72 protein-coding genes and 1 tRNA gene (1 of these 73 only partly in view) are annotated in these 54,066 nt (G+C 45.4%); 63 read left to right on the top strand and 10 right to left on the bottom strand.

Annotated elements, in window-relative coordinates; genetic code table 11:
- Window positions 1-245, bottom strand: partial view of a sporulation initiation factor Spo0A C-terminal domain-containing protein gene (locus HMPREF0980_RS18085; protein ID WP_049730475.1) — the 5' portion only. Its footprint begins 91 nt before the window's first position; 245 of the gene's 336 nt are visible here — the first part of the coding sequence; the start codon lies at window positions 243-245; its stop codon lies beyond the left edge, outside the window.
- Window positions 246-330: 85 nt separating this feature from the next.
- Between HMPREF0980_RS18085 and HMPREF0980_RS18080 the strand changes: the two genes are divergently transcribed.
- Both HMPREF0980_RS18080 and HMPREF0980_RS18075 read left to right on the top strand, forming a co-directional pair.
- Window positions 331-519: a hypothetical protein gene (locus tag HMPREF0980_RS18080; RefSeq protein ID WP_049730474.1), complete on the top strand. Its 189-nt coding sequence runs from the start codon at window positions 331-333 to the stop codon at window positions 517-519.
- Complete coding sequence (locus tag HMPREF0980_RS18075; protein WP_049730473.1) at window positions 500-955, top strand: hypothetical protein; 456 nt, start codon at window positions 500-502, stop codon at window positions 953-955. The genes HMPREF0980_RS18080 and HMPREF0980_RS18075 overlap by 20 nt, the downstream gene beginning before the upstream one ends.
- Window positions 956-1,015: 60 nt before the next feature.
- Here the strand turns inward: HMPREF0980_RS18075 and HMPREF0980_RS18070 are convergent.
- Window positions 1,016-1,100: transfer RNA gene (locus HMPREF0980_RS18070), tRNA-Ser, on the bottom strand.
- Window positions 1,101-1,570: 470 nt separating this feature from the next.
- Between HMPREF0980_RS18070 and HMPREF0980_RS18065 the strand changes: the two genes are divergently transcribed.
- Both HMPREF0980_RS18065 and HMPREF0980_RS18060 read left to right on the top strand, forming a co-directional pair.
- Window positions 1,571-3,112, top strand: coding sequence for a DUF1538 domain-containing protein (locus HMPREF0980_RS18065; protein ID WP_049730472.1), 1,542 nt, complete (start codon window positions 1,571-1,573; stop codon window positions 3,110-3,112).
- An 11-nt stretch (window positions 3,113-3,123) separates the two neighbouring features.
- Window positions 3,124-3,813 (top strand): P-II family nitrogen regulator, encoded by a 690-nt coding sequence (locus HMPREF0980_RS18060; RefSeq protein ID WP_049730471.1) that lies wholly within the window; start codon window positions 3,124-3,126, stop codon window positions 3,811-3,813.
- Between the two features lie 410 nt (window positions 3,814-4,223).
- On the opposite strand, the gene HMPREF0980_RS18055 is transcribed toward HMPREF0980_RS18060, so the two are convergent.
- The 3 genes from HMPREF0980_RS18055 to HMPREF0980_RS18045 form a co-directional block, all read right to left on the bottom strand.
- Entirely contained in the window at window positions 4,224-5,366 is a 1,143-nt protein-coding gene (locus tag HMPREF0980_RS18055) for a tyrosine-type recombinase/integrase (protein WP_049730470.1), read from the bottom strand.
- An 87-nt stretch (window positions 5,367-5,453) separates the two neighbouring features.
- The gene (locus tag HMPREF0980_RS18050; RefSeq protein ID WP_049730469.1) at window positions 5,454-6,119 is read right to left on the bottom strand and encodes a hypothetical protein; all 666 of its coding nucleotides are present in this window, start codon (window positions 6,117-6,119) and stop codon (window positions 5,454-5,456) included.
- A 67-nt stretch (window positions 6,120-6,186) separates the two neighbouring features.
- Window positions 6,187-7,404, bottom strand: coding sequence for an XRE family transcriptional regulator (locus tag HMPREF0980_RS18045; protein ID WP_049730468.1), 1,218 nt, complete (start codon window positions 7,402-7,404; stop codon window positions 6,187-6,189).
- 150 nt (window positions 7,405-7,554) lie between these two features.
- Between HMPREF0980_RS18045 and HMPREF0980_RS18040 the strand changes: the two genes are divergently transcribed.
- A complete protein-coding gene (locus HMPREF0980_RS18040) occupies window positions 7,555-7,746 on the top strand; it encodes a helix-turn-helix transcriptional regulator (protein WP_049730467.1) in 192 nt (63 codons plus the stop codon).
- A 218-nt stretch (window positions 7,747-7,964) separates the two neighbouring features.
- On the opposite strand, the gene HMPREF0980_RS18035 is transcribed toward HMPREF0980_RS18040, so the two are convergent.
- Window positions 7,965-8,519 carry a hypothetical protein gene (locus tag HMPREF0980_RS18035; protein WP_049730466.1) on the bottom strand — a complete coding sequence of 185 codons (555 nt, stop codon included), beginning with the start codon at window positions 8,517-8,519 and terminating at the stop codon, window positions 7,965-7,967.
- A gap of 101 nt (window positions 8,520-8,620) precedes the next feature.
- Between HMPREF0980_RS18035 and HMPREF0980_RS18800 the strand changes: the two genes are divergently transcribed.
- From HMPREF0980_RS18800 to HMPREF0980_RS18000, 8 genes are all read left to right on the top strand, one after another.
- The gene (locus HMPREF0980_RS18800; protein WP_084002954.1) at window positions 8,621-8,845 is read left to right on the top strand and encodes a MerR family transcriptional regulator; all 225 of its coding nucleotides are present in this window, start codon (window positions 8,621-8,623) and stop codon (window positions 8,843-8,845) included.
- 228 nt (window positions 8,846-9,073) lie between these two features.
- Complete coding sequence (locus tag HMPREF0980_RS18030) at window positions 9,074-9,373, top strand: hypothetical protein (protein ID WP_049730465.1); 300 nt, start codon at window positions 9,074-9,076, stop codon at window positions 9,371-9,373.
- A gap of 102 nt (window positions 9,374-9,475) precedes the next feature.
- The gene (locus tag HMPREF0980_RS18025) at window positions 9,476-10,393 is read left to right on the top strand and encodes a DUF1351 domain-containing protein (protein WP_049730464.1); all 918 of its coding nucleotides are present in this window, start codon (window positions 9,476-9,478) and stop codon (window positions 10,391-10,393) included.
- The gene (locus tag HMPREF0980_RS18020; RefSeq protein ID WP_049730463.1) at window positions 10,393-11,070 is read left to right on the top strand and encodes a hypothetical protein; all 678 of its coding nucleotides are present in this window, start codon (window positions 10,393-10,395) and stop codon (window positions 11,068-11,070) included. Before HMPREF0980_RS18025 ends, HMPREF0980_RS18020 begins: the two co-directional genes overlap by 1 nt.
- A gap of 9 nt (window positions 11,071-11,079) precedes the next feature.
- Window positions 11,080-11,655, top strand: coding sequence for a hypothetical protein (locus HMPREF0980_RS18015; protein WP_049730462.1), 576 nt, complete (start codon window positions 11,080-11,082; stop codon window positions 11,653-11,655).
- A 61-nt stretch (window positions 11,656-11,716) separates the two neighbouring features.
- Window positions 11,717-11,959 (top strand): phosphoenolpyruvate carboxykinase, encoded by a 243-nt coding sequence (locus HMPREF0980_RS18010; protein WP_242847444.1) that lies wholly within the window; start codon window positions 11,717-11,719, stop codon window positions 11,957-11,959.
- Window positions 11,960-12,059: 100 nt separating this feature from the next.
- Window positions 12,060-12,431, top strand: coding sequence for a hypothetical protein (locus HMPREF0980_RS18005; RefSeq protein ID WP_049730460.1), 372 nt, complete (start codon window positions 12,060-12,062; stop codon window positions 12,429-12,431).
- Between the two features lie 4 nt (window positions 12,432-12,435).
- Window positions 12,436-13,140 (top strand): hypothetical protein, encoded by a 705-nt coding sequence (locus HMPREF0980_RS18000; RefSeq protein WP_147629860.1) that lies wholly within the window; start codon window positions 12,436-12,438, stop codon window positions 13,138-13,140.
- On the opposite strand, the gene HMPREF0980_RS20055 is transcribed toward HMPREF0980_RS18000, so the two are convergent.
- A complete protein-coding gene (locus tag HMPREF0980_RS20055) occupies window positions 13,079-13,621 on the bottom strand; it encodes a hypothetical protein (protein WP_442855441.1) in 543 nt (180 codons plus the stop codon). The two genes, HMPREF0980_RS18000 and HMPREF0980_RS20055, sit on opposite strands and share 62 nt — an antisense overlap.
- Between HMPREF0980_RS20055 and HMPREF0980_RS19675 the strand changes: the two genes are divergently transcribed.
- The 10 genes from HMPREF0980_RS19675 to HMPREF0980_RS17960 all read left to right on the top strand — a co-directional run bounded on the left by HMPREF0980_RS19675 (window position 13,563) and on the right by HMPREF0980_RS17960 (window position 18,847).
- Window positions 13,563-14,183 carry a pentapeptide repeat-containing protein gene (locus HMPREF0980_RS19675; protein ID WP_442855440.1) on the top strand — a complete coding sequence of 207 codons (621 nt, stop codon included), beginning with the start codon at window positions 13,563-13,565 and terminating at the stop codon, window positions 14,181-14,183. The genes HMPREF0980_RS20055 and HMPREF0980_RS19675 overlap by 59 nt on opposite strands.
- A 23-nt stretch (window positions 14,184-14,206) precedes the next feature.
- Window positions 14,207-14,365 (top strand): hypothetical protein, encoded by a 159-nt coding sequence (locus HMPREF0980_RS19050; protein WP_157039380.1) that lies wholly within the window; start codon window positions 14,207-14,209, stop codon window positions 14,363-14,365.
- Window positions 14,366-14,386: 21 nt separating this feature from the next.
- Window positions 14,387-14,554: a hypothetical protein gene (locus HMPREF0980_RS19215; RefSeq protein WP_198146328.1), complete on the top strand. Its 168-nt coding sequence runs from the start codon at window positions 14,387-14,389 to the stop codon at window positions 14,552-14,554.
- Between the two features lie 25 nt (window positions 14,555-14,579).
- The gene (locus HMPREF0980_RS17990; RefSeq protein WP_049730457.1) at window positions 14,580-14,990 is read left to right on the top strand and encodes a DUF551 domain-containing protein; all 411 of its coding nucleotides are present in this window, start codon (window positions 14,580-14,582) and stop codon (window positions 14,988-14,990) included.
- Window positions 14,991-15,023: 33 nt separating this feature from the next.
- Window positions 15,024-15,260, top strand: a complete 237-nt coding sequence (locus HMPREF0980_RS17985; protein WP_049730456.1) for a hypothetical protein — start codon at window positions 15,024-15,026, stop codon at window positions 15,258-15,260.
- Entirely contained in the window at window positions 15,247-15,666 is a 420-nt protein-coding gene (locus tag HMPREF0980_RS17980) for a YopX family protein (protein ID WP_049730455.1), read from the top strand. Before HMPREF0980_RS17985 ends, HMPREF0980_RS17980 begins: the two co-directional genes overlap by 14 nt.
- A 13-nt stretch (window positions 15,667-15,679) precedes the next feature.
- Window positions 15,680-15,877, top strand: coding sequence for a hypothetical protein (locus HMPREF0980_RS17975; protein ID WP_242847443.1), 198 nt, complete (start codon window positions 15,680-15,682; stop codon window positions 15,875-15,877).
- A gap of 32 nt (window positions 15,878-15,909) precedes the next feature.
- Complete coding sequence (locus HMPREF0980_RS17970; protein WP_049730454.1) at window positions 15,910-16,113, top strand: hypothetical protein; 204 nt, start codon at window positions 15,910-15,912, stop codon at window positions 16,111-16,113.
- A gap of 82 nt (window positions 16,114-16,195) precedes the next feature.
- Complete coding sequence (locus tag HMPREF0980_RS17965; RefSeq protein WP_242847442.1) at window positions 16,196-17,068, top strand: phosphoadenosine phosphosulfate reductase family protein; 873 nt, start codon at window positions 16,196-16,198, stop codon at window positions 17,066-17,068.
- Window positions 17,069-17,158: 90 nt separating this feature from the next.
- Entirely contained in the window at window positions 17,159-18,847 is a 1,689-nt protein-coding gene (locus HMPREF0980_RS17960) for a DNA cytosine methyltransferase (protein WP_330375948.1), read from the top strand.
- Between the two features lie 40 nt (window positions 18,848-18,887).
- Here the strand turns inward: HMPREF0980_RS17960 and HMPREF0980_RS17955 are convergent, their stop codons facing one another.
- Window positions 18,888-19,214, bottom strand: coding sequence for a sporulation initiation factor Spo0A C-terminal domain-containing protein (locus HMPREF0980_RS17955; RefSeq protein ID WP_084002952.1), 327 nt, complete (start codon window positions 19,212-19,214; stop codon window positions 18,888-18,890).
- Between the two features lie 141 nt (window positions 19,215-19,355).
- On the opposite strand from HMPREF0980_RS17955, the gene HMPREF0980_RS17950 reads away from it, so the two are divergent.
- The 34 genes from HMPREF0980_RS17950 (at window position 19,356) to HMPREF0980_RS17790 (ending at window position 43,733) form a co-directional block, all read left to right on the top strand.
- Window positions 19,356-19,607: a hypothetical protein gene (locus tag HMPREF0980_RS17950; protein ID WP_049730451.1), complete on the top strand. Its 252-nt coding sequence runs from the start codon at window positions 19,356-19,358 to the stop codon at window positions 19,605-19,607.
- Complete coding sequence (locus HMPREF0980_RS17945) at window positions 19,585-20,082, top strand: hypothetical protein (RefSeq protein ID WP_242847441.1); 498 nt, start codon at window positions 19,585-19,587, stop codon at window positions 20,080-20,082. The genes HMPREF0980_RS17950 and HMPREF0980_RS17945 overlap by 23 nt, the downstream gene beginning before the upstream one ends.
- Before the next feature lie 239 nt (window positions 20,083-20,321).
- On the top strand, window positions 20,322-21,257 hold the full coding sequence (locus tag HMPREF0980_RS17940; protein WP_049730450.1) for a hypothetical protein: 936 nt from the start codon (window positions 20,322-20,324) through the stop codon (window positions 21,255-21,257).
- 2 nt (window positions 21,258-21,259) lie between these two features.
- Entirely contained in the window at window positions 21,260-21,970 is a 711-nt protein-coding gene (locus tag HMPREF0980_RS17935) for a hypothetical protein (RefSeq protein ID WP_049730449.1), read from the top strand.
- A gap of 68 nt (window positions 21,971-22,038) precedes the next feature.
- A complete protein-coding gene (locus HMPREF0980_RS17930; protein ID WP_049730448.1) occupies window positions 22,039-22,488 on the top strand; it encodes a terminase small subunit in 450 nt (149 codons plus the stop codon).
- A complete protein-coding gene (locus HMPREF0980_RS17925) occupies window positions 22,485-23,768 on the top strand; it encodes a PBSX family phage terminase large subunit (RefSeq protein WP_049730447.1) in 1,284 nt (427 codons plus the stop codon). The genes HMPREF0980_RS17930 and HMPREF0980_RS17925 overlap by 4 nt, the downstream gene beginning before the upstream one ends.
- Window positions 23,769-23,770: 2 nt before the next feature.
- A complete protein-coding gene (locus HMPREF0980_RS17920) occupies window positions 23,771-25,108 on the top strand; it encodes a phage portal protein (protein ID WP_049730446.1) in 1,338 nt (445 codons plus the stop codon).
- The gene (locus HMPREF0980_RS17915) at window positions 25,098-26,678 is read left to right on the top strand and encodes a minor capsid protein (protein ID WP_049730445.1); all 1,581 of its coding nucleotides are present in this window, start codon (window positions 25,098-25,100) and stop codon (window positions 26,676-26,678) included. The genes HMPREF0980_RS17920 and HMPREF0980_RS17915 overlap by 11 nt, the downstream gene beginning before the upstream one ends.
- Window positions 26,678-26,860, top strand: coding sequence for a hypothetical protein (locus tag HMPREF0980_RS17910; RefSeq protein ID WP_049730444.1), 183 nt, complete (start codon window positions 26,678-26,680; stop codon window positions 26,858-26,860). The genes HMPREF0980_RS17915 and HMPREF0980_RS17910 overlap by 1 nt, the downstream gene beginning before the upstream one ends.
- Before the next feature lie 65 nt (window positions 26,861-26,925).
- Window positions 26,926-27,129 carry a ribosomal-processing cysteine protease Prp gene (locus tag HMPREF0980_RS17905; protein ID WP_084002950.1) on the top strand — a complete coding sequence of 68 codons (204 nt, stop codon included), beginning with the start codon at window positions 26,926-26,928 and terminating at the stop codon, window positions 27,127-27,129.
- A gap of 185 nt (window positions 27,130-27,314) precedes the next feature.
- Entirely contained in the window at window positions 27,315-27,998 is a 684-nt protein-coding gene (locus HMPREF0980_RS17900; RefSeq protein WP_049730443.1) for a capsid assembly scaffolding protein Gp46 family protein, read from the top strand.
- A gap of 3 nt (window positions 27,999-28,001) precedes the next feature.
- Window positions 28,002-28,862 (top strand): N4-gp56 family major capsid protein, encoded by an 861-nt coding sequence (locus tag HMPREF0980_RS17895; RefSeq protein WP_049730442.1) that lies wholly within the window; start codon window positions 28,002-28,004, stop codon window positions 28,860-28,862.
- Window positions 28,863-28,873: 11 nt separating this feature from the next.
- Entirely contained in the window at window positions 28,874-29,107 is a 234-nt protein-coding gene (locus tag HMPREF0980_RS17890) for a hypothetical protein (RefSeq protein WP_049730441.1), read from the top strand.
- A 15-nt stretch (window positions 29,108-29,122) separates the two neighbouring features.
- Window positions 29,123-29,449, top strand: coding sequence for a phage head-tail connector protein (locus HMPREF0980_RS17885; RefSeq protein WP_049730440.1), 327 nt, complete (start codon window positions 29,123-29,125; stop codon window positions 29,447-29,449).
- On the top strand, window positions 29,446-29,739 hold the full coding sequence (locus HMPREF0980_RS17880; RefSeq protein ID WP_049730439.1) for a hypothetical protein: 294 nt from the start codon (window positions 29,446-29,448) through the stop codon (window positions 29,737-29,739). The genes HMPREF0980_RS17885 and HMPREF0980_RS17880 overlap by 4 nt, the downstream gene beginning before the upstream one ends.
- A complete protein-coding gene (locus tag HMPREF0980_RS17875) occupies window positions 29,739-30,071 on the top strand; it encodes an HK97-gp10 family putative phage morphogenesis protein (RefSeq protein ID WP_049730438.1) in 333 nt (110 codons plus the stop codon). The genes HMPREF0980_RS17880 and HMPREF0980_RS17875 overlap by 1 nt, the downstream gene beginning before the upstream one ends.
- 4 nt (window positions 30,072-30,075) lie before the next feature.
- Entirely contained in the window at window positions 30,076-30,459 is a 384-nt protein-coding gene (locus tag HMPREF0980_RS17870) for a gp17 family tail completion protein (RefSeq protein WP_049730437.1), read from the top strand.
- A 16-nt stretch (window positions 30,460-30,475) separates the two neighbouring features.
- Window positions 30,476-30,994 (top strand): phage major tail protein, TP901-1 family, encoded by a 519-nt coding sequence (locus tag HMPREF0980_RS17865; protein WP_049730436.1) that lies wholly within the window; start codon window positions 30,476-30,478, stop codon window positions 30,992-30,994.
- 52 nt (window positions 30,995-31,046) lie between these two features.
- Entirely contained in the window at window positions 31,047-31,421 is a 375-nt protein-coding gene (locus tag HMPREF0980_RS17860) for a tail assembly chaperone (RefSeq protein WP_198146326.1), read from the top strand.
- A 56-nt stretch (window positions 31,422-31,477) separates the two neighbouring features.
- On the top strand, window positions 31,478-31,801 hold the full coding sequence (locus tag HMPREF0980_RS17855) for a hypothetical protein (RefSeq protein WP_049730512.1): 324 nt from the start codon (window positions 31,478-31,480) through the stop codon (window positions 31,799-31,801).
- Window positions 31,788-35,858, top strand: a complete 4,071-nt coding sequence (locus HMPREF0980_RS17850; RefSeq protein ID WP_049730434.1) for a tape measure protein — start codon at window positions 31,788-31,790, stop codon at window positions 35,856-35,858. The genes HMPREF0980_RS17855 and HMPREF0980_RS17850 overlap by 14 nt, the downstream gene beginning before the upstream one ends.
- Complete coding sequence (locus HMPREF0980_RS17845; protein WP_049730433.1) at window positions 35,858-36,562, top strand: hypothetical protein; 705 nt, start codon at window positions 35,858-35,860, stop codon at window positions 36,560-36,562. The genes HMPREF0980_RS17850 and HMPREF0980_RS17845 overlap by 1 nt, the downstream gene beginning before the upstream one ends.
- Complete coding sequence (locus tag HMPREF0980_RS17840; RefSeq protein WP_049730432.1) at window positions 36,562-37,935, top strand: phage tail protein; 1,374 nt, start codon at window positions 36,562-36,564, stop codon at window positions 37,933-37,935. The genes HMPREF0980_RS17845 and HMPREF0980_RS17840 overlap by 1 nt, the downstream gene beginning before the upstream one ends.
- A complete protein-coding gene (locus tag HMPREF0980_RS17835) occupies window positions 37,932-38,552 on the top strand; it encodes a hypothetical protein (protein ID WP_147629859.1) in 621 nt (206 codons plus the stop codon). Before HMPREF0980_RS17840 ends, HMPREF0980_RS17835 begins: the two co-directional genes overlap by 4 nt.
- Window position 38,553: 1 nt before the next feature.
- Entirely contained in the window at window positions 38,554-39,174 is a 621-nt protein-coding gene (locus HMPREF0980_RS17830) for a hypothetical protein (protein ID WP_049730430.1), read from the top strand.
- Between the two features lie 83 nt (window positions 39,175-39,257).
- Entirely contained in the window at window positions 39,258-39,608 is a 351-nt protein-coding gene (locus HMPREF0980_RS17825; RefSeq protein WP_049730429.1) for a hypothetical protein, read from the top strand.
- A 1-nt stretch (window position 39,609) separates the two neighbouring features.
- The gene (locus tag HMPREF0980_RS19630) at window positions 39,610-39,729 is read left to right on the top strand and encodes a CD1375 family protein (protein ID WP_255351363.1); all 120 of its coding nucleotides are present in this window, start codon (window positions 39,610-39,612) and stop codon (window positions 39,727-39,729) included.
- Window positions 39,726-40,040 (top strand): hypothetical protein, encoded by a 315-nt coding sequence (locus HMPREF0980_RS17820; RefSeq protein WP_049730428.1) that lies wholly within the window; start codon window positions 39,726-39,728, stop codon window positions 40,038-40,040. The genes HMPREF0980_RS19630 and HMPREF0980_RS17820 overlap by 4 nt, the downstream gene beginning before the upstream one ends.
- 13 nt (window positions 40,041-40,053) lie before the next feature.
- Complete coding sequence (locus HMPREF0980_RS17815) at window positions 40,054-40,266, top strand: holin (RefSeq protein ID WP_049730427.1); 213 nt, start codon at window positions 40,054-40,056, stop codon at window positions 40,264-40,266.
- A 77-nt stretch (window positions 40,267-40,343) separates the two neighbouring features.
- On the top strand, window positions 40,344-41,285 hold the full coding sequence (locus HMPREF0980_RS19670; protein WP_049730426.1) for a gp53-like domain-containing protein: 942 nt from the start codon (window positions 40,344-40,346) through the stop codon (window positions 41,283-41,285).
- A gap of 55 nt (window positions 41,286-41,340) precedes the next feature.
- Complete coding sequence (locus HMPREF0980_RS18790) at window positions 41,341-42,159, top strand: peptidoglycan recognition protein family protein (RefSeq protein ID WP_084002948.1); 819 nt, start codon at window positions 41,341-41,343, stop codon at window positions 42,157-42,159.
- A 130-nt stretch (window positions 42,160-42,289) separates the two neighbouring features.
- Complete coding sequence (locus tag HMPREF0980_RS17800) at window positions 42,290-42,631, top strand: hypothetical protein (RefSeq protein ID WP_049730425.1); 342 nt, start codon at window positions 42,290-42,292, stop codon at window positions 42,629-42,631.
- Between the two features lie 21 nt (window positions 42,632-42,652).
- Complete coding sequence (locus tag HMPREF0980_RS17795; RefSeq protein ID WP_049730424.1) at window positions 42,653-43,078, top strand: helix-turn-helix domain-containing protein; 426 nt, start codon at window positions 42,653-42,655, stop codon at window positions 43,076-43,078.
- A complete protein-coding gene (locus HMPREF0980_RS17790; protein ID WP_242847440.1) occupies window positions 43,008-43,733 on the top strand; it encodes an AP2 domain-containing protein in 726 nt (241 codons plus the stop codon). The genes HMPREF0980_RS17795 and HMPREF0980_RS17790 overlap by 71 nt, the downstream gene beginning before the upstream one ends.
- A 65-nt stretch (window positions 43,734-43,798) precedes the next feature.
- Here the strand turns inward: HMPREF0980_RS17790 and HMPREF0980_RS17785 are convergent, their stop codons facing one another.
- Window positions 43,799-44,026 carry a hypothetical protein gene (locus tag HMPREF0980_RS17785; protein ID WP_049730422.1) on the bottom strand — a complete coding sequence of 76 codons (228 nt, stop codon included), beginning with the start codon at window positions 44,024-44,026 and terminating at the stop codon, window positions 43,799-43,801.
- A 455-nt stretch (window positions 44,027-44,481) separates the two neighbouring features.
- On the opposite strand from HMPREF0980_RS17785, the gene HMPREF0980_RS19985 reads away from it, so the two are divergent.
- Window positions 44,482-44,712 (top strand): helix-turn-helix transcriptional regulator, encoded by a 231-nt coding sequence (locus tag HMPREF0980_RS19985; protein WP_334291731.1) that lies wholly within the window; start codon window positions 44,482-44,484, stop codon window positions 44,710-44,712.
- A gap of 259 nt (window positions 44,713-44,971) precedes the next feature.
- Here the strand turns inward: HMPREF0980_RS19985 and HMPREF0980_RS17770 are convergent, their stop codons facing one another.
- Window positions 44,972-45,316, bottom strand: a complete 345-nt coding sequence (locus HMPREF0980_RS17770) for a sporulation initiation factor Spo0A C-terminal domain-containing protein (RefSeq protein ID WP_049730419.1) — start codon at window positions 45,314-45,316, stop codon at window positions 44,972-44,974.
- A 151-nt stretch (window positions 45,317-45,467) separates the two neighbouring features.
- Here HMPREF0980_RS17770 and HMPREF0980_RS17765 point away from each other — a divergent pair, with 151 nt between their 5' ends.
- From HMPREF0980_RS17765 to HMPREF0980_RS17745, 5 genes are all read left to right on the top strand, one after another.
- The gene (locus HMPREF0980_RS17765; protein ID WP_049730418.1) at window positions 45,468-46,445 is read left to right on the top strand and encodes a LysM peptidoglycan-binding domain-containing protein; all 978 of its coding nucleotides are present in this window, start codon (window positions 45,468-45,470) and stop codon (window positions 46,443-46,445) included.
- Window positions 46,446-46,984: 539 nt separating this feature from the next.
- Complete coding sequence (locus HMPREF0980_RS17760) at window positions 46,985-47,680, top strand: response regulator transcription factor (protein WP_049730417.1); 696 nt, start codon at window positions 46,985-46,987, stop codon at window positions 47,678-47,680.
- A gap of 12 nt (window positions 47,681-47,692) precedes the next feature.
- Window positions 47,693-50,338, top strand: a complete 2,646-nt coding sequence (locus HMPREF0980_RS17755) for a sensor histidine kinase (protein WP_049730416.1) — start codon at window positions 47,693-47,695, stop codon at window positions 50,336-50,338.
- 93 nt (window positions 50,339-50,431) lie between these two features.
- Window positions 50,432-51,583, top strand: a complete 1,152-nt coding sequence (locus tag HMPREF0980_RS17750) for a class I SAM-dependent methyltransferase (RefSeq protein WP_049730415.1) — start codon at window positions 50,432-50,434, stop codon at window positions 51,581-51,583.
- Window positions 51,583-54,042: a hypothetical protein gene (locus HMPREF0980_RS17745; RefSeq protein WP_049730414.1), complete on the top strand. Its 2,460-nt coding sequence runs from the start codon at window positions 51,583-51,585 to the stop codon at window positions 54,040-54,042. Before HMPREF0980_RS17750 ends, HMPREF0980_RS17745 begins: the two co-directional genes overlap by 1 nt.
- The last annotated feature ends 24 nt before the right edge of the window (window positions 54,043-54,066 follow it).

Raw genomic sequence — 54,066 nt, 5'->3', positions numbered from 1 at the left:
ATTCTGTTGAGCAGTTTCCGGTTGCCCTTATACCAGCAGATGGAAACGGCAGTACGGATACAGTGCGCTACATTGTCCCTGGTAGTGCCGAACCTTATAGCCACATCAACATACAGGTCTTTGTAGACAGATAAAAGATAGTCTTCATTCAGCAAGCAGAGCTTTAAGGCATACAACAGGAAATGAAAACCTCTTATCGTAGAGCGTATTCCCAAGTCCAGTAAAAGAGCTCTCGTTCTATCCATAAATGCCTCCTGTTCTACCCGACCCTACTACCCAATTGTAAACAAAAGAAAGCAGATTGAAAATCAAAAAAGAGGAGATGATACAATGATCAGACAAAAAAGAATCAGAACTGTATGCAGGATGGATAAGGAGGACCGCCTCAGAGTCCTGTCCGTCCGTCGTCCTGATGAGGCAGCTGCCAGACAGTTCGTACATAAAGCATATGAGAGCTATACAGTTGACGGATATATGAAAAGCAAGGGGATGAGTGATATTGGACAACAGCCTTCTTAATGAATATGCGGCCATGAAAGCAGAGGTAAAGGATCTGCGCCGCAGAATAAGCAGCCTCAGGCACGAGATAAAAAAAGCATCCGCGGCATACGAAGATGGTAAAGAGGGGAGAGGATGGGGAGGCCGCGGCAGTGTAAGGGCATCGGGATATCCTCCATCATTATTTCACAAAAAGCAGGAGAAGATGATGGAACTGGTCATGCTGTTAGAATGTCGAGAAATAGAGTTTCTGGACATGACGCTGGAAGTAGAAAGATTTATAGAAGCAATTGGAAAGAGTGAGATGCGTATTATGTTCAGGCTTTATTATATAGAAGATTTCTCTTATATAAAGGTTGCAGACGAGATGAACCAGATGTTTCCGAGAAGAAGCATTGCCTATACGGATGAAAATGTAAAGAAAAGAATACAGAGATATTTGGCGGCGTGCGGATAAGTGAAAGATTGAATAGTCAGTGAGAAAAATAAAAGCGATAGCAGAATTGACAAAAAAAAACGCAGCAGAAGGGATTCGAACCCCCGGAGCCTTTCGGCTCTTCAGCTTTCGAAACTGACGCCTTCGACCACTCGGCCACTGCTGCATTCCTATTATAGCACAGGTAGGTATGGTTTTGAAAGAGTGATATTTAAGTAAAGTTGAAAAAAATAATCTGGTTCTGCTGCTGCACGTCTGCCGGGCGGTACCCTCCCTGTTGGAACGAGATGGCAATCAAATGATATAAATATATTGGCAGACACAAGGTCAGAACAGCGAAAACCCGTCAACCATGCGGCTAACGGGTTTCGTTGTTGTTATAGTTATCTAAAGGAATGAGAGTAAAGTGCGGCTCCAGTAAGCCTGGCGCGTTACTTTATGAGGGGGGAGATAGTTGTGTGTTGTTCAACTATCTGATTCTTAGTATAAATGGTAATTATGTCTAAAGTATGATGGTTTCCTAAAAGAAACGGGAACTTTCTTAAGTGCTCCTTAATAATGTCTTTACTTTTCAGGAATGTGAATTTGTGCTATAATTAAGACTATAAAAAATAGGAAGAAAGGCGAGGGTGCATATTGCGGGTACACCAAACAAAGTTGTATGAAAAATTAAAAGAGTCATTGGGAGCTGTATTGCCGATTATTGGAATCGTTCTTTTTTTGTGTTTTACGATTGCGCCGATTCCTACCAGCATCCTGATGGCTTTTATTATTGGTGCTGTGCTGCTTATATTGGGGATGATGTTCTTTACACTAGGTGCAGAGATGGCGATGACGCCGATGGGGGAGCGCATTGGTACGAGGATGACCCAGACGAAGAAGGTCGGAATCGTGATATTGCTTTGCTTTATCCTCGGATTTATCATCACCATATCTGAACCAGACCTGCAGGTGCTTGCGGAACAGGTACCGTCCATACCGAACTATACGCTTATCGTGGCAGTGGCGGCAGGAGTCGGCATCTTTCTTGTTGCGGCAGTGCTGAGGATGCTGTTCGGAATCCCGCTGTCATATATGCTCATCGTGCTCTACCCTGCAGTATTTGTACTGGCATATTTTGTGCCGGATGACTTTCTGGCAGTTGCGTTTGACTCCGGCGGGGTTACGACGGGACCGATGACTGTACCGTTCATCATGGCGCTTGGCATCGGGTTTTCAGCGGTACGTACCGACAAGCATGCGGAAAACGACAGCTTTGGGCTCGTTGCGCTCTGCTCCGTAGGGCCGATTCTGGCAGTTCTCATTCTTGGCATGATATATAACCCGACAGGTAATTCTTACACGCAGACATCGATTCCTGATGCAGATAATTCCGTGGAGATGTGGCGTCTGTTTTCATCCGGCCTGCCGCATTATATGAAAGAGATGCTGATTTCCCTGTTGCCTATCGTTTTGTTTTTCGTGGTTTTTCAGATTATTTCGCTTCATCTTAAGAAAAAGACATTATTGAAGATATCGATAGGCATTATATTTACATATATCGGACTGTTCCTGTTTCTTACAGGAGTCAATGTAGGATTTATGCCGGCGGGCAATTATCTGGGCCAGATTATAGCAGGGCTGCCATACCGCTGGATCATCATTCCGATAGGAATGGTGATAGGATACTTTATTGTCAAAGCCGAGCCGGCTGTGTATGTACTGATGGAGCAGGTGGAAGAGCTGACATCTGGTGCCATATCCGGCCGGGCGATGGGATACAGCCTGTCCATCGGTGTAGCTGTCTCGCTCGGGCTCGCTATGGTCAGGGTGCTGACGGGAATATCCATACTCTGGTTTCTGATACCGGGTTATATATCGGCCATTGTCTTGTCGTTTTTCGTCCCGAAAATATTTACAGCGATTGCATTTGACTCTGGCGGGGTAGCATCCGGACCTATGACCGCCACCTTTCTGCTTCCATTTGCAGTGGGAGCGTGCGAGGCTGCAGGAGGGAATATCGTGACAGACGCATTTGGTGTGGTTGCTATGGTTGCCATGACACCCCTGATTACGATCCAGATTCTCGGCTTCGTCTATCAGCTGCAGGAGAAGAGAAGCGCGGCAGGTACTGTGGAAGAGACGATACCTGTGATTCCTTTGGAGGCATTTGATGACAACGATATAATTGAACTGTAAAGGAGGACGCGATGAGTAAGCTTTATATGATGGTAGCAATAACGAACCGTGCCATGAAAAATAAATTCCAGGAGTTTTATAAGGAAAATGACCATATGGTCGTCTTCGGCACTCTCGGCAGAGGGACTGCAAACAGTGCCGTACTGGATTATTTCGGTCTGGAGGCATCTGAGAAGACGATATCCTTCTCTGTAGTGACAGAAGAGATGTGGAGAAAGCTGAAACGGGGCCTGATTATCCATATGCAGATTGACGTCCCGGGCACGGGAATCGCTTTTATAATTCCGCTTAGCAGCGTGGGCGGCAAAAAGGTGCTTCAATATTTGATTCAGAACCATGAGTATGAAAAAGAGGAGGAGACGATATTGAGAGAAACGGATTATGAACTGCTGGTGATTATAGCGAACCAGGGATGCATTGATACCGTCATGGATGCCGCGCGAAGCGCGAATGCGGGTGGGGGCACGGTAATCCACGCGAAAGGGACCGGTATGGAGAGTGCGGAAAAGTTCCTGGGAGTGTCTCTGGCAGCAGAGAAGGAGATTATATTGATTGTCACAAAGACAAAAGATAAAAATCAGATTATGAAGGCGATTATGGAGAAGGCAGGACTGGAAAGCAAGGAGAAGGCGATTGTATTTTCCCTGCCCGTTACAAGTACGGTCGGACTCCGGATGAGAGAAGATGAGATAGGGGATTAGCAATGCCGGTTCAAAATGGACGGGTGTATCTGAGGAGATTAAATTTGCACAGCGAAAACCCGTTAGCCATAAGGTTAACGGGTTTCGTTATTATTATAGTTATCTAAAGGAATGAGAGTAAAGTGCGGCTCCAGATTATCTGGCGCGTTACTTTATGAGGGGGGAGATAGTTGTGTGTTATTCAACTATCTGACTCTTAGTATAATGGATAAATATGTCTAAAGTATGTTAAATGTCTAAAAGAAATCGAAAATTCCTTAAGCCCATCTTAATTTTTTGTTTATTTTGCAACATATCTAATTTAGTGAGAAAATTGCAATAACGGCCTGTTTTACGCTGATTTTCAAAGTTATGGATACCTATATTAGCTTTGTGTAAATAGTGGATAATTGCATACGGTTCGCAACACGTTAGTAACAAATCTGAATCTTTTCTATCTCGGCCCTTAGGTCCTCCAGTTCTCGATGACCGTATACCTTGTTTGTAATATCTCTGAACGAATGACCTAACATACGGCTTCTGTCGTTATTGCTGATACCGTATTTTTCGCATAAAGCCGAAAATGTATGGCGACAATCATGCGGCGTATGGCATCCTATATCCAATTCCTTTATTATCTCGTACATTTTGCACCTAAAGTTTGAATTGGATTGTGGCAACAGGCAACCGTATTCGCTTAGACGATGCTCTACCAGAGGGAGAATGCCAGAGTGTATAGGCACGATTCGGTCTTTGCTGTACTTTGTTTTGACCCCTCCTTTAAAATAGCTCTCTACGAGATTTACTTCCAGATTCTTGTATGCCGATAAGCGATAACCTGAATAGCACATAATCAATATGAACTCGACAATATCATTATCCCTGTTTTTCCAGAGTATTTCCAGCTCTTCTGGGGTAAATGGCACTCCATGCTCATCATCGTCTGGTATATTGATTTTTAAAGCTGTTGAGTAGTCCTTGTCTACCAGTTCATATACTATTGCATACTCATACATTTGATGTAGAAGTGAGACTATAAGTTCGAGGCTGGAATGTTTGAGCTTACAACTGTCGATAGCCTCCTGCAAATCCTTGTGACGTAAGTCAGCAAAGGGCTTTTTGTGTAATATCATACAATTTTTAAAGGCAGCCCTGGTAGAGTTCTTCGATGCTACAGAGTAGTTTCTGCTTTTATCCCTTTCATATTTGTAGTCATAGAAATCATTATAGACTTCTTCAAATGTCTTCTGCCCTAACCTTCCATTCTTTGTAAGATTGTAATCAGCCAATATGCGTTGCACGACTGAACTCGCATTTGCCGAATCCGTGTCATCACAGTTCAGCTCTTTTTCCATTCCCGGGGTGTATGTACCGGCTCTATATGCTGTCAGTATTGCAAAGCCTTTCATCCAGTCATCAACGTAACACAGAGCTTTAGACATAATAGCCTTTCCATTCTCGTCAAATTCTTTCACGGGTGGATAGACGGCGTAAGGGTTGCGCCGGTTCTTCCCGAGATACTTTATTTGCCCATAGCCGTTAGGCAGCTTTGGGTATTTCTTTCTTTTAGCCATATATACCACCTCTCTAAAAATGAGTGCAAAAATGCACCTACTTGCGAAGCAGGTGCATGGGTGATATAATAGCTTTGAGTTGTAGTATTACATCGGGGCACTGCTTCGAGTAGTATTGCTTGGCCGTTCCTGTTGGCGCAGGGACGGTCTTTTGTTTACTTTATTTATAAAACGGGAGAAATTTTTCAGTAGCGAATCTTCTAGAAAGTCCCGTTTTACGTCTTTAATATTTCTCTGCTTGCGTAATTTTTTCGCCTTATAGTGGGCCTTGTTGAACGGTATCTTGCAGTATTCCAATATCTCTTCCATTGTTGATATCTTGCACCTGTCAAGGATAATATCTGGTGCGAGATAAAAGTAGGAAAATTCTTCGGCGTATGTATATCGATCACTTAGTGCTATTGACATCTCATCAACTTTTGTACTAAGGAATATTTCCGAAATGGCTACGGCAAGCATCCAGCGCTTTACCTCGGGAGGGTCCTCCTCGTTATAGAATACGATATGTTTGTCCATATCAGCGGAATATGTCAGGAATCCATGATCATATTCTTTAAGGTAATGGCCTATATCGTCGCCCCAATACTCAGCCAAGAACTGCTGTGAGTAAATCTTGACCTTATCATCAAGCTGAAGCTGAGATAATGGGTCTATCGGCAATGAATCGGTCTCATATTTAGTCAAAATATTATAAGCAGCAAGACGCAACAATAGAACCTCTTCATCTTCGGGTAATGACAATAGAGAATGCATATTATGTACCTCCTGTTATTTGGTTATAACTAAATATTAACAGAAATAACAGGATGTGGAGATTCCATTATATGGTACTTTTACCCCCATCTATAGCCTTAAAGCCTTTTTTGCTTACTGCGGCGGCTCCCTTCTTAAGGGCCTCCTTTTCTAGCTCTTCGAGCATGGACTGTTCTCTCTTGTGCTGACGCTCGAGAGACGTCTCTAAGGTGTCCTCAACCTCAAAATCTTCTTCCTGTGTGTAGACGTCGATGACCCTTCCGAGGCATCTTGAATCTGGTAGTATAGATACGTCATCGCAATCATCATTTAGCGATATCAGAATCCCGTCTCCCTTTTTCTTTACATAAGACTTTCCATCGACTAAAAATATTCCTATTTCACCTTCGTCTATATAGTTTGTAGGCTCTACGAGTATGGTATCTCCGTCAAAGTAAGCGGGCTCCATGCTATTACCATTCACACCAATTGCATACCCGACATGCTTATATTTGTGTATATTAGGTATGTTTATAGTATCATCTGGAAGTCCATCAAGAAGTAGCTGTCCTGGGCCGGCGCTGGCAAGCCTCTGGTAATAAGGAATTGTCTTAGTATCTTCCAACTGAACTATGTTTTCACTTCTATCAAACTCTGTCTTACAACGTTCATATTCCTTGTTTAAAACAAAGTCAACGATTTCTTCCTTGCCGCGTTCACTTAATAACCGGTATTTTTTTATGTGTTCGTATTCACCGGATTTTAATTCGTATGAATGCATTATATCTTTTTCGTCTGTAAGTCCCATGATATAGTCCACTGAAACATCCATTTTCTTTGATATAAGTATTAAAAAGTCAGAAGCAGGCTCTCGGTTTCCAGTTTCATATCCATTATAGGTAGTGTATTTAACTCCTAGATATGAAGCAAATTCTTTTTTGTTCATACTTGTTTTTTCTCGGATTTTTTTTAGCTTATCTCCAATTGTTGTGCCTGTGTCTTCACATTTACATTTCATATTTTGGTGGATATTATTTAAAGGTTGAGTGTATAATTCATCGTGTTCTAAAGAGATTTCCTGATTGCTATCCATCATTTTTAGTAACGTATCTACATCTAGTCCTATCCCTGTAGCAATTTTTTTGATTGTAGGAAGTGTTGGAGCAATGGGTTTTTTATTTCTTGGATTTATATTATTTTCTAGCATTGATATATAGCCTTTGCTCAAAGAGCTTTTCCTTGAAAACTCATCCATACTTATATTGTTTTCTTCTCGATATCTTTTTAAAATGTCACCCAACGTCATGCTTAAATTTCACCTCTTTTTCTTCGTTTAGTATATTGTACAATGACAAAAATAAAATGTCAATAAAAAAGTTCAACATGCTTGACATGGAGGAGATGTAGTGATACTATAATTACATAGTTCAACATAATAAACAAGGAGGTGATTAGAGTGGAGTATAAAATTAAAGATTTCAGAAAGGAATTAAAAATGTCCCAGGCTGAATTGGCTAGAAGGGCCTGTGTATCAAGAACTATAATATCTGGTCTTGAAAATGGAACAATAAAAATAACCACAACAGGGACATTATTAAAAATTGCAGAAGCGCTTAATAAAAAAGTTTCTGAAATTTTTTTGGAATAAATGTTCAACATGTAAAACAAAATTAAACTTAAAAAGAGGTGACACAAGTGTCAACAGAAAATACATACCCAGTAGAACTTACTTGAAGAATACGATAGGCAACGGGTGGGTTATGAGCGCTGAAAGCAAAAAAGAAATAATACTTTCAGACGGGGCAATTGAAATGAATATAAAAGTAAACGCGCCAGATTACCCCAAAGACAAGGTCAGAGAAGCAGTTAAAGAAATCTGTCAGAAAGCTGTTCAATATTATGACTAATTTCTTTAAGTATTTTGCTTTGCTCCTTAGTGTCGCTTACAGATGTGACAAGATTGTCTCCGTATCTTAAATCAATAGCGTAAGAAATACTAAAGATTTTACCGCACGTTTCGTAATTGATTTCGACATTAAAAGTTTCATGTGGATAACCTTCAAAATAAAAATCTGATGAAATAAATTGGTTAGGAGCTAAAAAGACGTTTTTACAGTTAGAAAGAACAGGGTTGTTATCCAAGCCTTCATAATCGCCATCGCTTACATCAGACCATTTTAACTCAGGCGTTATTTTTAGAGATATGAGCCTTGCTGGTGAATTACCATAGTTCTTTAAAACTGTTGAACGGAAGGCCCCCTTTTTCACCTCGGTTATTGAAAATACAAGATTTCCGCGATTTTGTTCAAAGAACTGATTCCGTATTTCTTTCAAGTTCCGATATGTGAACCATGCGGCGAAAGCGGAGACGACAACTGCCATACAAGAAATAACGCAAGTTACAATTTCATAATTTGTCATTTTAACTACCTTCCTTCCTCTGTAAAGATACTTTCAACTATAAGTTAAATTATACGGAAGAAGAAGGACTTTAGCAATAATTAAAATCAGGAGGTGATAATGTGGCTGAAATTTTGAAGCCCCCGGAAGTAGCGAAGATACTAGGATGTTCCCCACAAATGGTACGTGAAAGAATACGCCGGGGGATATGGGACTTCGGGGAGTGCATTCCAAAGAAAAGTAACAGCGGAAGGAATGAGTTTAATATTTATCGCAGCAAGCTGGAAAAACATATCGGAAGGGAGTTGACAGAAACAGAATGTCAAGATTTAGAAGACACAAGTTGAGGCACAAAGCCAAGGCAAAGCTTAAAGACATGGTATTCTACATAATTTTTATCGTTGGCCTTGGGTTTCTGATGGCAGTAGCAATTTTATGCGTGCTTGCCCTGTGGTGTTTTATTTACGGGCACTAAAAAGGCGCTTGACCAAGGGAGGTAAGCGCCGAGAGTAGACCGATAACGGACTACATCACATAATGTATTGTTATTATAACGCTTTAAGGAGGATTAGTCAATGAGTAATAGAGATAAGATACACGCATTATTAGACCTGTGTTTAGACATACAGGAGAACGGGGAAGGGAAAAATGGTTACCCTTACATAGACTTCTGCTGTACAAATCATGGGACAGACATTTCAATTCTGATACAGGATAGCGGATTCAATAGGGGCAGTTACGACGGAGAGTATAGATTTGATTTTGCTAATATAAGTCCACGCACTTATGAAAACTGTAGACAGCACCTTTTGGACTTAAGAAAGCAGGTGAACACATGTACTACAACGAATGTCCATACTGCGGAGCACATCTAGACCCTGGTGAGAGATGTGACTGCGAGATAGAAAGAAAAAAGAGAGGCAGATTATTTAAGAGACATTACAATAACCTATTTGAATATATGGAGGATTTGGAAAATGAGCGTGTTGAAATTTGAAACCTCGCAACATCCAGGCGAGATTGACGTGAACTTTGATGCATTGAAGAAGCAGCTATCCATGAAGATGGACGAGTATGCAGGCAAGGTATTTACTGAAGAGTCAAAAAAAGAAGCGAAATCCGACCTTGCGGAACTGCGGAAGTTGAAGAAGTCGGTACACGATAGGAAGATAGCAGTCAGGGACGCTTACATGATTCCTTACAAGCAGTTCGAGCAGAAGGTTATTGAGCTGCAGGGTATGATTGACCGTCCGATAAGCTACATAGACGGACAGGTCAAGGAATTTGAAGAAAGACGGGTACGGGAGAAGAAGTCAGAAATCGAAGCGGCCTATAACGAGATTGTCCCGGAGAGCTTATACGACTACATACCGTTGGAAACAATATTTAACCCAAAGTGGACAAATACCACGGCGACGATGAAATCTATCCGGCAGGACCTAACTGATATATCCGTAACGACGAGTTCGGATGTCAATGCGATATCTGCAATGAGCTCGGACAAGGTAGATGATGCGCTGAGCCTATACATGGAGACGAGGAACCTCGCAAGTGCCATGAAGCTAATAGCTGATTATGAAAACAGGAAGGCTGAAATACTCAAGAAGAAGGAAGAAGAGGACGCAGAAAGGCGAGAACGTGAGATTGATGTTGAACGAGAAAGGGTTCGCCGGGAAGAGCGTGAACGTATCGCCGCAGAGGAGAGGATTCGCAACGAGGCGAAGAAATCCACAGCAGATGATATTAAATCGGTTGATAAGGCAGAAGCCGCGCCCCTATCTTCAAGAGATTCGCAGACAATAGTCTATACCGTTGTTGCGACACCTGAAGAGCAGCAGGCCATAGAAATGGCATTGACAAGCCTGGGCGTGTACTTTGAAAGGAAGGATGTGTAATGTCGGAAAGCAACCCGAACCTTGAATTGTACAATAAAGTACGGGCAGTTCCCGATGAAGCAAAGAAAACTATCAAGGGCGGCCGCCTAAAGGGTATGACGGATATCAATCCGATGTGGCGTATCAAGAAGCTGACGGAGGAATTTGGCCCGTGTGGGATGGGATGGTACTACAAGACTGTTGACAAGCGTTTAGAACAGGCTGGAAAAGAAATAGCCGCTTTCGTGGATATAGAACTTTACATAAAAATAAAAGGTGTGTGGTCTATGCCGATATTCGGAAGTGGTGGCAGCAAGTTTGTGACTGACGAAAAGAGCGGTTTATTCGTTTCAGATGAATGCTATAAGATGGCGACTACTGATGCATTATCCGTGGCATGTAAACAGCTTGGTATTGGAGCTGATGTGTATTTTCAGGCGGATACCACCAAATATGATGCAAAGAGTGAAGCAAATACTGAGCCGAAAATTGATTCAAGACAGTTGGTTGAGCTAAGAAAAGAAATAGAAAGAACTGGAAAAAATGAAATGTCAATTCTTTTCAGGTATAGCCCGAAGAATCTGGAAAATATGACAGTATCGCAATTTAATGACGCCATGTCACTGCTGAAGAAGATACCTGATTATGAGTCTGTCGAAGTACCTGAAGATATCAACGAAGAAGTTCCGTTTAAGTAGGTGGAAAAGATGAATTTTACAGGACGTTTTGATAGCTTAATGGCTGATTTGATGGAAAAAAAGCAGAAAGCTGTACTGATTCTAAATGAAGACGCAAGAGAAGCCTTTCAGAAGCTTAAGGATTACGAAAAGCTGGATATAAGTATTAAAAGACACAAAAGGAAGAGATCTCTCGATGCAAACGCGTATTATTGGACGTTACTTACTATGTATGCGAATGAAAAAGGAATATCAAAGAACCGAGCCCATAATGAAGCACTTAGAAGATATGGACAGTTTGCAATTCTAGGTGGCCAGTTAATACGTTCTCTTGTACTTGATACAGATGAGACGTGGAATAATGCTCTTGAGGAAGAAAGCTACCACATTAAGCCCACAACACAGGTAACACAGCTTAAGGATGGTAAAGATTATCGCACCTATTATCTGCTGCGAGGCTCCAGTGATTATAACACGCAGGAAATGGCATGTTTAATAAACGGAGTTATTAATGACTGTTTAGACGCTGACATTTCTGAGAGCAGAATTATGACACCGGATGAAAAGAGGCTGTTAAAGGGAAGGTACGGTGTGAACATTGGCTAAAACATTGTGGTCAATCTTTACAGACGATATGGACTGCTGAATGTATACAGGCGTGTATGGCGTGGAACGTCATCATATCTTCCATCACGGTAAGAAAGAGAAGGCTCTATCTGAAAGATTAGGGTTCATAGCACCATTAAAGCCGCAGATGCATCCGAACGGCGCCGGCCGGACGAAAGAAGCAGACGGAATAGACGGAGAGCTTAAAAGGAGGTGCAAGGCTTATTACATAGAACACTACGGGACAGAAGAACAGTTTTTGGAAGAATTTTATTTTTCAGCTAGCGAGGCAGAAGAGCCTTGACTATATGTAACTCATTAACTTAAATCTTGCTTTACGCAGGACAACAACAGCAGTGTATCACGACACTACCCCCGGCTCCGGCCGGGGAGGAAGGAGGGGCATGGACGAACAGATACCAGGTCAGGTAGAGCTTCTAGACTATCTGTCTGAAGTGGAAAAACAGAAGGGCTTTGACATCTTAGATTACATACCAACGGGATATCAGAATGCCGTAAAGCGTTCGGAACTCGTGCAAAGGACAGGGCTTACCGATCGTGTGATGCGTGATTGCCTGCACGATGCCAGGACTAAGATACCTATTATAAATCTACAGCGTGGCAAGGGATATTTTATCGCCGACATGAACAAGGAGGAAGAGGCTGACATGCTCGTCCGTTGGGTAAGACAGGAAAAGAGCCGGATAAAAGAGAGCCAAGAAATTGTTGATACAGCTATAAAGACATTAGAGAACTGCGGAATAGATTGGCGGTGAGGCGGTGAATGGCAATTACATAAAAATAAGCCGTTCCCTTCTTGATTGGGAATGGTATCAGGACATAAATACATGCAGACTGTTTGTCCATATGCTTCTACGGGCAAACTGGAAAGACGGGAAGTTTAAAGGTACAACGGTGCCGCGCGGCTCGCTTGTTTCTTCGATAGGAAAGTTATCAGAGGAAACCGGACTTACGGTTGACGAGGTTCGGACGGCAATTAAGCACCTTCAAGGCACAGGCGAACTTACCAAGCAAAGCACAAACAAGTTTACCGTATATACCGTCGCAAACTACGACATGTACCAAGACATATCCCAAGCAACGCCCAATCAGACACCAAGCAACGCCCAAGCTATTCCCAAACTATTCCCAACAATAGAAGAAGGAAAGAATAGTAAGAAGGGAAGAAAAGAAATAAATAATACTGTGCGTTTTACACCGCCTGATGTTGAAACAGTCAGAGCATACTGCATTGAGCGCAACAATCACGTTGACCCTCAAGCCTTCGTCGATTTTTACGAGGCAAAAGGCTGGATGGTTGGCAAAAACAAAATGAAAAATTGGAAGGCAGCTGTAAGGACATGGGAAAGTAACCGTAGGGTAAGCAAAGCAGTTGTACAAGAAAAAGCAAGAGCAACAGGTTTTAGCAACTTTTCAGAGCGCAGCTACGACATGGACTGCCTTGAGCGTAGTCTGGCGGAATAGGAGGACATATGTACGAGCTAAACAAGCACAGCCATAACGGTGGCAAGCAGAAGATATCCGGCGGGTTCAAGCCGGGGAACATGAACGCCTTCATCTTCGCGGGCGGTAAGAATAAAAGGAAGAGGATTAAACACGGAAAATAGGAGGAAAAATAAATGTTTGAGATAGGCGATATAATCAGAGGGACAAAGGAATCAGATGGACAATATGCGATAACAAATTCAGCGATGACAAAAGGAATTGTTGTAGATATAGACCCTCGTGAAAACATCCAGGTGAAAGTATTACAACACCAGCGCGGCGGACACGGAACGCATTGTGTCAGGCCGGAATATTTTGAAAAGGTAGGGCATGCAGAACCTTTTGAGTCTTCTAAGTTCCGGGAGGCGCTTAGCAAAGGTAAGGATAAGGCGGTTGAATATCTGCTTAGTGCCGACCTGAGACGTGCCGACCTGAGCGATGCCGACCTGAGCGATGCCAACCTGAGCGATGCCAACCTGAGCGATGCCGACCTGAGCGGTGCCGACCTGAGCGGTGCCGACCTGAGACGTGCCAACCTGAGCGATGCCAACCTGAGCGGTGCCGACCTGAGCGATGCCGACCTGAGACGTGCCAACCTGAGCGATGCCAACCTGAGCGGTGCCGACCTGAGCGATGCCGACCTGAGACGTGCCAACCTGAGCGATGCCGACCTGAGCGATGCCGAAGGAATACTTGATGCCATCAACTATCTCGAAGCAAACTTCGAGCGTACGGACGAAGGGTACATAGTTTTCAAGACGTTCAATTCGCAGTATCCTGCACCGGGCAGGTGGAAGATTGAAGAGGGCGAGGTAATAACTGAAATCTGCAATCCCGACAGAACATGTCAATGTGGATGCGGAATCAACGTAGCACCATATCAGTGGGTCAGAAATACTCATGGCGGCACGATATATAAGTTGCTCATAAAATTTGAATGGCTGGCTGGTGTAGTCGTACCATTCGGGACAGATGGGAAGATAAGGACAAGCCGGGCACAGATTTTAGGGAAAGTAGAGTAAATTAGGATTTAGGAGGTGGCAGTATGACAGTGAAAGAACTGTATGAAACGGCAAAGAAAAACAAAGTAGAAAATTATGATATCAAATTGCAATATCAGGACGGTGGCGGTACATATAACGGAACTTGTGAGATGGAGGATTTTAGCATTGATGACGATAAAGAGGAAATAACTCTATATTAGCATTTAAAGGAGAAGGTCAGAATGAAATTTGAGTTACTGTATCTACTGGCAAGATTCAGGGGGTTATTTCCTGATAATCAAAAAGGCAACTTTGTTTTTGGAAAACCAGATAAAAATACTGTTAGGCAGATGTATTATAGTGGCGGTTTTGTTCCGTACCGGATTGATAGTCTTGTCACATACAGATAATTAAGAATTAGCGAAAGGGGTATCTATGGAGATACAAAGAGCAATTGACAATCTTGCCTGCATGAAAATGGAAATTCGAGATTCGGAAGATGTAAGGCAATTGAAGAGAGTTAGAATTGACACAGTAGATGCTGCTATTGCAGCGTTAAAGGAAAAGAAATACAAATCATGGATTCCGGTATCAGAGCGACTGCCGGATGATTGCGTGAATTCAATTACAGAGGATGCATATGTGTATCCCGTGACTGTAAAACTGGGCGAAATAACTGACATCCGGTATTACTCATTCTGTCGCGGTCATTGGTATAATCAAGGGCCCGCGGAAATGGATGACTTGGTCATCGCCTGGATGCCGAGGCCGGAGCCATACATGTCACAGACATTAAAATATGCAGATAACGATGTAGCACAGATGGGACTTATGCCAGCTACATAGTATTAACCTGACGTTTAGGAGGTCAGAATCGACATGAATTACAGACAAATAATACTTTATGCTATTAGAACGCCTTATGGTGAAAACATCCTCGAAGGAGAATATATCGGAGTTAGAACGAAATCTGGGAATGAGTATTATGGGATTTTGCATGATGCTGGTAGTGGTAGAATCCAATTAGCAATGGAAGATGACGAAGTTGAGTATCTTGGAATTAATTATGACGAAATAGAATCATTAGCCGGAAAGGGGATAAATGGAAGGGTATAGGTTATGGTGCAAAAACAAGAATGAGTGGGAACGGGATAATAGCTGGATAGGGATTAATGGTTGTCTTATGACGCTGCAGCACGGATGCCCTTACCCGCTCAACTGCGATACGCATATTTTACAGCGGTCAACAGGTAGGTATGATATATCTGGTCGGGAAGTCTTTGAAGGGGACTTCATCGAAAGCCACCAGGGTGAGAAGATACTAGACGTTTTAATGTTGGTAAAGTACGGTACATATGAGGCATATTGTCCGGCGGACGGCTGTTATATGGACAATGTAGGCTTTTATGTAGAAGCTGTAGGATATCCTCAGATGCCTTTAGGGCCATTGGAAAATTATGCAAAGGTAATAGGGAATGTTTTTGAAAATCCAGATTGGCTTAGTAAGGAAACTGACATTTAAGGAGGAAATGGACATGGAGAATTTGAACTGTAAAATATATGAAGAAGAGAATAATGGTAGCTGGAATTTAAAAGTTGAACATGAAAATGTAAATACCATAACAGCTAGTGGCGGAAATATTGTTGTAGTGTTGGCAGAAGAAGATTACATGGGGAAGTTTGTATATCTATATGATTCAAAAAAGTATAGAGCTATCATAGAATCTCTTTAACCTGACATTTAATGAGAAAGGAAAATGCATATATGAAAGTAACACTATATGAGAAAAGAAGGGAAGAACCGGAAGAGATGTTTGCGCCTTGTTCGAATGAAAGATTGATATGGCTACTTGATTTTATTTGGACTGTTGAAGAGGATAAGGACGCTAGAAAAGTTAGAATTGATTCACTTTTGAATGGAAAAATGATAAATACAAATTCAAGCTCGTTTGTTATTAAAATCAATTAACCTTTATTAGACAAGAGAAAGGAGACGGAGCGGCCGGCCGGCGCAGAGATATCTCGGCTCCTTTTGCAAAATGATAAGACAGATGGAGTTGCCGGTATATGGAGATTATGTAGCCGGTGCAATAAAAGATATAAGAAGGATGTCGCGAGTAAAAGGAAAGCTTTGCCTTAGATTTTCCGGAGGAAAAGACAGCATAGTTGCAAAATGGCTTTTTGACCAGGCCGGTGTTGAATATGAATGTAGATTCAGTCGCACAAGTGTTGACCCACCAGAATTACTGAAATTCATACACACATATTATCCAGACGTGATTGAGGAACGGAACCGAACAACGATGTTTAAGATGATTGTTGAGAAAGGGTTCCCGCCTACAAGGGTGTGCCGATATTGCTGCCAGGAATTTAAGGAGCGCAATACATGTCCTAAAAATGTAATTACGGTTACGGGCGTGAGGAATGCAGAAAGCAAAAAGAGGAGCGAAAGGCACAAAATAGAGACATGTTTAGCATTCCGTGGTGTGACATTGTATCATCCAATCATTAAATGGACAGAAGAACAGGTGTGGAAGGTGATTCTCGACAATCATTTGCCATATCCGGTGCTATACGACGAAGGATTCGACCGTATAGGATGTGTTGGATGTCCTCTCACATCGTGGAGAAAAATCAAGAGGGAGTTTGAGCGCTGGATAAATTTTGAAAGAGCTTATCTCTGGGCTTTTGAAAGGATGTTAGAAGGTCGGGATTTTGACAGATGGAAAACCAAATACGATGTAATGGAATGGTACATATATGGGGTACGGGAGAAGTACAAAGCCCTAGAGGTGGAAGGGCAGCAAAGTTTCCATGCGGACCTTTCCGAAAACACATTGTATTATGGGGATTATTATGAACATAAACCGCATGAAGGTGGCGACATGACGGTAGATGCTGCAAGGAATATCTTACTTAATTAAACGGGCATTTAGGAAATAAAAGGAAGGAGGCGGAAGCTCCTGCAGGGCAAGTGTACACGGCTTCCTTTCAAAAAAATGATTAATGGAGAATTGATAGTAGATAATTTTGCCGGTGGCGGCGGTGCTTCTACCGGAATAGAAATGGCAACAGGGTACAGCGTGGATATTGCAATCAACCATGACCCTGAAGCGATAAAGATGCACAAGGCGAACCATCCAAACACAAGGCATTATTGTGAAAGTGTATGGGATGTGGACCCGGTAAAGGCATGTAATGGTCATCCGGTAGGGCTTGCTTGGTTTTCGCCGGATTGTAAACATTTCAGCAAAGCTAAAGGCGGAAAGCCTGTAGAAAAGAAAATCAGAGGCCTTGCGTGGATTGTACTGAAATGGGCGGCACTGGTAAGGCCAAGGGTGATAATGCTGGAAAATGTAGAAGAATTCCAGACTTGGGGACCATGCAAACCAAAACGGGACAAGGAGACAGGCAGAGTGCTTGTAAGCTTGCCGGATGGGAAAACAAGGGTGGCAGCACCTGGGGAAGTGGTAGGGGTTGGTCTACAGATTTTTGAGCCGGACCCTGGAAGAAAGGGACAAACATATAAGCGGTGGAGAAGACAGCTCGAAAGACTTGGTTATGAAATTGATGCAAAGGAGCTGGTTGCCGCAGACTATGGAGCACCAACCATGCGAAAAAGATTCTTCATGATTGCCCGATGTGACGGGAGGCCGATTGTCTGGCCAGAGCCGACGCACGGGCCGGCAGACAGTGAGGCAGTTAAGGCGGGATTGTTAAAGCCTTACGTGGGAGCTTATACCCAGATAGATTTCAGCCGTCCCTGTCCATCCATTTTTGACACAGCAGAAGAAATCAAGAAAAAATATGGAATCCGAGCGGTGCGTCCATTGGCACCGAAAACTATGGAGCGGATTGCAAGAGGGCTAAAAAAGTTTGTGATTGATAATGCGGAGCCTTTTATAGTGCAAGTCAACCACAGCGGGGCAAAGTCGGATTACTGCAACAGCATGAAGGACCCATTGAGAGTAATCACATCCAAGCATGGATTTGGGATTGTAGAACCTTATATTGTGCCTATCGGCTATGGGGAGAGAAAAGGGCAGGAACCACGCATACATGATATCGAAGAACCTCTTCCGACTATTGTAAGTAGCGGAAAGCATTATCTGTGTGAGTCTTACATGATACAGTATCATTCCGAGACAGCGGCAGGAGAAGTCAGAGGACAGGAAATTACGGACCCAATTATGACGGTGGATAGTTCAAACAGATACGGGCTTGTGACATCATTTTTAAGCAAATTCTACGGGACCGCAACCGGTCAGGACGAAAGGGAACCGCTACACACCATTACAACATCTGCGGGGCATTTTGGAGAGGTAAGAGCCTTTCTCGTAAAGTATTACGGGCAGGGTATAGGACAGGATGTGAGGAAACCGCTTGATACCATACCAACACGTGACCGATTTGGGCTTGTTACGATACAAGGGGTAGAATATCAGATTGTGGATATTGGGCTTCGGATGCTGGAACCACGGGAACTATACGGGTGTCAGGGATTCCCGGATGATTACATAATAGATTATGATTGCGACGGAAAAAGCTACCCCCGGACTGAGCAAGTTAAAAGGTGCGGCAATGCAGTATGTCCACCCATACCGGCGGCACTGATAAGGGCAAACCTGCCAGAGTTGTGTATAGGCAAGAGGATGCCAAATATGAGGATAGATGACAGCCAGGAACAGCTAAGATTTGCGTAATTAAACCGCGATTTAAAGGGAAGAAGCCCGCATAAGCGGGCTAACCTTCCTGGCGTAGGTAGTTGTAGAGGATGTCGATGAACTCGCCATTCGCCGGCCTCTGAGCAAGCTCGTATCCGGCAAGCTGATGCAGGAGCTTGCGGTTGCCCTTGTTCCAGCAGCTTGAGATTGCCGTACGCATGCAGTGCGCGACGTTGTCCCTGGACGTGCCGAAATGTCTTGCGACATCCACATACAGCGTCTTATGGACGGAGAGCAGATAGTCCTCGCTTGCCAGGCAGAGCTGCAGCGCGTAGAGGAGGAAGTGGAATCCCTTCAGGTTGGAGCGTATCCCAAGCTTCAGTAACAGTATCCTTATCTTTTGCATGATGCCTCCTTGTGACCTTACAATCTGATTGTAAACAATACGTTGCAAAAAGAAGATAGGCGGGTGCGAACAGGTTAAAAAGAGACAACAATCGACAATAAAAGATTAAAACAGAAATGTTACGACAAAGGAGATGAAACAATGAGAAAATGTAGAAGGACCAGGAAAGCATGCGCCTTGGATGAGCAGGCCCGCCTTTCCGATATGGAGGAACGGAACCCCGGACGGGAGGCCAAGGAGAGGTTCGAGCGGCCGGCCTACCAGGTCAGCCCTCTGTCCCTCCAGGCCCGGCAGCTTATCAGGAGCCAGGGGAGGCAGCTGGAGCATAAGAGCGTTACAGAATATATGAGAGGCAGGGGAGTGGATAGGATTGGACAAGAATATTCTGATTGAATGTGCAGATATGAAAGAGGAAATAAAAGACTTAAGAAGTAGGATAGATAAAGGCAGGAAGGAGCTGGACAGGCTGAACAGCATGGTAGTTACGGACGCCGTCTCATGTGGCAAGAAGGGAAAGAAGCCGCTCCGCATGGTGAAGATTCAGGGAAGGCCTACGGCATTAATCACTCAGAAGAACCGGCTCCTTACCAGGAGAATCGCCCGGCTGGAGAGATTGGAGCTGGAGCTTCTGGAACTTACGGTCCAGGCGGAGGAATACATAGAGCAGATTGGAAAAAGCGAGCTTAGGATAATGTTCCGGCTATATTTCATAGACGACTTGACCTATCCGAAAGTGGCTGAAAAGATGAACTCTATGTTCCCGAGAAGGAACATAGCCTATACGGATGAGAATGTAAAGAAAAGAATCCAAAGATTTTTTGAAAATGTCCCCCAATGTCCCGAAGAAAAGGGGTATAGTTTAGACTGAAGGAAGTGGCTGAAACACTTTTTCCTCTCGCGATACACACACATAAACCTGAAAGGGAGTCCTGCTTGGTGCGGGGCTTCTTTTCGTTGCTTGACGAAAGCAAACACATGTTCTAATATAATTGTATAATCCATACACATAAATTGCACATACATTTGTTGATAATTGTCAGAATTTGGTATATTATGGAATCAGATGTGATGGTTTGAGTGTAAGGTGAAGTGTGTGGAGGATAAAGTATGAGCATAATGCTATATTTTGGAAAAGTTAATTTAATATCTGAACATGTTTACAAAGTTTATTCAGGTGAGATACAAATGAGAGAAATACTTTCAAATCTTCTGATAAATTTTAAAGACGGATTGCAATACCAAGAGGAAAACTCATATATAGGCGATGATGGAGAGCAACATACCAATGTGATAGAATATAGTGTATATGTTAAAGAAAAAACGGATACTTTTATAAGAGGAAGATTAGATAAAAAATTTAGACTCTTATATAAAGAAAAAAATCCTATAACAAGGGAGTTAGAAACGAAAGGTATTACTAATACAGATGCAATAGAATTTTATTTTGATATATTTAATGAAATGGTGGGATATAACACTAGTATTCGATTTGGACATAAAAAATTCCTTGAGATTTTTGGTATAATGATAAATCTATCAATGGATAAGGCAGAATTGGATTATCGTTTTATAGTAGATCGATATACGAATGGTATAGACATTAAAGAATTATATAGAGAATTAAAGGAAATTAAAGCAATCCAAAAATTAAGTTTTACATTCAGACCAATTAATCCAGACAAACAAACACTTAAATCTATACAAGATAACGGAAAAGATAGGCTGGAACAATTTGAGAACGCAAATCTATCTACAAAGAGTATTTTACTTACATCTGCGAGTAAACTAGGGTTAAACATTGATTCATATATCGTGAGGGAGCAACTGGATGAAGCGGATAATTTACAACGAGACGTAGATGCGAGGAATGCAACTAGTAAGGGGTATGTAAAAGTTGAGGCTACTGGAAGAGATGGTGTTACAAAAAGCACAGAAGATAAGGCACCAATAAAGAGGAAAATTCATAGAATGTCAGAGTTTGTTAAAGCTTGTGAAGATGTAATAAGACAAATAAATGCGAGATCTTTTGATAATGAGGAATAATTATGGGCGGTAGAAGCAGGAAAGGTGACCTAGTTAATATAATGGAGTGGGAAGTTAGAGTCTCAATCGTCGTTACAGTGTTATTTTTTGCTATGTTTCTATATATCCATATATATGAGATGTTTTCTGTTTATGAAAAAGTTATTTACGACGTCATAATTTGCTTGGAGGGTGCGTTATTAGGATTGCTTGGTTTTTCACTAAGTGGAATTGCCATTATTGTTAGTTTGTTTACAAAAGAGGAAACAAAGCTTATTAACCGAATAAATGGCGAGGAAAAAATAGAACATATTTTATCTAGTTATAGTTTTTTGGCACAGAATATTGGAATTCAGTGCTTGATGTTATTATTGTTACTGTTCTTATTAAAAAGCAATCAGCCTATAGTGAATATCTATGTTTTCTATGTGGCCATGATAGTAGAAACCTATCACTTATCATTTATTATTTTCTATACGGTTGCACTTGTAAAGAATTGCGTTGAATTATACAAGGTTAAAAATATATATTCACGAATTGAAAATATAAAAAAAACATTGCATGACACAGTAAATGAAGTAAAGATAGATTTTATTTTTTCTACATTGATTGAAAATTATCATTGTCCATCGGAAGAGGTGATAGATAAATTGCTGTTATTTGTCAAAGAATCAAATGTAAAGGATAAACAAACCATTATAGACTATATAAAGAATCAATATGATAAAAAATAATGATGACTCCGGAGCCTTCGGGCCTCGGGGTATTTTTATGCGATAAAACAGGATGGAGGTGAGCCTGGATGACAACAAAACAAAAGATATTTGCAGATGAATATTTAGTAGACTTGAATGCCACACGGGCTTACAAAGCCGCTTACCCGTGTGTGAAGAAGGACACCGTGGCAGCTACCAATGGAGGGAGATTGCTTAGAAATGCTGAGGTTAAAAAGTATATTGATGGTTGCCTGGAAGAAATGCATAGTAAAAGAACCGCGGATGCCCAGGAGGTAATGGAATATCTTTCTTCAGTACTACGCGGAGAGAGCCAGGCAGAAGAGATTGTTGTAGAAGGAATTGGGGAAGGATGCAGTGAAGCCAGGGCGATAAAAAAAGCACCGTCGGAAAAAGATAGGCTAAAGGCAGCTGAGCTTCTTGGAAAAAGATATTCTCTCTTCAAGGACAAACTAGAGCTTGATGCGGACATGGAGCTTAACATCAGCATCGATTATGGTGGAGATGATACAGAATGAACATCTTGGTAAAGGCGAATCCCTGCTTCATGGAGGCGGACAGGAGCCAGAAGAGATATATCGTAATGAAAGGCTCTGCCGGTTCCGGCAAGAGTACCGATACCGCTCAGAACTATCTGCTCCGCCTGATGCAGGATAAGGGCAGGAACCTGGTCTGCATCCGCAAGTCAGACATCACAAACCGGGACAGCACCTATGCAGAGCTTACAGGGGCAGCCTACCGGATGTTCGGGGATAAGGCAGACCGATACTGGAACATCAAGCAGAGCCCATTACAGCTCACCTGCAGGGCCAATGGGAACCAGATAATCTTCCGCGGGGTAAATGATGAAAAGCAGCGGGAGAAGCTGAAGTCCATCACATTCCAACGGGGGAAGCTGACAGATGTGTGGATTGAGGAGTCTACAGAAATCACGCAGGGGGACTTTGAGATTATAGACGACCGGCTAAGGGGCGAGCTCCCGACCGGACAGTTCTACCAGATAAGGATGACCTTCAATCCGGTAAGCAGCAGCCACTGGATTAAGAAGGTCTTTTTTGATGTCCCAGACTCTAACGTGCTGACTCACCACAGCACTTACCTGATGAACCGTTTTATCGATGCCGCCTACCACGCCCGTATGGAAAGGCGTAAGGAAGTGGATCCGGATGGATACCGCATCTATGGCCTGGGGGAATGGGGAGAGATTGGAGGGCTGATTCTCCATAACTGGCGGGTAGAGGAAATCTCACAGAATCTGGATGATTATGATGATATCTCCATCGGGCAGGATTTCGGCTTTAACCATGCAAATGCAATTCTCTTACTTGGAATGAAGGATGGGAACATTTATGTGCTGCAGGAAATCTATGTGTTTGAGAAAGAGACGGCAGAGATTATCCCTCTGGCAATCAAGGCGGCAATCCCTACGAAGCGGATTATGTGGTGCGATTCCGCAGAGCCTGACAGGATTAAGACATGGAGGACAGCCGGCTTCATGGCAATGCCAGTGGTCAAGGAAAAGACCGACGAGAAGAAGTACCAGGCTGCTCAGATTGACTGGCTGAAAGGGATTGTCTCAAAAGACAAGGCAATCAAGCGGATGATATACGTCCACCCTTCATGCACAAATACCATCAAGGAGTTGCAGCAGTGGAAATGGAAGAAGGATGAACGGACCGGAGAATACCTTGACGAGCCGGTGCCGTTCCAGGATGATGCGATGGCGGCCCTCAGATATGGGGTAGAGGGATGGAGGAAAGGAAAAGTGAAACTGAAAACATTTAAAGGAGGAATATAGAGATGCATTCAAAGAGACCATATAAGCTGCCGAAGCCGCTGTTATGTGATGCTGATGTAGTGATAGATATGGAGCTGATAAATAAGTACGTCGCATTGCATGAGGAACGTTTTCCGAGATATGAGTATCTGGAAAACTTATATCGGGGCTTCCATGATATCTTCCATTTGCCAGAGAAACCAGAGTGGAAACCGGATAACCGGCTGGCGGTCAATTTCCCAAGATATATCACAGATACATTCCTAGGATATGCCTATGGCGTACCCATCAAACGCAGTCACGAGGATGATACTGTCAATGAGGCAATTACTGAATTTGACCGGAACAACAATGTTACAGACCATGAGTTTGAGCTTGCGAAAAAAGCATGTATTTACGGGCACGCTTATGAATACCTCTACCAGGATGAAGAGACGCACACAAGGCTGGCAGCCTGCAATCCCAAAGAAGCGTTTATAGTCTACGATGACACTGTGAAGGGGAAGGCTTTATTTGCTGTTAGGTACGGGTATAAGGAAGATGGCGTTACAAGGTTTGGGGATTTGCTTACCCGGGCGGAGCTTTATGAATTTACGGGAACTACCTTGTCCGAGGGAAAAGAAAACCCATACGGCATGCTGCCAATCGTGGAGTATGCAATGAACCAGGAGCGTATCGGGATATTCGAAGAAGTTTCGGGGCTTGTCGAGTCGTACAATAAAGCGATTGGTGAGAAGGCAAATGATGTGGATGCATTTGCAGAGGCTTATCTTGCAGTGCTTGGAGCAGAACTGGATGATGAAGATGTGTACCGTATCCGTGATGACAGAATCATAAATCTGTATGGTACAAATAATGCGAAAGAAATCTTAGTGCAGTTTTTAGCCAAACCCACCGCGGACGGTTCTCAGGAAAATTTGCTTGATAGATTGGAAACGCTCATCTATCAGATTAGCATGGTGTCAAATATATCAGATGAGAGCTATGGGAACTCTTCCGGTACGGCACTGGCTTATAAATTACAGGCAATGAGCAACCTGGCCCTTACGATGGACCGGAAGATGATAAAGAGCATGAATAAACGGTATAAATTATTCTGCAGTCTTTCTACGAATGTTTCCAATTCAGAGGCCTGGAAGGATATCAAATATAAGCCGACCAGGAATATCCCCAAGAATATTCTGGAAGAGGCTCAGACAGCTCAGGCGCTTGAAGGAATAGCCTCTCAAGAAACACAGCTCAGCGTGCTCAGCATTATCGATAACGTGGGGGATGAGATCGAGAAACTGAAAAAAGAGGAAGAGGCTAGGGAAATCAAGATAGACAGGCAGATGTTTGGAGTGGGTGCGGATGGACAGTAGGGAATACTGGAGGAAAAGGGAAGAAGAGAACCTTATCAGGAATCTAAAGACCGAGGCTGAGTACATAAAGGCCATCAATGGTTACTATGATTACATGCTGGACCAGATTCAGAAGGAAATCAACGGCTTCTATACCAAATATGCCAAGGCAGAAGGAATCACGCTGGCGGAGTCGAAGAGGAAGGTATCCAATCTGGATATCGAGGCCTATGGGCGTAAGGCTGCCAGGTACGTGAAGGAGAAGAACTTTTCAAAAGAGGCTAATGACGAGATGCGGCTCTACAACGCCACTATGAAGATTAACCGGCTGGAGCTGCTGAAGGCCAATATCGGCCTGGAGCTGGTGGACGGTTTCGATAGGATTCAGAAATATTTTGAAGAGATACTGACAGAGCGCACCTTGTCTGAATTCGAGCACCAGGCAGGCATACTTGGGGAGACAATCCATAACAATGCGCTGGCTGCACACGCGATTGTGAATGCTTCCTTTAGCAATGCAAGCTATTCAGACCGCATCTGGATGTACCAAGGCATGATGAAGGCAGAGCTTTCCAAGCTGCTACAGACGGGGCTCATACAGGGGCGGAATCCCAGGCAGCTTGCCACGCATCTGCAGAAGCTGTTTGATGTACGAAAAAGTGATGCAGAGCGTCTGATGAGGACGGAGCTGGCAAGAGTGCAGACGGAGGCACAGAAGCAGTCTTATGCGCGGAACGGATACGACCAGTATGTTTTTATCGCATTAGGGACAGCTTGTAAGGATTGCGCCGACATGGACAACGGAAAACCTATTAACATAGCTGATATGATGCCAGGAACAAATGCACCGCCTATTCACCCGAATTGCAGATGCAGTACGGCGGCTTACATGGACCGGGAAGAGTTTGAAAAGTGGTTAAGAGATAAAGGACCAGAAGAATCAGATATAGCAAGGTCGCTATCTGATAAGATTATGGGATTAAATAAACAGAAGAAAGAATTTATTAGAAATCTGTCATTTGTTGATAATAGGGATGTCAGAATCCTGTTAACGCAATCCTTAGACAGAGTAAAAATAAAGAGGGCACAAGGTAGGCATTCTAAGTTTTCTTCAAAAGAAGGAACGGTATATTTGTCGAAGAGTGCAGACTCTTCTACATTGGCCCATGAATTGTTTCATGAAATTAATAATACTTACAAGCTTACAAAAAGCGGCCTGCTGAATAAAAGCATCCAATCTGATTTCAGACGGTTAGAAAGCCAAGCAAGGGGATATGGAAAAAGAATTGAAGAAATGTTATACTCTAAATATAAGAATGCATTTATACATTACGATGATACACTAATCTTAAAGAAAGAGTATAGAGCAGTTTCCGATATTCTTAGCGGCATGACGGGAGATGCCTTAAATATGGGATATGGACATACTTCAAAATACTGGGAAAAGTCTGGGGCGATTGAGTCAGAAGCGTTTTCTCAAATTGGAAGAGCTCTGTATGAAAATAACTCAAATGTTCTGGTTATGATGAAAGACATATTCCCGGATTCATATAATGAAGTGATAAAAACGTTGGAAAGGATGATGAAATAATGTGGCATGGAGAAACTACACCTGAGTTAGATGAACTAAATAAAGAATATTATGCCCTATTTGGCGTTTTTCCATTTGGACATATGGAATTTGAATATGGTGCTGATGAGTATGACGAATATGTCAAGGATATAAGAAAGGCTCTTCGTATAAAAAAACCATTAACAGATTTTGTTGAATAGCGACCACCAGTCAATCATGGCCGGTGGTTTTCTTATGCATATTTTCAGAAGGAGGAGTGAGAGGATTGATTGAAGTAAGCGTCCGAAAGGACGGGATAACGGTCTCCGGCCATGCAGGATATGCTCCGACCGGACAGGACATTGTGTGTGCAGGCGTAACGGCATTGACACAAACACTAATCAAATCCATAGAGGGTTTAGCAGAGGACAAAATTCAATACAGCATATCACCTGGAAAGGTTGATATAGAATATGGGAATCTATCGTAGAGGTCGCGGACTCTGGTGGATTCCTTTTTCATCGGTATCTGCATGGTTGCCGATGAGTATCCGGATTATGTCCGGATAGTGTAGCATTTGTCTTTTTACGGCTGCAGACGCCATAAAGAACATCCGGTTATGCCGACGGGCACAAAACGGTAGGCCGAATAAAAATCAAACGGAGGTATTTGAACATGAAACACAGAAATAATCATTACGGAGTACAGGAGATTTTTGGAAAGGCAGGGTATAACCTGCAGCTCTTTGCTGAGAATCCCGAAGATCCAGAGGAGGACCCGGAAGAAGATCCGGAAGATGAACCCGAGGACGACCCAGAACAGGACCCGGAAACAGAGAAAAAGAAAAAGGGCAGGCTCTACACAAAAGCAGAGCTTGGGGCAATCGTAGCAAAAGAGGTCGAAAAGGCTCTAAAAGAACAGCGTGAAAAAGAAAAGCATAAGTCAGAGGCTCAGAAGCTGGAGGATATGACAACAGAAGAACGCAAGGCTTATGAAGAAAAGCAGAAGGAAAATAAGATGGCAGAGCTGGAGCGTAAGGTTGCCAGGATGGAACTGTCAAAGACCGCTTCTAAACTGTTGAAAGCTTCGGATATTGATGTATCGGAAGAGGTGCTTGACTTCGTTGTCGGAAAGGATGCCGAAGAGACCAAAGAGAATATTGAGAAATTCGTAAAGATTAAGGACACTATCGTGCTTGCGGCGGAAAAGGCACGGAACACAGGCAGGACGCCGAAGGTTGTCACTGGTGGCTCGAAAAAGGAGATAACCAAGGATGACCTTGTGAAAATGCCATATAAAGAGGTATTGGCATTTAAGCAGAAGGAACCAGAGAAATATAAGAAACTTATGGAGGAATAAGACATGAGAAAATTTAATTTACAGCTGTTTGCAGACGAGCTTACACAGCTGGCACAGATGATTGACCCGGAAGTAATGGCACAGATGATCAGTGCACAGCTTCCGAAAGCAATCAAGTTCAGTGGTATTGCACCGGTTGACACTACGCTGGAAGGAACACCAGGTTCTACAGTAACCATTCCAAAGTTTAAGTACATTGGAGACGCGCAGGATGTGGCAGAAGGGGCTGCCATTGATTACACCATGCTTGAGACCACCAGCGATAAGTATACCATCAAGAAAGCCGGGAAGGGTGTGAAGCTGACGGATGAGGCGGTACTAAGCGGTTATGGCGACCCGGTAGGGGAAGCTCAGAAACAGGTAAGGATGGCTATTGCGTCCAAGGTGGACAATGATATTGTTGCGGCGGCAAAGGAAACAACGCTTTCCGTGGCACATGCCATTGATATTGACTTGATTGACCAGCTAGAAGCAACCTTTGAGGACGCTCCGGACGCCATCGAGGAAGAAGATGCCGGAACTGTGGGTGTTCTGTTCCTGTCCTATAAGGATACTGCAAAGCTCAGAAAGGCGGCAGGTTCTGATTGGACAAAGGCAAGTGACCTGGGAGATAACATCCTGATTTCCGGAGCATTTGGCGAACTGCTTGGGTGGGAGATTGTCCGCTCTAAAAAGATTTTAGAAGGAGAAGGGCTTGCGGTGAAGACCGGAGCATTAAAGACTTTCCTGAAACGCAGCGTGCTTGCCGAGAAAGAGAGGGATATTGACCATAAGCTGACAAAGTTCAATGCGGACCAGCATTATGTTGTAGCCCTTGTGGATGAAACCAAATGTATCAAAATCACAAAGCCAACAGGAGCTTAAGGAGGAAGCGTATGTATAAGGTAATTAGATTTTTTACGGATCTACAAGATGACGAGCACCCTTACGACGTGGGGAATACGTTCCCTCGGGAAGGGATTGAGGTCACAGAAGAGCGCCTGGCAGAGCTTGCCGGGCCTTCCAACAGGCAGGGAGTCCCGCTGATTGAGCTAGTGGATGAAGACAAAGGGGAAGAGGCTGTACCGGAAGAGAAACCGAAGAGGACCAGGAAGAAAGCTGCGGAATGATAGGGAGGTGTCGAGATGCTTGAGAAATTGAAGATGCTCCTAGGACTCGACCAGGAAGATGCAGAGCTGGATGAGAAGCTGAACTGGATTATTTCGTCTACCCAAAAGAGGCTGAAGCTCCTCCTTGGCGGAATCGAACCGCCTGATGAGATGGATTACATCGTCATCGACGTGTCCATCATCCGGTTCAACCGAATCGGCTCCGAGGGCATGAAGAGCCAGGGAGTCGAGGGGGAGAGCATCAGCTTCAGCGATGACGACTTTTCGGGGTTCAGGGAAGAGATACAGGCATTCCTTGACAGCCAGAAGGATGCAACGAAGGGGAGGCTGAGATTCCTATGAGGTATGACACGCCTGTCTTCTTCCAGAAGATAGAAGCCGGAGCGTATGATCCGGATACCGGCAATTACGAAGCGGATGCCGTCCATGAGGCACAGAAATGGGCTAACGTGACAGATTCAGGAGTGGAAACCTTGCATCTCCTGTATGGAGAATTGAGGCAGGGAATCCTCACAATCCGACTGCAAAGGCCCTATACGGAATCGTTCGACCGTATCCGGATAGGCAGCAGGACATACAAGGTGGACTTCAGCAGAGGCGGAAAAACATTTGTAGCAAGTGAGGTGCAGTGATGGGAGTTAAGATTACAGGTGCAGGCGAGCTGCGGGCAGCGCTGAAAAGGAATGCCGATTTAAGCTCTGTCAGACGCATAGTGCACCAGAACGGTGCAGAGCTGCAGGCAAAGGCTCAGAGGAATGCGCCGGTAGATACCGGTACATTGAAAAGAAGCATCGGCATGGAGATATCAGATGGAGGACGGACTGCTACAGTGGCGCCGGTGGCAGAATATGCACCGTATCCGGAGTTCGGTACGCGGTTCATGGCAGCGCAGCCCTATGTGGGACCCGCATTCTGGGAGCAGAAAGAGCAGTTCAAGAGCGACATGGGAAAACTTGCGAGGTGATGAGATGGACCCACAGCAGGAGCTTTTTACGGAACTCTTAATAAGAATCAAGGCAGAGGGGTATGACGTATATGACGGATTTTTACCGCCAGAGGGTACGCCATACCCCTTCGTCTATCTGGCCGACAGCCAGCAGACGGATGTGGCCAACAAGTCAGCCGTATTCGGGAACGTATACCAGACCATCCATGTCTGGAGCAATACGCCGAAGAACCGGGGGACGGTGTCGGAAATGCTGCTCGGCATCAAGAACATTTGCCGCAGGATGAGGGACACGGATAATTTCACCTGGCTGCTGAAGAACGTAAGCCAGCGGATACTGCCGGATAACACGACAAAAGAACCTCTCCTTCACGGTATTCTTGAAGTGGAGTTTAAATTTTATTAAGTCAGGAGGATATGACATGGAAAAACCTATTTTAGGAAAGGACAAGATATTGAAGTTCAGGAGGCTGGCGGATGCAACGAAAGAAGGCGCGGCAAGGCTGGCCCTCCAGGTGGAGCATACGATCAAGTACGAGGCCAACACGGACTCCCAGATGACGAAGGACGGGCCAATCAACTACAGCGGCGGCCTTACCACGACAATCGAAATGACAGCAGTCTCTACCAGGGACGCCGTCAACAACATGCTCAGGCAGGCAGTGCTGAAGCAGGAGGTTCTGGAGGTATGGGAGATAGACCTTGGAGCAGAGCCGACGGATGGCAAATACCCGGCGAAATATGGACAGGGCCTGCTTTCGGAGTGGGAGGACCCGGCAAATGTCGAGGAAGCGGCACAGTTCTCCACGACATTCAACGTGGACGGCGAGCTGCAGGATGGCCTTGTGACGGTGCCGGATGCGGATATCAAGGAGATACAGTATGTATTCAGGGATACGGAAGCGGTAGCGCCAACACCAGCACCAGACGCAGGCGCCTAAGAACGGGATAGGAGGATGACTTCCTCCTACCCTCCATTAAGAAAGGATGAAGATGATGACATTAGATATAAACGGGAAAGAATGCGAACTTAACTTTGGAATCGGGTTTATCAGAGACCTTGACAAGAAGTATTTCGTCCAGAGCAAGTCCGGCATGAAGTTCGGCAACGGGCTGGAAATCAAGATTCCGCTGCTTCTGGTCGGAGATGTAGTGACGCTGGCTGAATTCATCCATATGGGAACGGCACGGATGGACAAGCGCCGGCCGAGCATGCAGGAAATTGATGACTTCATCGATAGAGCGGAAGATATCGACGCAGTATTTAGCGAGGTAATCGATGAGCTAAAAAAGTCAAATGCCTGCAAGAGAAAGCTCCAGGAAATGGAAAAGGAGCTGAAGGAAGTGGAAGAAGGGCTGAAAGGATAGAAAGCTCGCAGGAAACTTATGAGCATATCGTATTGGACTGCCTCCGGTATCTCGGCATGGCAGATTTCAATGAGATTGACCGCATGACCTTGTATGAGTATGGCATGCGGATGAAGGCTCATCGTCTGAGGCAGATAGATAGGGAATATGAAATCCATCTTCAGGCATGGGCGAACCATAACGTGCAGGCGACAAAGAGGCAGGGCAAGGATAAGGCTGTTCCGGTTTTTAAGACGTTCAAGCAGTTTTTCGACTATGAGAAACGTATCGAAGAGGTGACGGGCGGATGCAGGGATAAGGTGCAGGAGGACCGCCTTAAGAGGATTGCCGTCAAAGTGCAGGATTACGAAAGGAGGCAGAAATGTTATGGAGACATATAGCGTCCAGGCGGTTCTAAGCGTGGCTGACCGGGGCTTTACCAGCAAGATGCACAGTGCTGCTGATTCCCTAGTTGCCATAGATGAAAGAAGCCAGAAAGCATCAAAAGGCATATTAGATATAGCAAAAGGAATCGGAGTCTTCAAAGCGCTCAGCGTCGCCGGCAATGCTCTGAAGAATTCATTAGGCGATGCCATCGACCGGTTCGATACCATGAACCGGTTCCCAAGGGTAATGGAGCAGCTTGGGTTCAGCACCCAGGAATCCACCAAGTCAATTGATAAACTGTCAGAAGGAATCCAGGGTCTGCCCACGTCACTTGACGGGATTACGTCATCCACGCAGAAGATAGCGCTCCTGACTAATGATCTGGGCAAAGCAACAGATACGTCACTTGCCTTGAACAATGCCTTCCTTGCATCTGGGTCAGCGACGGCAGACGCGGAAAGAGGATTGGTACAGTATACGCAGATGCTGTCAAAGGGTACGGTTGACATGCAGTCATGGCGAACCCTTCAAGAAACTATGGGGCCTGCACTCTATGAGCTGGCAGAAGCCTTCGGATTTGCCGGTGAGTCGGCACAGAATGACCTTTACAACGCACTCCAGTCTGGCGAGATTACCTTTAGCCAGCTAAACGATAAGCTGGTCGAACTGGATGGAGGCGTAAACGGTTTTGCTGAGAGGGCCAGGACTGCGTCTGCTGGAATTGGAACGGCGTTTACAAATGTCGGGATTTCCATAACCCGTGGCATGACAAATGTAATCCAGTCCGTAGATGATACGCTGAAAAGGATAGATGGCTCTTCCATACAGGGAAAGATTGAATCAGTAAAGACGGTGGTAGACGGCTTTTTCAACGGTCTGGCTAAAGGTGCAGGAATCGCCGTGCAGGCTATTGATGTCTTAGGCCCTTCTCTTGCGATGGCAGGCGCTGGATTCCTTGCATTCAAGGCCGCTATGGCAGTCCAAGACCAGTACATGAAGTTAAAAACGGCGATGGATGGGGCTAAAGTTACGATCGATGCTTTCCGTAATGCAGAACAGCTGGCGGCCACGGCTACGCAGGCAAGCGAAAAGGCTACAAGAGCGTCAGAAGTGGCGGAAAGGCTTGGCGCGAAGGCAAGGGATGCATCGACGAAAGCATTGAAGTCGAAGACGGCAGCCGAACGAATGTCTGCCTCGGCGGCGAAAATGAAGACAACGGCAGAGAAGGCAGCGGCCGCAGAAACGAAGGTCAGGAACGCCGAGGAGCAGTTGGCAAATGCTACGCTAAAGCTCAAGGCAAAAGAAGAGGCAGTAGCTGCAGCAGCGACAAAATCGAAGTCCGTTCAGGATAAGGCTGCGGCAGCGGTTACAAAGGCGAGGGAGGCTGTGGATAAGAAAGCTCTGGCGGTAGAGAGGGCAAAAGCCCAAGCTGCAAAATACGGTGCTTCCTCTTCCGAGCTAAGCGCAAAGGCGGAGGCGTTGGATGCCGCGGCAACCAAGGCGAAATCGAATGCAGATAAGGCGGCTGTAGGGGCATCCGTAGCGAAAGCCAATGCAGATAAAGGCGAGGCCATCGCTTCTGCATTAGGGACTCAGGCTGAAGCCGCCCAGACGGTGGCAACCAAGGCAGGAAACATCGTACAGGCGAAGAGCAGCATGCTTACGATTGCAAAGACTGTTGTTTTGGGTATACTTACTGGAGAATTGAACGCCGCTACAGCAGCACAGACAGCGTGGAATATGGCTACGTCGGCTGGAAAAACAGGTTTGGCTATAGCGGGTGTCACTGCCTTAACTGCTGTTATGGTAGGCGTAACAAAAGCAATAAACAAGCTGGATACAACGGCCCAAGATGCTTTGAAAACGAAAGATGAAGCTATTGAATCATCTAAGAAGCTCATAGAATCGCTGGAATCTTCAAGCGATGCCTATAAGGATAACACATCAGATATAGAAGCCAGCGCAAGGGCAAATAAGGAGCTGGCATCCAACATAGCACAGCTTTCCGGAAAGGAAAACAAAAGCGCACAAGACAAGGCCGAGCTTAAAGCGTATGTCGAAAGCCTTAACTCATCAATGGATGGGCTGAACCTTTCTTATAATGAAGAAGCAGATGCTCTGAGCATGTCGGCAGATGCCCTGGTGGAAAAAGCCGAAGCATACGAGATAGAAGCAAGAGCACAGGCTGCAAGGGAAAGATATCTTGAAGTGGCCAAAGAGCAGATAAAAATTGAGGAAGAACAGGCTGCCCTCCAGGAGACGAGGAATGCGTTCGAGAAAGAATGGCAGACTTTGAACAATGATGGCCCCGCAGCAATGAAACAGTATAATGACGCTACCGTTGAAATGAACGAGCAGGAAGAAAAGCTGAACAGCAAGAAGAAGGAGCTGTCGGCGTCAGAAGAGCATCTGAAGAATGTGATGGTAGAGAGCCAGCAGGCGCAGGCCGCAGCGGTAAATGGCAGCGCACAGTCGCAGATACTGACGATGGAACAGCTCTCTGAGAGCCAGCAGGCAGCTGTGCAGAGCCTGACGGAGACATGGCAGGGCTATCAGGAGCAGGCGACGAACATGTTCGATGTCCTTTCCGACAAATCTGACATATCTGTCGCGGAAATGACGGCGAACCTGCAGGAGAACCAGAGGGTCATCGCCAGCTGGGCGGATAACATAGCAATATTGGCCGAGAGAGGTGTAGACGAAGGGCTGCTCGAGCAGCTACGGCAGGCAGGACCTGAATCGGCAGGATACGTGAATGCGATGGTACAGGCTTCGGATACGGAGCTGCAGCAGCTATCCGATGCTTTTGCGAACGGCGGAGAAACAGCCACAACCGCTCTTAAAACAGCGTTCGATACGTCAGATGTACCGCAAGGGGTCATGGACCTGGTTACTCAGACAGAACAATCGTTAAGGGAACAGGTAGCGGCGGCTGACTTTGGGAGCATTGGAAAGAACATAACGGATACGGTAACAAATAGTATCTCAGAGAATAGTACACAGGCAGGCAATGCATCTTCTGAACTAGGTGAAACAATTAAATCTGGAACGCAGGACTCGCTTGGCATACATTCACCATCCACGGTGTTCCAGCAGTATGGAGCCTTTACAATACAAGGTTACATATTAGGGTTGCAAAGCCAGTCAGGCACATTAAACTCATCCATGAATACTATCATGGCATCCGCTGGACAGTCGGCAGTTGCAGCAATGAATAAGGCGTTGAACGGCACGACGAAAGTATCGGTAGCAGCATTCAACAGGATACCGTTGGCGGCAAAGGCAAGCATGAATCAGACTGCGATGGCCATTACCGCAGGGATGCAGGCGGGGAACCGTGCAGTGTCATCAGGAATGCAAGGAAACGTAGCTGCTACCAACGCCGGGATGCGGGCGATGGATGCATCGGTCCGTGCGAATATGCGGACAGTACAGCTGACGGTTACGTCAGGCATGCAACGCTTCGTACGTGTCATAGAAAGCGGAATGAAATCTGCAAAAGCAAGCACGGCAAGAGGCTCTGCTGATATGCTTTCTGCCTTGGAAAGCCTCTCTTCGGGATTCTACTACAGCGGGTATTTCGCCTCGCTCGGCTTGGCAAGGGGCATACGTGCCGGGTCAGGTGAAGCCGTCTCAGCAGCGGAAAAGCTGGCAAACAAGGTGGAAGAGACGATGCGCAAAGCGTTACAGATCAATTCCCCTTCCAGGGTGACGACAAGGATAGGCGAATTCGCCGGCAAAGGAGCAGAAATAGGACTCCTGAACATGATACCTGACGTCGAGAAGGCAAGCGAAGTACTGGCAAAGGCGATGGAGCTGGATACGATATCTGATTTTACAGCCAATGTCCGTTCCGGCAATGGAAGAAACAGATATGCCATCGATATCAAGAGAGAGCAGGATTCCCAGTTCGACTATGATTATCTCATAGCAGGCATGAAGGAGGCCGTGTCCGAACTGAGGATACAGGTAAATGCTCTTGTATCTGCAAAAGATGTTGGGAATGCATCTGCAGTGTATGTCGACAGACGGCTAGGAGACCAGGCTCCGTTGAAAGAGAGGTATGTATAATGTTTGAATTTGGCGTGATAATCGGGGAAAAGCATACATATAGGGATTGGGGCCTGGTTTGTACCAGGATAGAGATTGCGGATCCTGAACGGAAGACATATCTTGTATCCGTACCGGGACGGGATGGCGACCTCGACTTGAGCGAAGCTCTCACAGGTGAAGCAAACTATGGAAACCGTGAGATAAAGATGGAATTCATCCGGCGAGAAAAAGAATTTGCACGCTGGCACGTGAAGTATTCGGACATACTTGATTACTGCCACGGCCAGCGGAGGCGAATCATCCTGGATAGCGACAGAGGCTATTTTTATGATGGGCGTATGAAAGCGGAAACAGATAAGGACTTCAAGGGCGCTGAACATTTCGCCATCATGGTTGAGGCCGAGCCTTATAAGCTGGAACGTTATTCCGGCATCGAGAAATGGGTGTGGAGTGACTTCTGCTTTGAAGATGGGATAATCAGAAATTATCTGGATCTGCAGGTGAATGGCACAATGGTACTGATGATTCCGGGGCGGCGCAAGAAGGTCGTCCCGGTCTTTGAATGCTCGGAGGCTCTTGAGCTTGAATATGCAGGTCAGACATACAACCTACCCGTAGGCCGGAGCAAGATCCTGGATCTGCAGCTTGGTGAAGGCGAACATGTCCTGACCTTTACGGGAAGCGGGACAGTCAGCGTTGACTATAGGGGAGGGAGGCTGTGATGTATAAGATTTACTGTGACGGGAAACTGCTGTATGACCCTCGGGCGCCGGAGCTGACCATAATAAGCGGCAAGGTTTCGCTGGAGGTGAATAAAAGTGGTAGCCTCGTGCTTTCCCTTCCGGCGACGCATCCGTCGCTTCCAGACATAAAAAAGCTGACATCTGTTATTGAAGCGTATGATGACGGCCTGCTCCTATATTCTGGCCGCCCTCTGCTTACAGAGCATGACCTCTATGGTACTGTAACGGTTACATGCGAGGGGGAGCTTGGCTATCTGCTTGACAGCATACAGCGGCCGAAGGAGTACCATAACCTGACGCCACGCAGCTACTTGCAAGACAAACTTAACCAGCATAACAGCCAGGTGGAGCCTGCCAAGCACTTCGCTCTGGGTACCGTCGAAAAGCAGTCGATGAATTATGATGCCAGAGAGGATAATCAGTATACGAACACGCTTGATACGATTATGAATAAGCTGGTAGACAGCAATGGCGGATATCTTGTCGTGAGGCATGAAGGGGATATCAGATATCTTGACTATCTGGAAAGCTATGGAAGGACATCTCTGCAGACCATCAGGTTCGGGGAAAATATACTTGACCTGACGGAGCATATAAGTGCGGAAGATATCATAACGGTACTGATTCCGCTCGGCAAGGCACCGGAAGGGGCGAAAGAGGGTGCGAAGCTGACCATCGCCTCGGTCAACGGAGGCAGGGACTACCTCGAGGATGCGGAGGCAATCCCGCTATACGGCAGGATTGTCGGAACGAACGAGTGGCCAGACGTGACGGTGCCGGCGAACCTGAAGACGAAGGGGCAGGAGCATTTAAGGAACATGCGGAATCTTGCCCTGACGATTGAGCTTACCGCTGTCGACCTGCACCTCGTCGATGTCGATATCGACAGGATAAGGCTTGGAGATATGGTCCGGGTCGTGTCGTCCCCGCATGGCATTGAACGCTACATGATGGTGACGAAGCGAGAGTACGACCTTCTGGATCCGGCCAATGACAGGATAGTCCTGGGGGATACGATTCAGTCCCTGACCGAGAAGCAGGCGGCGCTGCAGAAGGCAATCGAGAAGCAGAAGGACGCGGCACAGGGCGTGGAAGAGCTCAAGGCAAGCGTGAGCACCATATCGCAGGAGGTCGACAGCACGAAGCAGGCGGTGACGACCATCGACGGCAAGGTGCAGGTGCTGGAGGGCAGCGCTTCGGACGTGCAGTCAAAGCTGATTGATATCCAAGACAAGTTGGCTACAAACGGGCAGACCATAAATGCCCTGCAGGCTAAATATACGCAGCAGCAACAGGCGATAGATGGGATACTGTCCCGGCTCGAGGCACTCGAAGGAGGTGGAGCAAGTTGACAATGAGAGAAAAGATAACAGAGCAGATACAGGCCTTCCGGGCCGCCATCTACGGCGAGGATGTCCGGGATGCCTATGCGGATATCGCGGAGACCGTGTGCATCGAGGCGATGGAGGAGCTCGACGCCGCGGTCGAGAAAGGGAACTATGCGGAGGCTCAGGGGAACTATGCAAAGAACCAGGGGGACTACGCGAAAGGGAAAGGCGACTATGCCGGCGTCCAGGGGGACGAGGCTGGCAAGCAGGCAGCCTATGCGAAGGCAGAGGGCGACAGGGTAGACAACCTATGCAGGTCCTACACCGAAATAGAGTCCGCCTGCCGGAACGCTACGGATGCGAGCGTGAAGCAGACCCACCTGTGCGAGGACGCGACGCAGAGGGCGATAGAGGCTGCGACAGGGTACAGTATTATCTACGACCCGACGGACGGGGAACGAAAGACCACGCAAGAAACTATCAATAATATATGGCAGCATACCATTGCAATGTTCGGTAGCCCGATTACAGCAGATGAGCTTGATGCTTTGGAAATTACGGCGGATGAGCTGGACGCCAAGAATATACCAGCGTTTGAATTTGACATCCGTGCGAAGGCACTATTAACAGGAGGTAATTGAGATGGGAACAACAGATTTCTTGAAACTTAAGACGATAACAGGAAGCACTCCGGTAAACGTAAATACGGGCATGGGAACAAATTTTGAGAGAATTGACGAATGGGCCTCGACGACTGAAACAAAGATTTCGGAGGATGCGGCAGCCCTGGAAGCGTTCAAGGGCTCCGTCATCGACGGTGCTGATGAGATATGGGCGACCACCCAGGACGGGATTCCGGCCGGAGCACATGGGGTAAGCCGGCTGATAACATCGGTAAGGACTACGATAACGCAGAAGGTGGCCGAGCTGACTGAAAAGATAACAGCAAATACTGCCAAGGCAGACGCAAATGCTGCTGCACTTGCAGAGCTAAATAGCAAATTAAGCAATATGTACGATGGCGGCACAGCGTCCGTTACAGCAGTGCTAAATAGTGCGATTACATTTACGATTACTTTCAATAAGAATTTTATCAATATTCCAGCTTTTACATGTCAAATAGAAACAGGGCAGGTTACAGCCGACAAAATAACAATAAAGAGTGTAACAAATAAAAAAGCTGACTTATTTTTGTATACGTCATCGGCCAATCATGCTGTAAAGGTACATTGGAATGCCGTATCTTTGGATTCTAATCTATAGTTTTGCTATTTAGTGATGAAATGTAACCCGTAGACCAAGAGCCGTGAGGCTCTTATTTTTATACCCGAAAGGAGGGGTTTAAATTGCTCATACTAAAGTATAAAAAATTGAAAACACCATATGAGGTGGAATTTTCGAGGATTTCCGGCAACGTGGTACAGGTACTGGGGGAGGTTCCGGAGAAGCTGGCCGGGTTCGAGCTGTACCGACATGACGGCATTACGCTGCTTGGCGACTATGCCGCGTATAAGACGGTCTACCGCAAGGTTGAAGGAGGGCTGCAGTTTTCAGACGATGGCAGCGTGTACCCGGAGATTCCGCAACCGGAACCGGAGAAGACGCTCATGCAACGCATAGCTGAACTGGAAGCAGGGCAGGAAATCCAGGACGGAGCAATCGAAGAGCTGGCCGTCATAGTGGCAGGAGGTGAGTGATATGGTAGCGTTCTATGTACATCGGATTGAAACGGATAAGATGACGCTTGAAGGCGTGCCGGCACGGTGGAGGGAAGATGTAGAAGCAGAATTGTACAGAAAGAGAGGTAGCATGATGTGACAGAAGAGCAGATTGCAGTTAAACTTGAAGGCCATGAACATGAGATTGGCTCTCTAAAGCATCGGATGAAGGACCAGGAGGAGCAGACCAAGACCATACAGGAGCTGGTCATATCGGTAAAGGAGCTGGCCTTGAACATGCGTACGATGATGGAAGAGCAGAAGGACCAGGGGGCACGTCTGGAGCAGCTTGAACAGGAGCCGGCAAAGAGGTGGAAGGATTCTACAAAAGCTATATTCAACGCCTTCCTGGGGGCATTGGGGACCGCCGTAGCAGGCGGCCTTATTTACTTGTTAACTATGATTCAATGAAAGGAGAAGGAGAATGAAGAACAAAACATATTGGATTGAATGGGGCAAGAAGGCAGGCATGAGAGCAATCAAGACCGTGGCACAGGCAGCGATTGCCGGCATAGGCACGGCGGCGGTAATGAGCCAGGTAGATATCAAGTATGTCATATCTGCATCGGTGCTGGCCGGAGTGCTGTCCCTGCTGAACAGCCTGGCAGGGTTGCCGGAGATAGAAAAGCAGGAATAATTATCTGCGTTGTCCCTCCATGTCCCCATTCCATTTGATAGGATACAGCTATCAAATAACAAGGAGGACATATATTTATGGAAGAGACAACAAGCTTCATACCGGAAATCTACATCGGTGAGAACGGAAACTGGTATATCAACGGTTACGACACGGGGGTCAAGGCAAGAGGGGACGATGGCATCACGCCGCACATCGGAGCTAACGGCAACTGGTACATAGGGGAATCTGACACGCAGGTTCCGGCCACTGGTCCGAAAGGCGATAGGGGTGAAAAAGGAGAGGCAGGCCCAGCTGGTCCGCAGGGAGCCACCGGCACCACGGGTCCGCAGGGACTGACCGGCCCCCAGGGATTGACAGGGCCACAAGGTCCGACCGGAGCCACCGGCCCACAGGGAGCCACTGGCCCGAAAGGTGACACTGGTACTGCCGGCCCGCAGGGACCGACGGGAGCCACAGGTCCCAAAGGCGATCCAGGAATTGCTGGCCCACAGGGCCCAAAAGGCGATAGAGGTGATACTGGTGCTGCAGGTCCGCAAGGACTACAGGGAATCCAGGGCCCGAAAGGTGATAAAGGGGAGCAGGGCCCGGCAGGCCCGGTGAATATCGCCAACAATCTTGAGACGACGGAAGAGGGCTATGCGCTAGATGCAAGACAGGGGAAAGAATTGATGGATGCGGTTAGAGATTTACGTGATAAATCATCCGCTTATCTTGTCGATTCTGGTATTAAAAATGGTATAACCTATGAAAAATGGTCGGATGGAAGGTTAAGGATGTATGGAAAAGGAACATCTTTAAGCCAAGCATTTGCCACTATAACATTCCCTATTTCATTTGTAGATGATAAGTATCACATAGTGGCTACGGCAGAGTATTATTCACCTGCATATATCGCATTCTTGTGCAGTGTGCAACCAATTAAACCCTCATATTCGTATGTTTATACACGCCAGCACAATGGAGAGTCAATAGCAGGGGTCAGCTTCCATTGGGTGGCTGAAGGGCGTTGGAAGTAATGTATTAACGAGAGCTTGGAAACAGGCTCTCTTTTAAATGGAAGGAGAAAAATACATGAAAATCATAGAATCAAATCTATCTTTTGGAAGCATGAGCAGAAGGAGCAGGACTAGACGTATCATCCTGCACCACGCAGAGGCGTCGAGCTGTACAGTACAGGACGTCCACCGTTGGCATAAGAATAACGGATGGGCAGGCATAGGCTACCACTTCTTCGTGCGGAAAGACGGCTCCGTATATCGTGGCCGGCCGGAGGGGACAGTAGGTGCGCATGCATCCGGTAGCAACTCGGATTCTATCGGAATCTGCTTCGAGGGAACGTACATGACCGAGACAATGCCTGCAACGCAGAAGGCGGCAGGGAAGGAGCTCGTTGCATATCTTAAGAATAAGTATGGCATCGGCATAGTACAGCGGCATTGCGATGTATGCGCTACCTCATGCCCCGGAACAAATTTCCCATTTTCGGACATCGCCGGAGCTTCAGGCAGCGTGTCGGTCACGACCACACCGTCTGAAGGAGACGGCGACAAGACGATATTGAAAGAGGATGGCTGGTGGGGGCCGAAGCTGACGACCAGGCTGCAGCAGATATTCGGAACCACTGTCGACGGCGTGGTGTCGAACCAGTTCCTGTGCTACAGAGATAAGAACCCTGGGCTGGACGGCGGCTGGAAATGGATATCTAATCCGTCAGGATACAGCCCGCTTATCAAAGCGATACAGAAGAAGGTCGGCGCCAAGCAGGATGGACATATCGGACCGGCGACCATAAAGGCTATCCAGAAATGGCTTGGATGCGTCCAGGACGGATGCTTCAGCGGTCCATCTCCGTGCATCAAGAAACTGCAGGAATGGTGCAATAGGCAGTAATATAGTAATAACAGAACCTCGGAGCGTAAAAACTCCGGGGCTATTTTTTTGAACTTTTTATAAAAAACTATTGACATAGTGCTCAATGAGCACTATAATATAATTAAGATAAAGAACGGAGGAAAATATAATGAGCGCGATATGGGGAATAAGATTTGATGATAGAGAATTTGAAACTGGCGAAGAGATAGGTGATAGTCATTCTTATGATATCCAAGGACATGAAGGTGAAGAACTTTCTGGAACATGTGCAATCTACGTTTCTGATGAAAAAGATTTCCTCGATTATTTAGACGGAACTTTAGAAGCCGAGTGTGGAGAACTTGATAATTATAATAAGGCACTTTCAGCAAATTATTCTTATCCACATATCTATCTGGTGAAAATAGATAGCAGCTGGGGTTATGAATGGGGCGAAGACGAGGGGGAAATAATTATGACGGGCGCAGAAGTAGTTAGAAGAATAAGGTAAAAAGATTGGAGGTAAAAGATTATGTATATTAATTATTCGACATTCGTACGATTGTATAATGAGGTGGAGCGGGAGAAGGACCTCGACATGTATATTGCAGAGAGGGGATGGCAGGACTGGATGGGTGATGATGTCGATGATGTCGATGAAGTTATAGATGTCTTAAGGACGACATACGAAGCCGCACGTTCGGATTTCAAAGGATTGAGGGAAATGCTAGGGATATCACAGGCTGATATGATAAGAACTTACAATATTCCAGCGAGGACGCTAAAACAGTGGGAATATGGCGAAAGGGAGCCAGCGGAGCACGTCAGGAAGTTACTCGCCTATGCCGTTACGATGGAAACGCTTAACAGGAGAATGAGGAATAACATTGCGGAAAAAACAAGTAAAGATAGTTGCGGGAGAGACTTACGGAATAATAAAAGTAGTGTCAGATGTTAAAGATGTTTCCCGAAGAGGTTGTAAAAAATGGCTGTGCAAGTGTGGGAGATGTGACAAAACATTCATCTATAAAGGGGAGCAGATTTTGAAATATAAAGATGCTGGATGCGTAGAATGCAGAGAAGAAGAACGCTTGAAGAAAAGAATAGAATGGGCCAACACTTTTGTCGGAAAAACATATTCATATATTAAAATTGTTTCGTATAATGGAATTGATAAAAATAATCAGATTATCATGCTGACAGAGTGTTTAAATTGCGGAAGTATGACCACGATACCATTGGCGAGAATTACTAATGGACAAGCAAAACGTTGCGCTAATTGTAATATTAACAATCTAAAACGTGGACATGAAATTTCAAAAATTGCTTCTGTAGACGGTACGAACGTGTTGACCATAGACGGGAGGCGTTCGGTAAACAAGAATAGCTCTACCGGGGCAACGGGAATATCATACTCCCATAAAACGGGGAAATATAGAGCATACATTAATTTTAAGAGAAAACAATATCACCTTGGGTCATATGAAAAGAAGGAAGACGCAGTCAATGCAAGAAAAGAGGCAGAAAAAAACATATACGGAAATTTTATAAACTGGTACAGAAATGAATATCCTGAGCGATGGGAAAAGCTACAGAAGAATATCAATAAATAATCTAATATACAAAATATGGGGAATAATTGCGAGAGTACGATATAGGCAGAACAAAGGTTTATATATTATTCATAATCATAATGCGTCCGTCGCGGCACACCACGATACCGCACATGCATCCCCGCCTCTTCTGGCGTCCAGTAAAGCCGGCTCTCCCTGACCCGTATCCCCTTTCCGTTACCGAGACGAAGCGTGCAGAACCCGCCGCTGCTTCTGACTACAGTGGCGGGCCTAATATGCATGTTATTTTCAACGATGTAACATTCGTCTCCAGGTTTCCATTTTTCCTTCATATTTTATCCTCCGAGCTGAGAACCGATGCAATTATTTTATGTAGTCGAATATGATTGTGCGATATACGCGCCCCTGTTTGATAGCTCTTTCGGAAAAATATAATTGAAGGGTTAGTTTATCCGGTGTGCCGTTCAATTTGTTATGCTTTTCTGCAATATCCTGATAGAGGTGAGATATTTTATGCACCTTGTAAACGACAATTTTAATTTCAGTCTCTCTGTAGTCACCAGAGGTGCTATTAAAGCTACTATATACTTTATAATCCTGTAAACTATCATACGATATATACATTATTAGAATTGTTATAAGAACTATTATAGCACGTCTTTTTTTCTTATTACCGTACATTAAGTATTCCTCCATATAGATAATTGTAATTCTTTCATTACAATAATGTACTGGAAAATTATTCTCGTGGTAAAAATGCAGCATAGCATTTAAAATATAAGAAGGGGTGTTATGCGTGAATAGGATAAGGTTACTGAGAGAAGAAGCCGGACTTACTCAAGAGCAGCTGGCAGAAAAACTATATGTGGAAAGAAGCACGGTTGCGGGTTGGGAGATGGGCAAGAGACTGCCGGACATAGATATTTTATGTGCGATGGCAGATTATTTTGACACGAGTGTAGATTACATAATAAATCGTACAAGTAATAGGAAATGCTATAGCAAAAGCCAAGGGTAACGCCTTGGCTTTTAGCATTTATTTGCAGAGATATGGTGCTATATGAATAAGTTAAATTGTGAACGGTTAGTAACACGTTAGCAACAAATATTACGAAAATACCTTGAAAATGCGTTGATTTAATTAAGCCCATCTTAAGAAGTCAGAAAGAAAGAGTGAATATGGCTCCATTGTATAAAAAGCAGGCTGGCAAAGACATACTTTCGTCTTATTCCAGCCCGTCACTGAGGGTAAAGGAAAGTTCTGCTGAGCTGTTGTGCTACTTTTTATCCGTGCAGCGATCTCTCAGATAGTCGACCAGTATATCCAGAAATACACTAGACGTCGGCCTGGCATATAATGGGCGCAGGGATATCTCCTTAAGGAGCTGCCGGTTCCCTTTCTCCCAACAGACGTTGATGACAGTACGAATATCCCGTTCCACACTGCTGCTTGTAGCCTGATATTCTTTGGCTATCTGAGGATAGAGCAGTTTGCTGACGGACAGAAGATAATTTTCATCTTGCATACATAGTTGAATACCATAATTAAGATAGCGGTATCCCCGGTAAGTTGCACCAATACCCAGCGAGCGGACCAATCGTTGGATCTTTTGTTCTTTCATGGTAACTTTCCCCCATACAGATAAACCTCACATTGAAAAACTTCTGATGTGGCTGAGCACACCAGATATATCATAACTCATAGGGTTTTAAGTTTCGACACATTATTCAAAACGTAGCATAAAATAATAAAAAAGTATTGAGGTAAATGATATGAGCATTCATGGAATAGATGTAAGTGAATTTCAAGGCAGTATCAACTGGACGGATGTGAAAGGCTCCGGGACCCAATTTGTAATGATACGTGCCGGATATGGACAGGGCAACCCTGACCCGGAATTTAGAAGGAATGCGGAGGAATGCAACCGTTTAGGGATTCCGTTTGGCGTATACTGGTTCTCCTATGCATATACAGAAGATATGGCCAGGAAAGAGGCTGATTACTGTATACAGGCGATAGAAGATTATGAAGTGCAGTATCCCGTATGCTTCGATTTTGAATATGCATCTGTAAATTACGCTGCGGGCCAGGGGGTGACGGTAACAAAGCAGCTGGCCACCAGCCTCGTCACGGCGTTTTGCAGCAGGGTCGAACAGCTTGGATATTTTGCCATGTACTACAGCAACCTGGACTTTCTGAATCGTATGTTTGATGCATCCTTAAGGCAGAAATACGCATTGTGGTATGCACAGTATGCTTCCCAGCCGTCTATCCGGGACATGGCAATATGGCAGTACAGTGATGCAGGGCGCCTCAGCGGCATTTCGGGCAATGTAGACCAGAATATTGCGTATTATGATCTGGCAAATGTCATCTCCCGGGCCGGTCTCAATAAAATGAACCGGGAAGTCACGACGCCAGTACCTCCGACCTCCTCCCCGACGGATGTAATTATATATACGGTAAGGCCGGGAGATAATTTGAGCAGTATTGCGGCCAGATATGGGACGACGTACGAGACGCTTGCTTCCTATAACGATATAGAGAATCCCAACCTGATATTCCCGGGGCAGGAAATAAGGATACCGGTCGGGTATCAGGAAACGTCTGCGAGATATTATACTATAAAGCCCGGTGATACGCTCAGCGGTATAGCGCTTCGTTTTGGCACCACCGTAGCGGAACTTCAGAGGCTGAACGGTATTTCCAATCCAAATCTTATATATGCGGGTACGACAATCAGGGTATAAATCATTAAAATATTATTATGTGACATAAAAATATTGTTAAGTAGATAAAAGCACGTTATTATATAGAAAGATAATGTGGGCTCATCTGGGGATATAAATATCGGTCCGGAGGGGACCGGGGTATCTGGTGAGGACAGCGGGGAAAATGGTTAGTCCGGGGACATGGCTGTGCATGAAGGCCAAAAGGCTGGTTTTGCTGCTTGATTTTGGAATCTGATGATGCTATGGGATGAAACTGGGAATTTGTCCATATCCAGGACGTGGTTCTTCTCCGGGCGGAGAAATAGAAATAGCGCGGATACCGGTGGCTGCCTGTGACGCAGCCCTGTAAGCACATGCAGCGGGAACTGGTATTCTGTCTATTTGTCTTTGGATAGGAAGCCGCATTATCTTATCTGGCCGGACCATTGCTTTCCGGCTGGTATCAAGGCCTGAATCCTTCGAGGATTTGGGCCTTTTTCATATAATCTTAAGAAATTTCTGTCGAAGCTCTTAAAAATTCTCTGTTAATCTTGTATAGTATAAGGGAGGTGATGAAAATGTCTAAAATATTAGTATGTGATGATGACAGAGAGATTGTGGAAGCAATCGATATATATTTGACACAGGAAGGTTATGACGTATTAAAAGCATATGACGGAGAAGAAGCGCTGAAAGTGCTGAAGTCGGAGAAGGTAGACCTGCTGATTATCGATGTCATGATGCCAAGGCTTGACGGTATCAGAGCCACCCTTAAGATACGGGAACAGAATAATATGCCGATTATTATCCTGTCTGCCAAGTCGGAAGACGCAGATAAGATACTTGGGCTCAATGTGGGAGCAGATGATTATGTGACGAAACCATTCAACCCGCTGGAGCTTGTGGCAAGAGTCAAATCTCAACTGCGCAGATATACGCAGCTTGGAAGCACGGTTAGTGGTGAAAGCCAGGCGGTATATGAGGTTGGAGGCTTGTCTATCAATGATGACCTCAAGGAGGTCACGGTTGACGGTGAGCTGGTAAAGCTTACCCCGATCGAATATAACATTTTATTATTACTCGTTAAAAATCAGGGAAAAGTGTTCTCCATTGACCAGATATATGAAAATATCTGGAATGAAGACGCCATAGGCGTAGATAACACGGTAGCGGTACATATCAGACATATAAGAGAGAAGATAGAAATCAATCCGAAGGAGCCGCGCTACCTGAAAGTAGTCTGGGGGGTCGGGTATAAGGTGGAGAAACTTTAGAAGGGAGTTTATATGAATCAATGGTATAAGACCAGCCTGACGAAAGGGATATTGATCGTTGCGGAGCATGTCCTGGCAGTCGTGGCGGTGGCCAGCCTGGTCTGGGTCCTGACGTACCCTGCTTTGGTGGGGGATTTGTTTTCAGGGCACACAGCCAGGAAATTTGAGGATTCTACAGCTTTCAGCGGGCAGCTGCAGTCAGCGACGTCTGAAATTCTCGAAGGTATAGACACGCGGGGGCTCTTTGAGACAGAGGGTAAATTTGACCCTGAACGCGTGGTGGACATAAAGGAATTCTATGAAAATAACAAAATCAGCAACAAAAACAGCAGCGGCCTCGCTTATAAGCTTGGAGACCTGAGAAAATGGGCGGAAGGGACAGCGTATTCGGACGGTAATGTCGTAGCCGATAACGACAATCAAGAGCCGATAATAGTTTGCAAGAGGTCGGATGGTACATTTCGGTATTACTATTTTACAGAATTAGAGAAGCTGATCAATGACGGAGAGCTGAGCTTTGTCATTGCGAGCAACAGCAACGGCGAGGAAGTCACTTCTGACCAGATTCTGTATGAACTGCGCAACGGTGGACGCAGCGAGGTTCAGTACAGCACTGAGACAGAATCCAAATTCAAAGGGCTCCAGAACCGGGAGGGGAAGATTGAGTTTATAGACTGCTGGAACTATGACGGATATCAGATAGAAGAAAAATACGCACCAATCGGAGCTGCGAATCTGCTTGAAATTGCCAACAGCAATTCAAACTGGAACGGTAAGCTCAATGATATCTTCCAGATGCTTGAGAACAGCGTCTATACGATCTTTGATCGCATCCAGACTTATGAGGCGCTGGAAAGCAGCTGGAGAGAGGGCGACACGAACCTTGTCTACCTGTATGCAGATATGGCTGCCAAGAAGGTCTATACGAATAAAGAAGAACTTAAGGACTTTAACAAACTGGACAAAAACCTGGAAACAATAACCAAAAGTGGAAAATACCTCATCGTGAAGCCGAAGCTGTCTGATTATGAATCTAACATGGATAACGAAGACGCATCCACATGGAAGGATCTGGTACAGTACAGCGGACCTGCACAAGAGAATTTTGTCTATGCGGTAGGTGTGGACACATCATATCCGATTCAGGACAGTTTCTATTCACAGAACAGGATATTTGAAAAGTATGGCTCGCGGATTCAGGTGACAGCGATACTTGGATTGTCCGCTGCCGTTCTGTTTTTGGCAGGAATCGTATGGCTGACAATTATTGCGGGCAGGAGTGTCAGAGATGAAGAGCTGCATTTAAACTGGTTTGACAGGTGGAAGACGGAACTTGCGGCCGCATTCGTCATTTTGCTGTGGATTGGGCCTGTACTGCTGGTGGGAAGCGGTATTTCAGATTATTTTACCGGCCAGGTTCCGGATTATGGCGATACGTATGCGCTGGCCGTATACAGCTATAATGCCATGCCCGGCGTCGTGCGAAGCGGCATCGTTGCCGCCTACACATGCGGCCTGTTCTTGATTGGATATATGAGCCTTGTCCGCAGAATCAAGGCGAGAACGGTGTGGAATAACAGTATCGTAAAGGGCCTGTTCAGCTTTGTCAAACAGTTGTTTGTCAACATGCACTTCGTGTGGAAGACGGTTATACTGTTTTTGCTGTTTGGGTTTGTACACTGGCTTGCAGTGCTGAGCGGCGCGATTGTAAACTGGTTCTGGTTCCTGTCGATGCTGGTCGTGGAGGCTGTGGCATTCATCTATCTGGTACGGATGTCCATTGCCAGACAGAAGATCAGGTCGGGCATAGAACACATTTCTGCAGGCGAAGTCAATTATAAGATACCGCTTGACGGTCTGAAAGGCGAACAGCTCATGCTGGCGGAACGGGTGAATACCATCGGCGAAGGCCTGGATGCCGCATTGGAAGAAAGCATGAAGAGCGAGCGGCTGAAGACAGATTTGATTACTAACGTATCCCATGATATCAAGACACCGCTCACTTCCATTATTAACTATATTGACCTGCTCAAAATGGAACATCTGGACGATCCAAAGATACAGAGATATCTGGAAGTTCTGGAGACAAAGGCACAGCGGCTGAAAACATTGACGGAAGATGTCGTCGAGGCGTCCAAAGTAAGTTCCGGCAATATAACGCTTGACTTAATGAATATCAATCTTGTAGAAATGATACAGCAGACGAGCGGAGAATTTGAAGAGAAGTTTACCGAGAGAAATCTAAATGAAGTCTTGAACCTGCCGGAAGGGGAGGCCATCATACATGCTGATGGACGCCGCATGTGGCGCGTACTTGAAAACATATACAACAACGCGGCAAAATACGCGATGGAAGGTACCCGTATTTATGCGGACCTGAGCGTTACGGACGTGACCGTAATCTTCAGTCTGAAAAATATATCAGATCAGCCGCTTAACTTTACTGCGGATGAGCTGACAGAACGATTCCTGCGCGGTGACGTGTCGAGAAGCACGGAAGGCAGCGGACTCGGACTGTCCATTGCGAAAAGCCTGACGACGATGCAGGGCGGCACCTTCGATCTGTATCTCGACGGAGATTTGTTCAAAGTGACAATTACCTTCCCGCGGGTTGAAAAGGTTACGGAAAACGAAGAGGGACAGGGTGAAACGAATTAGGGACACCATGATTCAAGTTGGGGACGGGGGTTTTTGAAAAAAACCCCGTCCCCAACTTGCTTATATGTGGAAAAAACAGTACAATATACTATTATGGAAGAGATAAAAAAGCTATTAGCTGAAAACTTAAATGATATGTTTATACATGCTGTATTGAGTAATCCGAAAACGAAGGAAGGATGGTCCAAAGTGAAGGCCCGCCTGGTTCTGATTAAGGGTGAACGGATGGTTCAGCTTGAGATGTTCAAGGGGAACCAGGTGTTTCATCAGAATGTGGACAAGGGAGAGGCCGTGAATGTCATTGCGGGGCAGATGGAGTCTATGAAACAGATGCAGCTTGAAACCACGGAAGCGCTGTATACTGTGCTCATAAGCAAGAAGGGGAAAGCTACTGTTAAGAGGAAAATACGGAAAAAGGGGCCCCTACCCGTGGATATAAGCCATAACAGACAAAAACAGTATATCCTGAAGGAAGGGATACCGGTTCCGTTCCTGATAGACCTGGGGGTTATGACAGAGGAAGGCAAAGTTATAAAATCCAGATTTGATAAATTTCGTCAGATTAATCGTTTTCTTGAGTTTATCGAAGATATACTCCCTCAGCTTGACAGAGGAAGAGAGGTTACGATTCTTGACTTCGGGTGTGGAAAATCCTACCTGACCTTTGCGATGTATTATTACCTGCATGAGCTGAAGGGATACGATGTCAGGATTATCGGTCTGGATTTAAAAAGCGATGTTATCCGAAGCTGCAATGAATTAAGTGAAAAATATGGTTACAGCAAGCTCCGTTTTTTAGAGGGGAACATTGCGGATTATACAGGAGTGGAGAAGGTGGATATGGTCGTCACCCTTCATGCCTGCGACACCGCTACAGATTTTGCGTTGGCAAAGGCCGTTCGTTGGGATGCAAAAGTTATCCTGTCTGTTCCGTGCTGCCAGCATGAACTGAATGCTCAGATGAAGAATGATGTGCTTGGGCCGGTAATGAATTACGGACTTCTGAAAGAGCGCTTTGCAGCCCTTGTCACAGACGGTCTGCGTGCGCAATATCTGGAACGGGAGGGCTACGACGCCCAGATTCTGGAATTTATAGACATGGAGCACACGCCGAAAAATATTTTGATTCGTGCAGTAAAGACAGGAAGAAAAGGGGAGAATCAGGATACAATAGATATATGTGAAGGATTTCTTCATGTATCACCAGCCTTAGGCAGGTTGTTAGATGAAAAAGGGGAACTGTGATGAACATAAAAAACCGATTGATAAACGCGGGGATATTATTAGCAGTCTTTATCGCGGCTGTACTTATATTCAGCTATTTTACGAACCGGGGAAACGACAATATGACAGCGGATATGGGAGTCACGACATATCCGCAGGTATCTTTTTCCTGTAACGGATTTAATGTGAATCTGCTGTCAGGCTATGCCAAGAAAATGGACATCCCTGCTATGAGAGATACGATTACGCCGGTTGAGGGACAGACGCTTGATTTGAATATCGAGGCATACGACAATAAGATCAACAGGCTTAAGTATACGGTATACACGCTGGATGGTAAGGACAAGCTGCTGGAGAAGAAGGTGAAAAAGGCGGGAAAAGGTGTCAGTCTGGAACTGGCCGGGGAGAACCTTCTCTCCGAGGAGAGAGTATTGGAGATTGTGCTTAGCCTGGATGGCGATAAATCGGTGTATTTTTATACGCGTATCGTTGATGCATCCAATGATTATGTTGCCGAATGTCTCAACTATATCAGCGACTTTCATGAAAATGCATTGGCTAAGGCAGAAGGGACTGGTATCGGTACTGCAATCGAGCCGAACGAAGAAGGAGATAATTCCACCTTCCAGCATGTGACCATCCATTCTGATTATAACCAGGTTACATGGGGAAGCCTGGAGCCATCTGTGGAGGGCGGTGAACGCTGGTACATCAAGGAGACGAACAGCACATACACTTCCGTACAGCTGGAATATAAAGTGCGCTGCAAAGGAGAGGAGAATGAGGAAGATGTGTATAAGGCGAAAGAATTCTTCCGTGTCCGGCACATTGCAGACGCTCAGAAAACCTATCTCCTTGACTATGACAGAACAATGGAGCAGATTTTCGACCCGACGAAGAAGGTGCTCAGCGAGAAAGGAGTCCTGCTCGGGATAACGTCACACGACGTACAGTATATGGTAAGCGACGATGGCAGCGTTGTTTCCTTCGTGCAGGCAGACGAGCTGTGGAATTATAACAAAGATACAGATGAGCTTTCCCTAGTGTTTAGTTTATCCGACGCGGAAAATTCGGATATAAGGAGCCTGACGGCAAAGCATGAAGTAAAGCTGCTGGCATCAGATGACGACGGGAATGTGACATTTGCAGTATATGGCTATATGAACAGGGGAGAGCATGAAGGTGAAGTGGGCGTTGCTATCTACTACTATAATATAGACCAGAATTCCGTGGAGGAGAAGGCATTTATATCTAGTGACAAATCATATGGCACGGCCGTATATGAGCTCGGCAGATTCGTCTACTACAATGTTGAGACGGACATGCTGTATGTCATGGTTGAAGGAAACCTCTATGAAGTAAATGTAGAAAAGAAGGGAAAAGAAACAAAGGAGGTCATCGTAGAAGGGCTGCAGGAAGGACAGTATGTAGTATCTGACGACGGACATATGATTGCATATCAGTCGAATGGAAAGCTGAATGAGGCGACGGAAATACAGGTCATCAATTTTGCGAACGGCAAGAAGCGTAAAGTGGAATGTAAGGATGGAGAGGCTGTCCGCCCGCTCGGCTTTGTAAAAAATGATTTCGTGTATGGAGTTGCCCAAACTGCCGATACAGGAAAAACGGTTTCCGGGGAGACCGTGGTACCTCTTTATAAGATAGAAATACAAAACAGCAAGAGTAAGGTTATTAAGACATATGAACAAGAGGGCATATATGTGCTGGACGCACAATTTGAAGACAACATGATTACCCTCTCCAGAGTCAAGAAAGAGGGAGCCGCGTATACAGGCACCGCAGACGATTATATTACGAACAATGAGGAAAAAGAGGAAAGTAATATCTATCCGGAATCTTATGTAACGGAATTAAAGGAGACGCAATACAGGCTGACCTACGCAGACGGGATATCTGACAAAGAGCCAAAAGTGCTCAAACCTAAGCAAGTGCTTTTTGAAAATCCGACTACCATAACATTTGATGATGACGGCGCATCCGATAGGTGCTATGTATACGGATACGGCGAGCTGCAGGGCATATACGAAAAGGCAGGCGCTGCAATACAGAAGGCTAATGAATATAATGGCGTCGTCGTGTCTGCGCGGCAGTCTTATATATGGGAAAGAGGCAACAGAGACCTGCAGCATGCAATCACCGGAAAGGACAATGAGATCCAAACAGTACGTGACAGGCTGAACGCGGGAGACGCACCTATAGACGTCATGAACGAACTGTCGAAGAACAGAGGGATGGACTATACCGGGTGCTCTGCAGAAGAACTGCTCTATGTCATCAACCAGGACATACCAGTCATAGCGATGCTTAACGCGTCCTCCTCCATAATACTGACCGGCTATACAGAAAGCACAATAAGCTATGTAGATACGGCGAGTGGAGAAAAAAAGAATGCGTCATACGAAAGCATGGATGAAATGACGCAAGGAAGCGGCCATGCTTACATCGGATATGTAAAATAGGGACACGCCAAAGCGAAAAGGGGA

This window comes from Dorea sp. D27, assembly GCF_001185345.1.
Lineage (GTDB): Bacteria > Bacillota > Clostridia > Lachnospirales > Lachnospiraceae > Extibacter.
This window is presented reverse-complemented; position numbering and strand designations above follow the sequence as displayed.

Excerpts from the sequence above, each read along its gene's own strand:
- HMPREF0980_RS17765 (WP_049730418.1), top strand. The coding sequence starts at position 45,468 with ATGAGCATTCATGGAATAGATGTAAGTGAATTTCAAGGCAGTATCAAC.
- HMPREF0980_RS18005 (WP_049730460.1), top strand. The coding sequence starts at position 12,060 with ATGGACGAACAGATACCAGGTCAGGTAGAGCTTCTAGACTATCTGTCT.
- HMPREF0980_RS17965 (WP_242847442.1), top strand. The coding sequence starts at position 16,196 with ATGGAGTTGCCGGTATATGGAGATTATGTAGCCGGTGCAATAAAAGAT.
- HMPREF0980_RS18060 (WP_049730471.1), top strand. The coding sequence starts at position 3,124 with ATGAGTAAGCTTTATATGATGGTAGCAATAACGAACCGTGCCATGAAA.
- HMPREF0980_RS17910 (WP_049730444.1), top strand. The coding sequence starts at position 26,678 with ATGTGGCATGGAGAAACTACACCTGAGTTAGATGAACTAAATAAAGAA.
- HMPREF0980_RS17950 (WP_049730451.1), top strand. The coding sequence starts at position 19,356 with ATGAGAAAATGTAGAAGGACCAGGAAAGCATGCGCCTTGGATGAGCAG.
- HMPREF0980_RS17890 (WP_049730441.1), top strand. The coding sequence starts at position 28,874 with ATGTATAAGGTAATTAGATTTTTTACGGATCTACAAGATGACGAGCAC.
- HMPREF0980_RS17900 (WP_049730443.1), top strand. The coding sequence starts at position 27,315 with ATGAAACACAGAAATAATCATTACGGAGTACAGGAGATTTTTGGAAAG.
- HMPREF0980_RS18790 (WP_084002948.1), top strand. The coding sequence starts at position 41,341 with ATGAAAATCATAGAATCAAATCTATCTTTTGGAAGCATGAGCAGAAGG.
- HMPREF0980_RS17870 (WP_049730437.1), top strand. The coding sequence starts at position 30,076 with ATGGACCCACAGCAGGAGCTTTTTACGGAACTCTTAATAAGAATCAAG.
- HMPREF0980_RS18055 (WP_049730470.1), bottom strand. The coding sequence starts at position 5,366 with ATGGCTAAAAGAAAGAAATACCCAAAGCTGCCTAACGGCTATGGGCAA.
- HMPREF0980_RS17955 (WP_084002952.1), bottom strand. The coding sequence starts at position 19,214 with ATGCAAAAGATAAGGATACTGTTACTGAAGCTTGGGATACGCTCCAAC.
- HMPREF0980_RS17770 (WP_049730419.1), bottom strand. The coding sequence starts at position 45,316 with ATGAAAGAACAAAAGATCCAACGATTGGTCCGCTCGCTGGGTATTGGT.
- HMPREF0980_RS19630 (WP_255351363.1), top strand. The coding sequence starts at position 39,610 with ATGGTAGCGTTCTATGTACATCGGATTGAAACGGATAAGATGACGCTT.
- HMPREF0980_RS17845 (WP_049730433.1), top strand. The coding sequence starts at position 35,858 with ATGTTTGAATTTGGCGTGATAATCGGGGAAAAGCATACATATAGGGAT.
- HMPREF0980_RS17985 (WP_049730456.1), top strand. The coding sequence starts at position 15,024 with ATGAATTACAGACAAATAATACTTTATGCTATTAGAACGCCTTATGGT.
- HMPREF0980_RS17855 (WP_049730512.1), top strand. The coding sequence starts at position 31,478 with ATGGCAGATTTCAATGAGATTGACCGCATGACCTTGTATGAGTATGGC.
- HMPREF0980_RS18025 (WP_049730464.1), top strand. The coding sequence starts at position 9,476 with ATGAGCGTGTTGAAATTTGAAACCTCGCAACATCCAGGCGAGATTGAC.
- HMPREF0980_RS17975 (WP_242847443.1), top strand. The coding sequence starts at position 15,680 with ATGGAGAATTTGAACTGTAAAATATATGAAGAAGAGAATAATGGTAGC.
- HMPREF0980_RS17970 (WP_049730454.1), top strand. The coding sequence starts at position 15,910 with ATGAAAGTAACACTATATGAGAAAAGAAGGGAAGAACCGGAAGAGATG.
- HMPREF0980_RS17990 (WP_049730457.1), top strand. The coding sequence starts at position 14,580 with ATGGAGATACAAAGAGCAATTGACAATCTTGCCTGCATGAAAATGGAA.
- HMPREF0980_RS18030 (WP_049730465.1), top strand. The coding sequence starts at position 9,074 with ATGAGTAATAGAGATAAGATACACGCATTATTAGACCTGTGTTTAGAC.
- HMPREF0980_RS19050 (WP_157039380.1), top strand. The coding sequence starts at position 14,207 with ATGACAGTGAAAGAACTGTATGAAACGGCAAAGAAAAACAAAGTAGAA.
- HMPREF0980_RS17895 (WP_049730442.1), top strand. The coding sequence starts at position 28,002 with ATGAGAAAATTTAATTTACAGCTGTTTGCAGACGAGCTTACACAGCTG.
- HMPREF0980_RS17930 (WP_049730448.1), top strand. The coding sequence starts at position 22,039 with ATGACAACAAAACAAAAGATATTTGCAGATGAATATTTAGTAGACTTG.
- HMPREF0980_RS17885 (WP_049730440.1), top strand. The coding sequence starts at position 29,123 with ATGCTTGAGAAATTGAAGATGCTCCTAGGACTCGACCAGGAAGATGCA.
- HMPREF0980_RS17850 (WP_049730434.1), top strand. The coding sequence starts at position 31,788 with ATGGAGACATATAGCGTCCAGGCGGTTCTAAGCGTGGCTGACCGGGGC.
- HMPREF0980_RS17865 (WP_049730436.1), top strand. The coding sequence starts at position 30,476 with ATGGAAAAACCTATTTTAGGAAAGGACAAGATATTGAAGTTCAGGAGG.
- HMPREF0980_RS17880 (WP_049730439.1), top strand. The coding sequence starts at position 29,446 with ATGAGGTATGACACGCCTGTCTTCTTCCAGAAGATAGAAGCCGGAGCG.
- HMPREF0980_RS18015 (WP_049730462.1), top strand. The coding sequence starts at position 11,080 with ATGAATTTTACAGGACGTTTTGATAGCTTAATGGCTGATTTGATGGAA.
- HMPREF0980_RS19215 (WP_198146328.1), top strand. The coding sequence starts at position 14,387 with ATGAAATTTGAGTTACTGTATCTACTGGCAAGATTCAGGGGGTTATTT.
- HMPREF0980_RS17750 (WP_049730415.1), top strand. The coding sequence starts at position 50,432 with ATGGAAGAGATAAAAAAGCTATTAGCTGAAAACTTAAATGATATGTTT.
- HMPREF0980_RS17860 (WP_198146326.1), top strand. The coding sequence starts at position 31,047 with ATGATGACATTAGATATAAACGGGAAAGAATGCGAACTTAACTTTGGA.
- HMPREF0980_RS17795 (WP_049730424.1), top strand. The coding sequence starts at position 42,653 with ATGTATATTAATTATTCGACATTCGTACGATTGTATAATGAGGTGGAG.
- HMPREF0980_RS19670 (WP_049730426.1), top strand. The coding sequence starts at position 40,344 with ATGGAAGAGACAACAAGCTTCATACCGGAAATCTACATCGGTGAGAAC.
- HMPREF0980_RS17745 (WP_049730414.1), top strand. The coding sequence starts at position 51,583 with ATGAACATAAAAAACCGATTGATAAACGCGGGGATATTATTAGCAGTC.
- HMPREF0980_RS18045 (WP_049730468.1), bottom strand. The coding sequence starts at position 7,404 with ATGACGTTGGGTGACATTTTAAAAAGATATCGAGAAGAAAACAATATA.
- HMPREF0980_RS17815 (WP_049730427.1), top strand. The coding sequence starts at position 40,054 with ATGAAGAACAAAACATATTGGATTGAATGGGGCAAGAAGGCAGGCATG.
- HMPREF0980_RS17980 (WP_049730455.1), top strand. The coding sequence starts at position 15,247 with ATGGAAGGGTATAGGTTATGGTGCAAAAACAAGAATGAGTGGGAACGG.
- HMPREF0980_RS17830 (WP_049730430.1), top strand. The coding sequence starts at position 38,554 with ATGGGAACAACAGATTTCTTGAAACTTAAGACGATAACAGGAAGCACT.
- HMPREF0980_RS18080 (WP_049730474.1), top strand. The coding sequence starts at position 331 with ATGATCAGACAAAAAAGAATCAGAACTGTATGCAGGATGGATAAGGAG.
- HMPREF0980_RS18020 (WP_049730463.1), top strand. The coding sequence starts at position 10,393 with ATGTCGGAAAGCAACCCGAACCTTGAATTGTACAATAAAGTACGGGCA.
- HMPREF0980_RS17760 (WP_049730417.1), top strand. The coding sequence starts at position 46,985 with ATGTCTAAAATATTAGTATGTGATGATGACAGAGAGATTGTGGAAGCA.
- HMPREF0980_RS17920 (WP_049730446.1), top strand. The coding sequence starts at position 23,771 with ATGCATTCAAAGAGACCATATAAGCTGCCGAAGCCGCTGTTATGTGAT.
- HMPREF0980_RS17785 (WP_049730422.1), bottom strand. The coding sequence starts at position 44,026 with ATGAAGGAAAAATGGAAACCTGGAGACGAATGTTACATCGTTGAAAAT.
- HMPREF0980_RS18050 (WP_049730469.1), bottom strand. The coding sequence starts at position 6,119 with ATGCATTCTCTATTGTCATTACCCGAAGATGAAGAGGTTCTATTGTTG.
- HMPREF0980_RS17915 (WP_049730445.1), top strand. The coding sequence starts at position 25,098 with ATGGACAGTAGGGAATACTGGAGGAAAAGGGAAGAAGAGAACCTTATC.
- HMPREF0980_RS17755 (WP_049730416.1), top strand. The coding sequence starts at position 47,693 with ATGAATCAATGGTATAAGACCAGCCTGACGAAAGGGATATTGATCGTT.
- HMPREF0980_RS17800 (WP_049730425.1), top strand. The coding sequence starts at position 42,290 with ATGAGCGCGATATGGGGAATAAGATTTGATGATAGAGAATTTGAAACT.
- HMPREF0980_RS17875 (WP_049730438.1), top strand. The coding sequence starts at position 29,739 with ATGGGAGTTAAGATTACAGGTGCAGGCGAGCTGCGGGCAGCGCTGAAA.
- HMPREF0980_RS17940 (WP_049730450.1), top strand. The coding sequence starts at position 20,322 with ATGAGCATAATGCTATATTTTGGAAAAGTTAATTTAATATCTGAACAT.
- HMPREF0980_RS17840 (WP_049730432.1), top strand. The coding sequence starts at position 36,562 with ATGTATAAGATTTACTGTGACGGGAAACTGCTGTATGACCCTCGGGCG.
- HMPREF0980_RS17925 (WP_049730447.1), top strand. The coding sequence starts at position 22,485 with ATGAACATCTTGGTAAAGGCGAATCCCTGCTTCATGGAGGCGGACAGG.
- HMPREF0980_RS17935 (WP_049730449.1), top strand. The coding sequence starts at position 21,260 with ATGGGCGGTAGAAGCAGGAAAGGTGACCTAGTTAATATAATGGAGTGG.
- HMPREF0980_RS18035 (WP_049730466.1), bottom strand. The coding sequence starts at position 8,519 with ATGACAAATTATGAAATTGTAACTTGCGTTATTTCTTGTATGGCAGTT.